The sequence below is a fragment of the Mucilaginibacter sp. NFR10 genome (genome assembly GCF_900100445.1).
Classification (GTDB): domain Bacteria; phylum Bacteroidota; class Bacteroidia; order Sphingobacteriales; family Sphingobacteriaceae; genus Mucilaginibacter; species Mucilaginibacter rubeus.
The window spans coordinates 1-57,671 of sequence record NZ_FMTV01000001.1; the positions used below are offsets into that span (position 1 = coordinate 1).

Here is a 57,671-nt window from a genome sequence, read left to right on the forward strand (position 1 = left end):
AGGTGAAAGGTGAAAGGTGAAAGGTGAAAGGTGAAAGGTGAAAGGTGAAAGGTGAAAGGTGAAAGGTGAAAGGTGAAAGGTGAAAGGTGAAAGGGATTATGTTAAATAGAGGTTCTCAAATCTCGTCTATGTTCTCCGCGGCCCGTTCTTATTAATAAACCGATAATCCGGCAAATCGTATAAATTCTGGTTCAGACAAAAAAAGCCGCCCTCAACAGGCGGCTCTCTTTATTAACTATAAAAACTATTAAACGCTTTTCTCTGCTTTAACAACCATATGGATGCTCATAGGTTGTTTGTTCATTTCTTTTTGGATACTGGCGCTGGTTGCAGCCGGATGGCTGTTCAGGTGCGGGGCAATAACCAGTGAAACTATCGACATTAACTTAATAAGGATGTTCATGGATGGGCCTGAAGTATCTTTAAACGGATCACCTACAGTATCACCTGTTACTGATGCTTTGTGCGGTTCCGATTTTTTGTAGAAGATCTCGCCATTGATATCACAGCCTTTTTCAAATGATTTTTTGGCGTTGTCCCATGCACCACCTGCATTGCTTTGGAAAATCCCCATCAATACACCCGATACGGTAACACCGGCCAGCAAGCCGCCTAACACTTCGGGGCCAAAGGCAAAACCGATGATAATAGGGGTGATCAGTGCGATTAAACCAGGGGCAACCATTTCGCGGATCGACGCTTTGGTGGAGATAGCCACACATTTTTCGTATTCTGGTTTACCCTCGTAAGTCATGATACCCGGAATTTCGCGGAACTGGCGCCTAACTTCTTCTACCATGGCCATAGCCGCCCTGCCCACCGCCGCAATAGCTAAAGCAGAAAAAATGAACGGAATCATTCCGCCAACAAACAGACCTGCCAGTACGTTGGCCTTATAAATATCAATATGTTCAATACCTGCAACACCCACAAAAGCCGCAAATAAAGCCAGTGAAGTTAATGCTGCCGAAGCAATAGCAAAACCTTTACCGGTAGCGGCCGTAGTGTTGCCAACAGCATCCAGGTTGTCGGTACGGTGACGAACCTCTTCGGGCAGGCGGCTCATTTCGGCAATACCCCCGGCATTATCCGCAATTGGCCCAAAAGCATCTATCGCCAGTTGCATGGCCGTTGTTGCCATCATACCGGCAGCGGCAATAGCTACACCATATAAACCGGCAAAATAATATGACCCATAAATACCCGATGCCAAAACAAGAATAGGCAACACGGTTGATTCCATGCCTACAGATAAACCACCAATAATATTGGTAGCGTGACCGGTTGACGACTGCCTGATAATGCTCAATACCGGTCGTTTACCCATGGCGGTGTAGTACTCGGTTATAATCGACATTAAAGTACCTACTACCAGGCCAACCAATATCGATCCAAAAACACCGTTTTTTGTAAAAGGTATCACGTCAGTTTTTACCACCCCGTTAACTTCATCACGCACCATGTGAAATTCGCCCGAAGGCAACATCCATTGTACAACAAAATATGTAGCTATAGCAGTTAGTATAATTGATGCCCAGTTACCTATGTTCAATGCTTTTTGCACACTGTCGGTTTCAGATTTGATTTTCACCATAGCCGCGCCCACTATCGAAAATATCAAGCCAAGGCCGGCAATTACCATTGGCAGCAATACGGGGGCAATACCACCGAAATTATCGTGCGATACAATCTCGCGTCCCAATACCATGGTAGCAAGCATGGTAGCTACATATGAACCAAAAAGGTCGGCACCCATACCGGCAACATCGCCTACGTTATCACCTACGTTATCTGCAATGGTGGCCGGGTTGCGCACGTCATCCTCGGGGATACCGGCTTCAACTTTACCAACAAGGTCGGCACCTACGTCGGCCGCTTTTGTGTAAATGCCGCCGCCAACACGGGCAAACAGCGCTATGGATTCTGCACCTAATGAAAAACCGGCTAAAACGTCAAGCGCTTTTGCCATGGCTTCGCCGTTAACACTGCTGCCTGCTACTTTAACAACATAAAACTGATAAAAAACAATAAAAAGCGATCCTAAACCAATAATGGCCAAACCGGCAACGCCTAAGCCCATTACTGTTCCGCCGGTGAATGATACTTTTAATGCCTGTGCCAAACTGGTGCGTGCAGCCTGTGTAGTACGTACGTTAGCTTTGGTAGCAATACGCATCCCCAGATAACCTGCAAAGGCAGATAGAAACGCGCCTATCAGAAATGATATGGCAATAACAGGACTTGAAGTGGTAACCGTTGTGCCCGACCATGCCAGCAAAATACCGGCAACCACAACAAAGCCGCCTAATATTTTCCATTCGGCACGTAAAAAGGCCATAGCGCCATCGGCAATGTAACCGGCGAGTGTGGCCATGTCGCCGTCACCGGCGTTTTGTTTGGTAACCCAGGCGGCTTTAATAGCCATAACAAGGATCCCGATAAGCCCCAAAACAGGAATTAAATAAATTAAATAATTGTTCAGAAAATCCATATCACAAATTTGGTTTAATAAAGTAGTACTGCTTGGTTTAACAGTGTTTAATAACAATTGGTGATTGCAAAATAGTAATTTTATTTATTTACTATAGTGATCGTTAATATTAAAGTTTTTTGAATAGTTTAGAGATTTAAACCCTAAAACAATATATGGCGAAAAACTCATCGCAACCAAAAATGAAACATGAGCTTAGCTTGCTGGACGGTACCATGCTGGTATCAGGATCCATGATAGGCTCAGGTATATTTATTGTTAGTGCAGATATTACCCGTAACGTAGGCTCGGCCGGCTGGCTGATAGCTATCTGGGTTATCACCGGTTTCATGACCCTTACCGCGGCCCTTAGCTACGGCGAATTGAGCGGTATGTTTCCCAAAGCTGGCGGCCAATATGTTTATTTAAAAGAGGCTTACAACAAGCTCATCGCTTTTTTATATGGTTGGAGCTTTTTTGCAGTGATCCAAACAGGTACTATTGCGGCGGTAGGGGTGGCCTTTAGTAAGTTTGCTGCTTATTTGATTCATCCGCTTAGCGAGGAGAACATTCTTTTTCAACTCGGTTTCTTAAAGATCAGCGCCGCTCAGTTGATGTCAATTTTCATCATTGTATTACTTACTTATATTAATACCAAAGGAGTAAAAAGTGGCAAACTTATCCAAACCACATTCACACTTACCAAGCTTTTAAGTTTGTTTGGTTTGATCATATTTGGTTTTGTAGCGCTAAAGCCTGAAATATGGCATGCCAACTGGAGTAACGCCTGGGATATTCATAACCTTAAAGCGGATAATACAACTGTTAGTCTTACCCTTGCTGCTGCCATGGGTGCTATTGCAGCTTCGATGGTAGGTTCGATATTCAGTAGTGATGCATGGAATAGCGTAACCTTTATAGCAGGTGAAATGAAAAACCCTAAAAGGGATGTTGCCCTAAGTCTTGGTTTAGGGACTTTAATAGTAACTATCATTTACGTATCAGCTAACGTTGCTTATACTGGCGTGCTATCTATGCATGATATCGCAACTGCCGATAAAGACCGTGTTGCTGTAGCTGCATCGCATATCATATTTGGTAATCTCGGTACTTATATCATTGCAATAATGATCATGATATCAACTTTTGGCTGCAATAACGGCCTGATACTTTCGGGTGCAAGGGTTTATTACACTATGGCAAAAGATGGGTTATTCTTTAAACAAACAGGTGAATTAAATAAATCTGGCGTGCCCGAGTTTGGTTTATGGATTCAGGCCGTGGTAGCTTCGATACTTTGCCTAAGCGGCCGTTACGGTGATTTGTTGGATATGATATCCTTTGTAGTGGTTATTTTTTATGTTCTTACCATCTTCGGCATTTATATCCTGCGGAGAAAACATCCAAATGCTGAGCGCCCTTATAAAGCACTGGGATACCCAATTTTGCCTGCCATATACATTATTATGGGACTGATATTTTGTGTATTGTTGATCATTTACAAACCGCAGTTTACCTGGCCGGGCTTAATTATTGTATTGATTGGTGTGCCCATATATTATATTTCGCAACGGAACGTTAAAAAACAGGATGAGGCGCTTACTGGTAATTAGTTTTTTATTTATAGGAGAGTCTGTTGCGGCGCAAACGCTTCAGCAAAAAATATCAAATGCTTTTGGGAGGTTGCAGGCGGATAGCCAATGCAATTATGCTTCAGTATCATTAACCGTACTTGATGCCAAAACCGGGGAACAGGTGTTTGGCGGTAGCCCTAACATGGGTTTGGCTACCGCTTCAACGCTTAAAACCATTACCAGTATTACGGCTTTTAATATTTTAGGTCCCGATTTTCAATATCAAACGCAATTAGGTTATACCGGTGAGATTGGGGCCGATGGCACCCTGACCGGCGATATCGTCATTAAAGGCGCCGGCGACCCAACCCTGGGCAGCTGGCGTTATGAGCAAACCAAAGAGGGGCATGTATTGGCCCTTATGGCCGACGCCTTGCGAAAGGCCGGGATCAAAAAAGTTAACGGCCGCATCATTGGCGATGACAGCATTTTCGGTACCCAATCCATTCCCGAAGGCTGGATCTGGCAGGATATCGGCAACTATTACGGAGCCGGTACATCGGGCCTTTGCTGGCGCGAAAATCAGTTTGATATAAAGCTGCGTACGGGTGCGGTTGGTAGCCCGGTTGGCATATCACGTACTGTTCCGCTGATGCCATACCTTGCATTTAAAAGCGAGTTGACAAATGGTTCTGCCGGCTCAGGCGATAATGCTTATGCTTTTTTACCGGTTGGCAGTAAAGTAATATATCTGCGCGGAACTTATGCTGTTGATCAGGAGAAAAAAAGTATTTCGGCCGCTGTCCCTGATGCTGCTTATGATGCTGCGTTGCGGCTCAATGATACGCTGAGGAGTTTAGGTATCATTATCGGTAATGAGCCGGAGTCAGCCAATACTTTGAGCGCTAAAAACCTGCCATTGCCTGTAAATGCTAAAAATCTGGCAACTATATCATCACCAACTTTAAGCAAAATAATTTACTGGCTTAACCAGAAAAGTATTAACCTGTACGCCGAGCAGTTACTCAAAACCATAGCCTGGAAACAGGGACGCAAGCCTACAACGGCAAATGGTGTGGATGAGGTACAAAAGTTTTGGGCGGCCAAAGGTATAGATACCCGCAGCATGAATATTTACGACGGCAGCGGCCTTTCGCCCGGTGACAGGGTAACTACGTTAACGCTGGCCCGCATCCTGCAATCGGCAAAGAAGGAAAGCTGGTTTGCTGATTTTTATACAAGTCTGCCGGTTTATAATGATATGAAAATGAAAAGCGGCAGCATCAATAATGTGTTGTGTTATGCCGGTTATCAAACCAAAAACGGCCGAGAGCTTTGTTTTTCTATCATGGTTAATAATTTCAGCGGCCCGAACAGGAGTATAAAGGAGAAAATGTTTAGGGTGTTGGATGAATTGAAATAGGTCCCTGCCCCTGAGAGGATTTTTATATCAACTTTTATTCTATTGGTAAACACCTTAACTTTATTGGAACCGTAATATCGAACTGATAATGAAAAGTTATAAACTTATTTTCCTTGCAGCACTGTCATTTGCGGCCTGCAAAAGCGAAACCAGCTCAAATGATGATGTCCAATCCATCAAATTTAAGTTCACCGAGCTTGGCCGCGAAACACAGTTCAGGATCACCTGCGATAAGTTTGATTATTACTTCCCCGAAGGGAAAGAAAAAAACTTTAACAAAAAGCCGGGAATTGATAGTGTTATGCAATTGCTAACCGGTATGAAGATGGTGAGTGACGGTACAGAACCGGACGTGCGCGGGAAGATCTATATTACACACACTACCAAAACCGTTGATACCGTATGCGTTGGCGCTAAAGTACTCAGCTACAAAGGTACAACTTATGAAACGCCACAGGAGCTGTTGGTGTTGATACAAAAATAGGTTGCACAGGGGTGCAAATGGTTTGTTGTAATCAAGCCATTGCTCAGTGAATGAGCAGGATCATCTAAAAATAGCAGCGGTCAGTTTTTCATTTTGGCCAGCCGTTCGGGCGAAAGTACGGTGATCTGGCTTCCTTTTTTATCGATTAGGTTTTCATCTTTAAAATCGGTAAGGGTACGGCTCACAGTTTCAGTTGCCACACCGGCCATAGCAGCAAGGTCTTCCCGCGAAATTTTGAAATCCCCACCCTGCTGTTTATGCAGTCGCACCAGGGTATCGGCCATCCTTTTCCGTACTGAGTTATACGCAAGCTGCAATAATTGCTCTTCCCGGTCGCGGATATGATTAGAAAGCAGTTTGATAAACTCACGCGCAATATCAGGGTATAAATTGAGCAGGTTATCCAGTTGGTCTTTCGGGATCAGGCACAGCTGGCTATCCTCCAGGGTGGTTGCTGTATCTGTGTAAGCCTCGTTCGAGAGCATGGCATTTACCCCAAGGTATTCCTCGGCAGAGTGGATGGCGGTCATCAGCTCACGGCCATCGTTTGCCAGTTTAACGGTTTTAACTCTGCCTTTCAATATCAGGTACAAGCCATTCCCCTTATCACCATCGTAATAAATTACCTGGTCTTTTTTAAACAGGCGCACCTTGCGTTCGCTAATAATACGTTTAAGTTCAGTGAGACCGCTATTCTTCGATACAATTGAGTTTAGGTTTTCGAGAGATTGACTATAAAAGCTTTGCTGGGCAGTTTTTTTCCTGAGCCTGCTTTCAATGGCGTTCAGCAGTTCAATATCATCAAAAGGCTTGGTTAAGTAATCATCGGCACCCATTTCCATGCCTTTACGTTGGTCAATCCGTTCGGCCTTTGCGGTTAAAAATATAAAAGGTATGGCGGCGGTTTCGGGATTTTTATTCAGCATAAATAAAACGCCATAACCATCAAGCTCGGGCATCATGATATCGCAAAGTATTACATCGGGCAGGTTGTTAACGGCCAGTTCAATACCGGTTTTACCATTATCGGCTTCAAATACCGTGTAACCGGCCAGTCCCAGTATTTCTACCACGTTTTCGCGGATATCGTTGTTATCTTCGATGATCAGGATTTTTTGGTTCATGATGCGGAAAATGAAATGGTGAATGAAGTACCCTCGTTTACGTTACTTTGAAAATCAACCCTGCCGTTCATAAGGGCAGTGTACCGGGCCACAATATTAAGGCCTAAACCGGTACCCGCTATATTGCCTGTATTGTGCGCTCTGAAAAATGCTTCAAATAAATGCTTCTGGTCGCTTTCGGGAATGCCTATGCCATTATCTTTTACAGTAATGGAACAGCCGGAAGCATTTATTTCAGTACTAAATTCAATAAAGCTGTCCTCGCCCGAATATTTGATGGCGTTTGTGATGAGGTTGATGATGCAGTTTTTGAGCAGGTTAATATCGAGGTAAACCATACTATCTGTACCTGTATGCTGATAAAGGATATTTTGGTTTTGCTTGGCCATAATCTGCATTTCTTCAGTTAGCTCTTCGGCCAGCTTAACCAGGTCAAACCTGGTGTATGACGGTTCAATACGCCCGGCTTCCAGTTTTTCGAGCGAGAGAAAATCATTCAGAATGGTAGTGAGGTTGCCAACGGCGTTTTTGATTTTATTAACATGCTTGCTAATCTGCAGGCTGTGCAAAGGCTCGGCATATTTATCAATAAGCGAGGCCGATAATTGAACAGCGCTTAGTGGCGTACGAAACTCATGCGATGCCATGGAAACAAAACGGCTTTTCAATTGTCCCAGTTCTTTCTCTTTTTCGAGGGACTGGCTCACTTCTTCTTTGGCTTTTTGCAGTTCAAGAACAAATTGTTTTAAGGAGAGCGTGCGTTCCTCTACCACTTCCTCCAGGTGTGATGTGTATTCCTTTAGCTTGTCCTCTGCTTCCTTCTCACGGCTAAGGTCGTGTATAAAACCGGCATATATTTTACGCCCCGAAAAATTTACGTCACTAACCCCAAGTCTGAACGGGAATTGGGTGCCGTCTTTACGCAAGCCTGTTACTTCACGACCTATACCAATGATATGTGGTTTACCGGTAGTTTGATATCGATTGATATAATGATCATGTTCCTGCCGGTATGGCTGGGGCATCAGTATCGATACATTTTTGCCGATAACTTCATGAGGCTCATATTGAAATAACCTGCAGGCCGAAGGATTTATAGATTCGACTATTCCCCGTTCATCGATAGTAATAATGCCATCGATAGCATTTTCAATAATGGCTTTTAATAAGGCAGTATTTTCCATAGATGAAGTTTGAAAGATTTATCAGCTTTTGCAAATATCAAATTTGATATGGATTTTTTACGCCTAAAGATGGTATATCTTAATTAAAATTGAAATTAGGCCTGTTTTGTAAGAGGAAAGTTACCGGTAGTTAACTTTGAGTTTATCTGCTTAGACGTTATTTGCGGCTTGTTAAAAAACAGCTTAATGAAAAAACTCCTGCTACTAACCATGCTTGGATTAGGCGGTATAAGTGCCTTCGCGCAAACCCAGGCCCCTGTTAAAAATGCCCCGACAGATTATATAAAGATTAAAAACTACGGCCTGCTGACTTTACTTGAGCAGGATGCCGAAGTAAGCACTTTACTTAAAAACGATCCTGAACTGGCACAGCTCACTCAGAAAAAGCTAAGCGCCCTTAGCACTTCCCTCACTGATTGTAAAGACGCGGCGTGCTTAGTAACTGCGGCAAAACTAACTGATGATGACATCAAAACCGTAAGCGACCGGCTTGCAGCACTATATAAAACAGGTAACGCGCTTAACAGGATGGTTAAATCGAAACTGATCCCATCGGGTCTTTACAGCTTGTATAAAAAGCTATCGCCCGAGCAATTGCTTATAAAAGCATGGGAGCAGGACGCAGGTAGCATCAATTACACTATTGGCGTTTATGCTGAAGGCAAAAAGCCTAATTATCCGCAGATAGACTCTATCAGCTACAATATTAAATCGAGAGCATATTTTACGCTAATGTATGATGCTTCTGCTACATTGTTAGGTGATATTAAAGGAACAAAGCTGTTTTTTGAACCCGCTATGCAGGCAGCCCTGCTCTATCTGCAGATCAACGAAAGGCAGGACCCTGCCAATTACGAGCCAATGGAGCTAAACGCAAACAAAGCTGCCGTAACCCGTATCAAAACCATTAAATGGGCCGATTATCCTTATTCAAATATTCTTGTACCTGGCGCTGGTCCGGATAATTTAACATCGCCATTGAGCGGGGAGGGGATGCTGCGCTGCAGGCTGGCCGTACAGGAGTACAAGGCGGGAAAGGCGCCGTTTATCATTGTATCGGGCGGCAATGTGCATCCATATAAAACAAAGTATAATGAAGCCGGGGAAATGAAGGTTTATTTAATGAAAACCCTTCATATTCCTGAAAATGTGATCATCATTGAACCTCATGCACGTCATACTACAACAAATATGCGTAACAGTGCCAGGCTTATTTATAAATATGGCATCCCTGCCGATAAGCCCGGTATTGTGGTAACCGATAAATCACAAACCGATTTTATTATGAATATGGATGCCCGCTGCCAAAGGGAACTGAACTATGTGCCTTACAAACTGGCCAGGCGTAACTCCGAAACCGAAGTTGAATATTACCCGGTAGAAGAAGCCAAACAAATTGATCCTGACGAACCACTTGACCCCCGTTAGGAGCTGAAGGCAGAACGCGAAAAGCTTAAAGTTATCGCCTGATCACTAATGTAATTACTTTATTTAAACTTATGCAAAAGCTTACTTTAACTATAATAGCTGTTGTTTTAGGTGTTGTCAGCATCACCACCGGTACGATTGATCATAAACTTAACCGTGCCATAACAATCGACTCGTTGGGCGCCTGCCAGGGCATTTCATACCAAGACGGTCGCATATTTTTATATGGTGACAGGGAAGTTGGAATGATCCGGGAGTTTAAGCTGGAAAATGACAGCCTGGTATATCTGCATAAGGAATATAAGCTAACCCAAAACGGGCAGGATATTATTAACCACCCTACCGGTATAGCTTATAACAATGATAAGGGCCCGACATTTATAGGTAATTCCATCCGCCTTAATGCAGCGGGCAGCCAGTGGAGGGCAGTAATTTATAATGTGAACTGGAAGGGCCTGCTTAAAACCGGTACGCTTGATGGTAATTTAATTAATACCATTGAGGATGATGCCTGTATCCAGGGCACCCGTCCGGAATATGTAAAATATAATAATAAGTGGTATGTAGCCACTGCAGATTATGGTGATCACGGCAACGAAGTGCGTTTATACGACCCAGAAAAACTGGCCAAAGCCAAAAGCACGAAGGAACCCGGCGTGCTTTACAAAAAATTTACATGTACACCCTGGGTACAAAATCTGTTTTGGAAAGCTGATAAAGGCATTTTAATGCTGATCCAGAATAAGCTTGAGGGCAGGCAATGGCGGTTTACTTATGTTGATCTTAAAAAATCAATTGAAGCCGGTAAACAGGTGGTGCTAAGTCAGGTTGATGGTATTGACAGGGACGATGAGCTGGAAGGTTTTTCCTTGCTCGGTGGTGGGGAGAAAGGGATAGCCGTAACCTCACCACGGAAAAATAACGTGAATTTTACCACTACTTCATGGTAGTATTAAACAACCGGCTAAAGTAAAAAATCCTGCAAAGAGGCAGGTATTTTTCTATTTTTTGTTTAATGTAAATTTAACACTAAGGTATCCTTTGGTTAAGATAGCAGGTTTAGCTTTGCTGTCATTATTACAATATTAACAACTCTGTATTAATATTATTTAATGATAACGCAATAATAATTATTAAATTATTAATTTTTTGCTCATGTCTTTAAAAATATCGCCTATGTAACATAACTTCAACTTAACATCGGGCCCGGCGATAAAAACTAAGAACCGGTGAATGCGCTAACACTCACCTGGTCCGGGATAATTGTCAAATAACTCAAAAGCGGTCCAAGGCTTTAAGTCATTTCTTTCAACAATCAATTTTAAAAATATGAATAAAAAGATTAATCCAAATCTTTTGAGCGGGTTTTTTTTAATTCCTGTATTGTTTTTACTGGTTTTGCTAAAACCTTTTATCTCAAACGCTTCGGCAAAAAATATTATATATAACGTAAACCAAATCACCGGTATTGTTACCGACGAAACTAATCTTCCGTTACCCGGCGTATCAGTTCGGATCAAAGGGGCTGATAAAGGTACTGCAACTAACACAAATGGTAAATATACCATTTCGGCCGATGAAGGCGCCGTGCTGGTTTTTAACTTTATTGGTTATGAGCAGCAGGAAATAACTGTTGGCGGTTCATCAACCATTAACGTTAAGATGAAACCAAAATCAAACATGCTTAACGAGGTGGTGGCCATCGGTTATCAGTCTATTCGTAAAAGTGATGTTACCGGTTCTATTGCCAGCGTTAAAGCCAGTGATCTTAATCTTTCTGCACCTTCATTGGGGCAGGCCCTTGCTGGTAAGGTATCAGGTGTACAAGTGTCCCAAACCAGCGGTGCTCCATATACAAGCACTAAAATCAGGGTAAGGGGCGTTGGCTCATTCAACGCCAGCTCTGATCCCCTATATGTAATTGATGGTTACCCGGCCGGTAATGATATCTTCATTAACCCTGATGACATCGAAAGCATCGATATTTTGAAAGATGCTGCATCTGCCGCTATCTACGGTTCACGCGCATCTGGCGGTGTGGTATTGATCACTACTAAAAAAGGTAAAGAAGGTAAAGGCCGTTTTGAGTATGACGTGCAAACAGGCGTTGACCAACTTGCCCACAAAGTGAAACTGCTTGACGCAGATCAGGCAGCCCTGTTGGTTATCGACGGTCGTAACAACGCTTATCATGACCTTTGGATAAACTCAGGCCATACCTGGAACGACGCCATGTATTCTGATAACAACGCAACCCGCGTTACTAACGTTGGTAACTCGGGCAGTGTAAGTATTCCTAATGGCTTATATGATTTTGCTTCGCAAACCCCTATTAAACAAACAGTACATACCGATTGGCAGGATGAGTTATACCGCAACACATTTTTTCAAAAACACACTTTGTCGTTTTCAGGTGCTTCAAATGGTGTTCGTTATTATGTAAGCGGTGCATACCAAAATCAACCGGGTATTATTTTAAATACAGGCCAGCAACGTTATAACTTCCGTACCAATATCGATGGTGATGTAAGCAAACGTATTCACATTGGCGCAAACATATCTTACACTCAAAATACCAACCAGGAAACACAGGAAGGCCGTTTTGACCATAGCCCAATTTTAGGGGCTTTGATCTATATGCCTTATCTGCCTGCTTATAATGCTGATGGCTCATACCAAACCAACGTTGAAGCAGCAGGTTCATCTCAATATGGCTACCAAAGTATTGAAAACCCGCTTGCCCTTGCCGATCGTATTAAAATAACCCGAAAAGGTTATCGCAGCACTTATAATGCAAATGTTACTTATAACATTTTACCTGGTCTTAACTTCAAAACCAATTTGGGTACGCAGGCTTATACTGAAAAATACGATTATTACTATCCAACTACTTTAAGCTCGGGTGCTAACCCTCCGGGATCGTCGCAGGCTATCAACGCGGCCAACGCGCAGGCGTCGTATCTGCTCAATGTTGACAGGCTGGCCGAGTTTACCTTAAACTATACCAAACAATTTGGCAAACATCATTTTGATGCTTTGGCCGGTTACACTGCTCAAAAAACTACAAGCGATTACACGAGTGTAAAAGCAAACGGTTTCCAAAGTGATTACGTGCCCGAAATTTCAGGCAAAGGTGCAGATGCGGCTTTCTTTAGCTTAAACTCAGCTTCTAAAAGTACTTACACTTTATTATCATATCTTGGTCGTGCAAATTATAATTACGCCGGTAAATATTTCTTAACCGCATCATTCCGTGCGGATGGTTCATCACGTTTTGGTTTAACAAACAGGTATGGCTATTTCCCGTCGGTAGCCGCCGGGTGGAATTTATCTGATGAGTCATTCTATCACAATTTCCTTGGCGATCAGTCAACAGTTAAGATCCGTGCAAGCTGGGGTAAAAGCGGTAACTTCAATATCCCTAACTATGCTATCACCCAAACATTGGCCAGTCCCGTTGGCGCGGTGTTAAACGGTGGTATTGCAACTGCTACATATCCTGGTGGTTTAAAGGATCCAAAATTAAGCTGGGAAACTACATCGCAGTATAACTTTGGTACCGATATCGGTTTATTTAACGGCCGTTTACAGATCATTGCCAACTATTATTTAAGTTATTCATATAACCTGTTGTATAATCAGCCAATTTCGGCAATATCCGGCAGTACCACTATCTTAACTAACCTGCGCGATTCAAAGATCCGTAACACCGGTTTTGACTTGCAGTTAGATGGCAAGATAGTTAACACTAAAGATTTTACCTTGGGTGCAAGCGGCAACATCTCATTAAACCGCAACAAAGTAGTTAAACTGCCTGCTCAAAACACCCTGATCATCAACGGTGCCGAGCGTTCGTACCTTACCAGCATAACTACCCAGGGCCAGCCTATCGGTATGTTCTATGGTTTCCAGGTTGGTGGCATAATCAATGCCTCTAACGTAGGTAAAACTGCTCCGTCTGCTTCACAAACTAACCCGGCCAAAATCGGCGACCTTTGGTTTGTAGATACCAATAAAGATGGTATTGTCAACGACGCTGATAAAACCATAATCGGTTCGCCATATGCTAAATTTACTTACGGTTTTGCCCTTAACAGTACTTACAAACGCTTTGACTTTGGTGCGTCATTCAATGGTTCATATGGTAACAAGATCCTTGACGGACAGGATTACTATTTGTACAACGGCGAAGGTTCCGGTAACCAATACGCTAATGTTGCACAACGTTACCGTAATGAAGCTGAACCGGGAGATGGTTCATTTTACCGCGCTTCACGTGCCGGTACACAAAGTAACAGCACCCGTTTATCAACTTTCTACCTGCAAAGCGGCTCATATCTGCGTTGTACCAACCTTACCTTAGGTTACACACTGCCTAATTTTTTACAGCAAACTTTAGGTTTAAGCAAAGCACGCGTTTTTGCCAGTGTTGTGAATGCCTTCACAATCACCAAGTACAAAGGTTATAACCCTGATGTGGATTATAACTATTCAGGCGCTGCGTCAAACAATACCCAGCCTGCCAACCTTGCACCAGGTATCGATTATGGTACATACCCGCTGGTTAGGTCATACAACTTAGGTGTTAATGTTACTTTTTAATGAATTTTTTAAAGAGATATAGAGATGAATAAAAAATTTGTAACTATTGCCTGCCTTACGGCGGCTGTGGCGATAAGCCCGTCTTGTAAAAAAGACTTTTTAAATCAGAGTGACCCCAACGCTATAACGGTTGATGCGAGTTATAAAACCCCTAACGATGTGTTGTTAGCAGTAAACGGCATCTACCAATCATTACGCAGCGGTAACAACGTTGGCGAAAGTAGCGACTTATGGACAGATCAGCGCTCGGACGATACCGGTACGCAGGATAACCAGTCAAACGCAGGCGAACCATTCCAGTTCGGTAACTTTTCAATACTTCCGAGTAATACCTACTTGAAATCTCACTGGGTATCATTATATGGTACAGTTACCAGGGCCAACGTGGTATTATCGCATATTGATGCTGTGTCATTCCCCGATAACAGTGTAAAGTTGCAATATATTGCAGAAGCTAAATTTTTACGTGCGTTTACCTATTTTGAATTAGTACGCCTTTGGGGTGATGTGCCATTGGTTACCAAACAATTGGGTTATGCTGATTTGCCTGCAGCTACTTTTCGCGAAAAACAAGCTGTGGTTTATCAGCAAATAGTGGCCGACTTGCTCGATGTTATCAATAACAGCCCGCTACCTAACCTGCAGGCTTCTACAGGCAGAACCTCAAAAGCCGCTGCTAATTTCTTGTTAGGGCAGGTGTATCTTACTATGGCAACTACTCAGGATCAGGCAAACCGCACAACTAATTTAACCAACGCTAAAATATATTTAACGAATGCTTACAACATGCGTACTTTCGGTACATTGAGTACCATTCCTTATACTGATGTTTTTGACGTAGCCAAGAAAACCACATGTCCCGAACTGATCTTCCAGATCGTGAACATCCAGGGAGATATTAATTATAGTTCGGCAATAGCCGGCAACTTTCAGGCTAAAGGCGAAACTATAAACTCCAGGGTTAAATCTTCAGGTGCGGGTTATAATGTTACCCACGATTTGATTAATGAGTATGAAGCAAATGACCCACGTATGGCTTTTTCGGTAAAATTCGCAAACGATCCAACTGTAAAAGATTGGTTTGTAACCAAATTCAGAGATAACAGTGATAAAGCAACCGACAAAGGTTACGGTGGTAACGACTGGATCTTGATGCGTTTTGCTGATGTAATGCTTTCATTGGCTGAAGTTGACAATTACCTTGGCGATCAGGCTGCAGCTATCAATTTGCTTGACCAGGTGCGTGTACGTGCAGGTATGCCAACTTACGCTGTATCAATGACCAATAGCGATTATGCTACCAAATATCCAACCTTAAAATTGGCTATTTTGCATGAGCGCCGTGTTGAGCTTGCCTTTGAGCATCACCGCTGGTATGACCTGTTGCGTACCTTTAACGATGCTGAACTGGTAGCTTATTTCCACGCCAAAAAGCAAACTGATTTTGGTTTGGCTTCATTAGCAAACTTCACTACTAAAGATCGTTATTATCCGATTCCGTTTGATGAGTACAAGCTTGATCCTGTTAAGATGTACCAAAACCCGGGTTATTAATACCGGTGTTACATAAAAAGAAGCCGCCTCGTAAGTCAATTATGAGGCGGTTTCTTTTTATTATCTGTTAGTGGTATTTATTAAATTCAAATAACATTTCTGTTATGTATTAAGTTTGTTTTGCCTCCGGAAAATATAAAGTGTTGATCTACTGAAAACTTTTGTTTGGGTTTTGTAAGAACTGATTTACCTGAAGCAAATAGTGATGTAGTTATCATTAAGTTTGTGTAGATCATTAAAGCAAAAGGTGAAAACAGTAACAGTAGAGGATTTTTATAAAAACGCCGCCGAGCGTACCAACAGCACGGTGGGAGACCTGCTTCCGGCTGATATCAATAACCAGATAGGGCATTTTAATGTATTCAACCTTAGCGATATCATTGCTAAAATAAAGAAGGATCCTACCCATGTGCCTTACAATCGCAGGTTATATTATAAAATAAACCTGGTGAGGGGCCGAAACATAGCTGAATACGCAGATAAAGTAATCAATATTGAAAAAAATGCGCTGGTATTTGGTACCCCAAAAATCCCTTATAGTTGGAAACCACAGGATCTGGACCAGTCTGGCTATTTCTGTATTTTTACTGATGACTTTTTAGTGAAATCAAAAAGCGGTGTGGTGCTGGATTCACTTCCTATTTTCAGTCCCGGAGGCTGTCCTGTATTTATGCTCACCGACGAACAGGCCGATGAGATCGCGTTCATCTTTAAAAAAATGCAGCAGGAAATAGCATCCGGCTATCTGTACAAATATGACCTGCTCAGGAACTATGTGCTGGAGCTAATTCATTATGGTCAGAAACTGCAACCGCTTACCAATTACAGTAATATTCATAATGCATCGGCAAGGGTATCATCCCTGTTTATTGAATTGCTTGAGAGGCAGTTTCCAATAGCATCACCCGATCAAAGGGTTATCCTGCGTACTGCGAAGGACTATGCCGACAGGCTCGCTGTTCATAGTAACCATCTCAATAAGGTATTAAAAGAAAGCACTGGAAAAACAACCACCGAACATATAGCCAACAGGCTCATCCAGGAGGCCCGCATCCTGCTTAAACAAACCGACTGGAATATTTCGGAAATAGCCTATAGCCTGGGCTTCGAGCAGTTGTCACATTTTTCAAACTTCTTTAAAAAGCAAACATCGTTATCGCCGGTTGAAGTACGGAATTTTGTTGGGTGAGGGCTGGCTGCCGATAATTATCTAAATGTTAAAAATGATTGTCGTTAATTGAAAGAGAAACTGAGTCTATATAAAAAACCGTTGATCATTTGAACGACAGATTAAATGAATTTACCTTGAATAATGGGTATAGGTTTGACAGGGGTGAAGCTAATGATTATGAGTAATATCGCAATTGATACCAATATTCTGCTTTACGCCTTAGATGATTTTTATACCCCAAAAGCTAAAAATAATAAACCCATTTAAGGCAAAAGGATAATAATATTTTGAAGTAATTATCCCATTTACAACTCATCATCCTGAGTTAAAAGAAAAAGTTTATCATAATTGATAATACTAATCTTTTTACCGTTGGTGTTAATCAGTTTTTCCTGTATCAATTCATTAACTACCCTGAACACAGTTTCGTAAGTAGCACCTGCGTATGAGGCCAGGTCCTGCCGGGTAAGTTCTACATCAATATGGCCTTCCGGGTTTGTACCAAACTGATTCTTGAGGCTTATGAGTGCCTGGGCAACGCGGCCCTTTACCGGCATATGTGCGAGATTACGCATTTTGCGTTCAGCCTCCTGCAGCTCGTCGGCAAAAAATAACATTAGCTGGTAGGTAAACTGAGGGTTTACTTTTAAAGTAGCCTCAAAAAACTCCATATCAATGTAGCATATAATGCCTGCTTCCAAGGCTGTTGCCGAAATAGGGTAGTGGGTGGCATGTTTACCCAGCACGCGGTGACCAAAAATAGCGCCCTTATTGGCAAAGCGAATAATAAGCTCTTTATCTGCCCCCCATTTTTTATGAACTTTCACATTGCCTTCATAAACAAAGTAAATTCCTTTCACCGGGTCGCCTTCACTGAAAATAACCTGTCCTTTTTTTACATTAAAGTTTTTTTTGTTGGCTGCAATTGCCGGCAGCCACTCTTTTATACAGCCTTTACATAAAAGACAGGTTTGATTATCGCACTGGATATTTCTTTTCATTCAAATCTTGATCAATCAGTCAACGTTTTGTTGTAAAAATATCAATGAAAATTGTATTTTTTATCAAAAAATTGAATTTTCATTGAATAGTTTTTTGCTATTATTGATTTAATTGATTTTAAACCCGATAAATCAGGTTTTTTGTTGGATGAAAAGACCAATTGTTTGCTTTTACGATTTATTTGAAGTTTGTATTTTGTGTATTTATTAAAAAAAAAGAAATCTCGTCTTAAGATGACATGCAAAATGGCATGGCTAATTTAAAAGCATCATATTATCCCATTTTTTACTGCAAACATTACCAGCCCGGCGGTGTTGCGTACGCCCACCTTATCTATCAGGCGCTGCCTGATCCCTTCAACCGAGCGCGGACTAAGAAACAGTTGTTTGCCCATTTCATTGGCAGTTTTTTCGGCACAAATTAATTTCAGTACATCCTGTTCCCGTTCGGTGAGTTCAACGCCTTCTTTAAAGGATGGTTTGATATTGCCTTTTATCACCAATTTCTTTAAAAGTGCGTTGCTTACTATATTGTTAAAGTAATAGCCTGTTTCGTGTACCGAATATATCGCTTTCCTGATTTCTTCAGCTTCCGCGTTCTTTAGCAGATACCCGTTGGCGCCAATCTCCATTAAATGAATTACGAACTTTTCGTCATCGTACATCGTCACCACTAAAATTTTCATATCAGGATACTTCTTTTTAATGTGTTTGGTAGCTTCCATGCCATCCATAACAGGCATTTTAAGGTCCATGATAATTACATCGGGCATATTGGTTTCAATGCCTTTTATCAGGTCTTCACCATCGCCGGCCTCAAGCATTACTTCCAGGTTCTCATCCTGGGTAAGTCCAATTTTGAGGCCGTCCCTGTATATGGTATAATCATCGGCTATGGCAATTTTAATAGGTTTCATCGCCTTCTTTTTGATTGTTATAATGGTTAAATAGTAATTGTTCGGGGGATACTGATGTTAATGTAGTATCCTTCGGGCTTGTGATTGAATGATACCTCGCCTTTCAGCAAAATGATGCGGGTTTGGATAGCTTTGAGGCCAAGGCCCTGTTTATTAAACTTCAGTTCTTCATATTGTGCATGGCTGAGCCCCTTCCCATTATGAAAAATACTAATGTTTAAAGCATCGTGGTTATAAGTTGATGTGATATGTATTTTTTTAGGTCTGGCATGTTTAAGTACATTGTTCATTAACTCCTGCACCATGCGGTATATGCTAATATCATTTTCATTAGCCTGGGTTGTATATGAATCATCAAGATCGGTGGTAATAAATATGAGGTCGTTATTTGTTATTTTCTCAACAAAATGCCTGATTGCTTCATTTAGCCCGAACTCTTTCAGAATACTGGAGTGCAAATTGTGCGAAATACCACGCACCTGTTTAATGGCCATGTCAAGCAGCTCCTGTCCTTTTTCATACCTCGGCTCATTGTTTTTATCAATAACGTTGATCTTTACTCCTTGTAGATGCAGCTTTGATGCCGATAAAATGGCGCCCACTTCATCATGCAGCTCTTCGGCAATACGATGACGTTCAGTTTCTTCACTGCGCACAGCTGCCTCTATCAACTGGTTTTGCTGGGTTTGATGCAGCTTTTGTATTTTTTGCTGATACTGGTATTTTTTACGCTGAAAAAATATAAAAATGAGCAATATGCTCGCGAATAAGGAAAGCATAACCGCAATGCCCATAAAGAGCAGGAGCCTGATATCATCATTCGTTTGTTTCATATAACCCTTTCGCTATAAATACACATAAAATAGTATACGTGAAATTGTGGATATTCCACAGGTTTATGGCAAAATTGTGCAGGCGTATTGTGAGTTCATTGTATAACAGAAAAATAAAAAAATTTACAGTGTAGTAAATACCCAGGCCGGTTACTATCCAAAAGTCGGGCTGTTTCTTACCGGGTTCTTCATCGTCGGTTATTTTAAACAGGTAATACTGCATACAATAAAACATCATAATTACCGCCTCAAATGATAGTAATCTGCTGCTCAATTGTCCATAATCAAAAAAGTTTTGATAAAAGCTGAAATTGATAAGTACAAACCCTAAAAAAATATACGGTGCTATCCTTTTTGTTTTGGACAAAAACTGCTGGTTTAACTTTATAAAAAAAGAGCTGAATAATAACACCCTGATTATGGAATGTATATTATACAGATAATTATTGGTGTTGTATGGGTGCGGTAAAATTGTTTTAAGCTTCCATATGGCATCAATAGTTACATTAATTGCCAGCGCTGTCCATAAATATATAACAACAGGTTTGTTAAAAACTGGTTGTTTTTTCTTCAAACAAAGAATGGCCAGGGGAATGAGCAACGCCCAAACCTCCGACCAGTCAGATATACCTTTTATTAGCTGTTCCACTTTGCAGCAGTTTTGTAACGCTATTACATTTTTGCCGGAGGTGATGGATTTGAATCAACATCCCCGGTGTCTGAGTCGCGGTAATCAATAGGTACACCGTTTTTTATAAGGCTGATGGCGTATACAAGGTGCTGGTTGGAAGCTATGATCTTAGGAGTAAAAACCAGGAAGTCATAATCACGTTTTTTTCCGCTATCGGTTGAGATAATCGCCATAATAGCTTTTTTGGTTAGATACGTATTGCCTAAAACCACCGGGCCGGTTAAGTTAACCAGTGTATCTTTTGCAATAGCCAGTGTATCGGGATGCATCGGGTTAAGATAGCCTCCGGCTGTATCCAGAATATATGATACAAGCTGATATGGCTTTTTAACGTCATCAACCTGGGGGCTGTAAAACTGAAAAACAAAATTGTCAGTTTTGGCCGAGTCGAGCCAGTGATTAACCTGCGTAGCGGTATACTTTACCTGGGCAAATTTGGTAGCCTGCCTGCATGAAGTCATGGCAAAAAACAAGAAAATAGTAATCGCGGCAGCGATCGGTCTGAATAAGTTAAAAGGTCGTTTTTTCATGATATAATAGGTTTAATATGCAGGTAATATAGTTGTATTATTTGTATTTTATGTTGGTAATAATAAATTATATAAGTGAGAAATTATTTATACTACTGTGAAAAAATTTCTCACTAATTATTTATTGTTCGCTTCGTTTTCTGCTGATTTTCCTATACCGCAAAGTTAGTAGGTGTGAAATAGTGTGAAAGGGTGTTTTTATGGTTTGTATACGTATAAATACTTATTTTTTTTATTCGGTATTTTTTCTCTAATAAGCCCGTTTAAATAAGCGGAGGTTTGTATTGTGATAAGCGAATAAGAAAAACCGGTTAAGAAGCGCTTCGGTTCTGTTCGCTCTGATCAAAGGAGCTAACCCGAAAATCCTTTAAAGAGTAGGGGCATTTATTTATCCTAATAACCCTTTTTAGTCATGGCAATTAACAGTGAATTTCTCTCCACCTCGCAGGAGATCATCAACATCCAGGTAGTTATCGATACCGATGCAATTACTACCGATTATCCAAACCCAAGCCAGGATCCTAACAATCCAACAGGTTTGCCTCATAACTATATGTATATGGTTGCTACCCGTGGCAATACCATTACCGGTTCGGGCGGGGCCGACCTTAACATCAAAGCTGATGTAGGCGACGTTATACGCTGGTATGCGGTATCAGAGTATGGTAATTTTGATTCGGCCGTGGTTATTTACAAATTAGCATGGTACGCACAAGATGTAGTGTTTGATGGTGAAACCTTCAGTGTATATAAACGCACAGGTATTTTACCTACTAATGGCACTGCACTTCCTGTTGGGTTCTCAGATCAATATTTTTGGTTTAACCAGGCTACTGTAATTAGCAAAGGCACCGAACAATACAACGTTCAGTTTGCACTTTATGTACGCCAGAGAGGCGTTAACGATCCGGTATTATTTGGTTACTATTACTGGGATCCAACCGTTACCGTACAAAGCTAATTCCAGCTTAAACCTAAATTAAAAAACAGGCATAGATCCGGTTTGTCATGTAATGATACCGGGTTTGTGCCTGTTTGTATTAAAAGGCTTTAAATGCATTGCTTATTTTGTTTTGCCTCCGGTTCCCTTACTGTCATCTCCGTCGGGCTTATCGACCGGTTTTTCGTTTCCAATAGTTGTTGAATCATGTTGTTCCGTTACCTGGTCTTTGGTGGGTTCGGTGGCTTTTAAACCGGCATAGGTGCCTGCGCTAATACCCATCATCAGTAAAATGTTGTTGTCAAAATCAGGTAACAAATTTGATGAAACTGTTTTTTGTATAAAGATCAGTCCGAACAGAATATTGAACAGTACATTTTGAAGGCGCTGGATATTAATACTGCTTCGGTCGGAGAGGATATCGTGAAAAAAACCTTCGCTATGTGCTTTAGGATCAATTTCCGTTTTAGGTTTTTGGTCGTTTTCTATAAGCTTACCTGTGGCCATTGTTGCGGCACTGATACCGAGGATAGCCAGCAGTGAGCCTGGGATATCCGGCAAAGCGCCCGTTTCATTACATATGTACAGGTAAGTAACGGAAAAAATAACCGTCCAATACAGGAGTTGTGTGCGGCTCAGGCTGTAATATAAATTGGCGTCATCCTTTAAAATGTTATTTTTTAGGCCCATTGCCAGGAAACCGGCCATTACAACGGCCATTATCCATACCCATATCCGGCTTATTTTTTGTTTAACTTCAAGCTGTGTTTTTATTAATCCTTTGGTTATGTAGCCACCTGAATAGCCTACAGAAAAATACACCGGGATACGGGCTTTATCAATGGATTTGCTGGCTAAAAACTGCACGGCGAGGTTCTGTACCGACTCGTCTATTTTGAAATACACGATCTTTTCGTAGTCGTTACTGCCCCAAAAAGCAGTTTCTCCTACTTTGATGTCGTCAACATACAGGGTTTTGAACGAATCGATTGGGAGTGTAGTTTTGAGCCTGATAGCGATGATCTCATTAAGCCTGGCCGAATCTTTTCTTCCGCTTAGGTTGTAAATATTTAATATAGAATCAGGAAGAAGGGCTTTAGTTACTGAATCTTTTTTAACCCTGTTATTTGTTACACTATCGGGGTTTGCAGGCTGAGCATGAACTGCTTCAGAGAAAGTAAGAATAAAAAAAACAGCTGTAAATAGTTTAAAAACTTGTTTTTTTAAACAGGGGTTCAGTAACAGCAGTGAAGCTATTACAGCTAAGCATAACAGGAAGGCCATCGGTTGAATAATTGTTGCCTACTCTTTGATCCCTTTTTCGGCACACAGGTATTACTGGTAATCAAATTTAAATTAATTACTGAACAAAATGAATACCTAATATCAGGTATTTTTATTTTTAATTAATTGGTAATAAGTTAATTGCAGTATCATTGGCTGCTGTTTATTAATAATGATTTTTAATGTAAAATCCCTGTTATTGTATAAAATCGGCAACAAAAGGTTAATATATCATTATACTGAGCCCTTGTCACAGAGGTATTTTTAGCCGTGCAAATATCTTGTTGCATATTACCGGTTAATCCATTATCCTGATGAGATCTAAATTTACCTTCAGCGCGATTATTGCTGCTTGTTGTTTACTGCCCAGTTTTTTGTATGCACAGGTTAAGCCCGCTGCAAACTTAATGAAGCTTAACGCACAGGAATATCTTGAATATAAGGGCGTAAACGTAATGCTTGCACATGATTTTTACCCCGAGGGGCACCAGGGTGGGGTAGGCATTATTCAAAACGGACAGCGTGTAGCTACCAATGGTGATATCAGGCTGGAGCCTACGCCGGGTCAATGGTCGCCTATACCCAAAGTAGGTAAGCGTGTGGTTAATAAAGCTACCGACGAAGTAAGCGTACGCATGGAGTTCCCCAACCCGGATATGAACCGCCATGGTTTTAACCCTATTATCTATCCGGATCTGAATTTTGCTTATCATATTCGGGTGATCCCTGCAGGAAAGGCGTTCAGGATCATTGTTGATTTGGATAAGCCATTGCCCGATAATTGGATAGGTAAAGTAGGTTTTAATCTGGAGTTATTCCCGGGGATTTTGTTTGGCAAATCTTATTACATGGATAAGCAATTTGGCATATTCCCTCAACAGGCCGATGGACAAACTTATATCGACAAAGAAGGTGAAACCCAGGTTATGCCCATGGCCGAAGGCAGAAAGCTCACTATTACGCCCGAAACCGATTTACAGCGCATGACTATCGAAAACCTTTCGGGCGGCAGCCTGCAATTGTTGGATGGCCGGGCCAAGCATAACAATGGCTGGTTTGTGGTACGTTCGTTAGTGGCTAAAGGCGCGTCAAAAGATGCTGTAGAATGGCGGGTAACCCCAAATGCTGTAGAGGGCTGGCAATCGCAACCGGTAGTGCAGGTATCGCAGGTAGGGTATCATCCCGCGCAGCAAAAAATTGCAGTAATTGAACTGGATAAAAATGATAAAAAAGTATTGCCGGTTTCCCTGATGAGAATAAATGAAAACGGCGGACTAATAACCGCTTTGAAAGCCACACCCACCATTTGGGGGGATTTTTTAAGGTATCATTACCTGCAATTTGATTTTACAAAGATCACCAAACCGGGTATGTACTTGGTAAAATATGGCAATTATCAAACGGAGCCATTCCAGATCAGCACTGATGTATTTAGAAACGATGTATGGCAGCCAACGCTTTCATATTTCCTGCCTATACAGATGTGCCATATGCGTGTTAACGAAAAATACCGCGTATGGCATGGCTTATGCCATATGGATGATGCCCGAATGGCGCCGGTTGATTCCAACCATTTCGACGGCTATATTCAGGGGCATAGTACACTCAATAAATATAATCCGGGCGATAACGTACCGTTTCTCGACCGTGGTGCATGGCATGATGCAGGGGATTTTGACCTGCGGGTTGAATCGCAGGCAGAAACGGTTCACGGACTTACATTAGCTTATGAGGCTTTCGACGTAAAATATGATAACACAACTATCGATCAAAAAAACCACATCGTTGAAATTCACCAGCCCGATGGCAAACCGGATATGCTGCAACAGATTGAGCACGGTTTATTAGCCATTACAGGAGGCTACCAGGCCTTGGGACGTTTTTACCGTGGAGTTATTGAGCCAACCATCAGGCAGTACACCATTTTGGGTGATGCCGCCAATATCACCGATAACAAATCTTTTGTAACCAATGCTTCAAATACTAACCCTGTATTGAAAACGCCTGCGGCGGCTGATGACCGCTGGGTGTTTACCGAGGAAAACCCTGGCCGTTCGTTAGAAACAGCCGCCGCCTTGGCTGCTGCAAGCCGTGTAATGAAGGGATATAATGATACACTTGCTAAGCAATGCCTGCAAATAGCACAGGAAGTTTGGAAAAACACACCTGACCATACTTTGCGCCATCGCGTTGCTTTGGCGGTAGAATTACTCATCGCCACAAAAGATAAAACCTATGCCGATTACCTGGTAAACAATACCGATGCGATAGCCAATAGTATTGATAACACCGGCTGGCTGGTTGGCCGCACCATGGGGTTGATCAACGATGCAAATTATCATGATAAAATAACCGAAGCAGTAAAAAAACTATATGCTCAAATTCAGCAGCAGGGAACTAAAACCCCTTATGGAGTTCCGTATGAACCCAATATTTGGGGAGCGGGATGGGGTATCCAGAATTTTGGTTATAAACAATACTTTTTATACTCCGGTTTTCCGTCTGTTTTTAGTGATACCTATATGCTGCATGCCATTGATTTTGTGCTGGGCTGCCATCCGGGTTCCAATACAGCTTCGTTTGTATCGGGCGTGGGTTCAAAATCAATGACAACAGCCTACGGCTTTAACCGGGCCGACCGCTCATATATTCCCGGTGGTATTACCTCCGGCACGGCGCTTATCCGGCCTGATTTTCCCGAACTGCTTAACTGGCCTTACCTATGGCAACAGGGCGAATACGTTTTGGGCGGTGGCACAACCGACTACCTGTTTTTAGTTTTAGCGGCCGATCATGTTTTAAATAAAAAGTAAGCTTATGAAATTGAAGATCAGTTTGCTATCGGCTTTAACCAGCGCCGTGTCGATTGTATTTGCGCAAAATAATCAGAGCGAAAAGCAAAAGATAGCCCATGAAATGCAAATATCCATGGTTGATGAACTGCTTAAGCCCTGGTACCCGGCCGCTTTTGATACTGCCGATGGTGGCTTTTTAAGTGCTTTCACCTATGATTTCAAGCCAACAGGTAACCAGGATAAAATGATAGTAACCCAGGCACGCCACGTTTGGAGCAACAGCAAAGCCGCTGAGCTTTTCCCCGCAAAAAAATATTATATAGAGGGGGCCCGCCATGGCTATGAGTTTTTGCGGGATAAATTGTGGGATAAGCAATACGGTGGCTTTTACATTTTTACGGATAGACAAGGCAATCCCAAACAGGGTGGTTTTGCTCCTAAAGAAGCTTATGGTAATTCTTTTGCAATTTACGCGCTTGCAGCATATTACCAGGCCTCGGGCGATACCAGTGCATTAAATTTGGCTAAGCAATGTTTTTGGTGGTTAGAAAAACACGGTCACGATCCGGTTTATAAGGGTTACTATCAGCACATGCAGCGTGATGGAACACCAATTGTGAGGGATGCAACCATAAAATCTACTGCCGAAACGGGTTATAAAGATCAAAATTCATCCATCCATCTGCTGGAGGCGTTTACCGAATTATACAGCGTGTGGCCGGATGAATTGCTTAAAATCCGCCTGAAAGAAATGTTAATGCTGGTGCGTGATAAGATCACTAATGATAAGGGAAATCTTATCCTGTTTTTTCAACCCGATTGGACACTGGTATCTTACCACGATTCTACCCTTGCCGTTTATAAGCAGCATCATAGCCTTGACCATATTTCGTACGGACATAATGTAGAAACGGCTTATCTGATGCTCGAAGCTTCACATGCTTTAGGTATTGAAGGGGATATCAAAACCTTGCAGGTGGGCAAAAAAATGGTTGATGATGCGTTGGATAATGGTTGGGATAATAAAGTGGGCGGTTTTTACGATGAGGGCTATTACTTTAAAGATAAGCCCGGACTTACCATTACTGAGGATACCAAGAACTGGTGGGCGCAGGCAGAAGGGCTCAACACGCTGCTCATTATGGCTGCCAGGTATCCGCAGGATAAGCACCAGTACTTTGAAAAGTTTAAAACCCTGTGGCTATACACGCAAACCTACCTCATTGACCATGAACATGGCGACTGGTACCAGGGCGGCATAGATAAACAACCACAGTATAAAACAGCTCTCAAAGGCCAGATCTGGAAGGGAACTTACCACACTTTCCGCGCGCTGATGAACTGTGTGACGCAACTTGCCCCGGATAAAATACCACCCACTGCCCCAAAGCAGGTAAAACTGGCCAAAGCTACCGGTACCTTAAAATGGCAGGCATCTAAGGATAATAAGCGGGTGTTGGGTTATAATATTTACAATAATGGCAAACGGATAGGTTTTACGCCGTTAAATTATTTTGTGGTGGATAGGAGTGCGGCTGGTAAAGGCAAGTTAACAGTGAGAGCGGTTGATTTAGAGGGTAATCAGTCTGCTTTGAATAAAGCTTTTTAAATTAGTAATCAATAGCTTATGGTAATGCTATTGTGAGTTGGTTAATGTTCAAATGCCTTAACCCGGTTTTTATTAGGGTGCATTTTGCTCTCAGCCTTCAGCTTTTGAAAGTGACCACGATCATTTTTTTAACGCGCCATGGTCATGTTACAGGTAAGCGGTACCAGCCATCTTTGTATCATTAAAAGATAACAATCATGGCAACTTTAAAAATAAATGCTCCTGAATGGACCGCTGCAAATACCAATACCGTTAACACCGCCAATACTAAAGCCGGCAACAATACCTGGAATAAGTTAATGGCCTTTGCCGATAGCCAGGCCCCTAATAAAACAGTTTGGTTCATGTTTTCACTTGTTTCACAAGGTGTGCTCTTTTTACCTGTACCTGCTTTCCTGCTGTATTATTACAACGCTCCGATAGCCGTGCTGGCAGTAACTCTTGTGTTATTCTTTGCCAACATTATAGCCGGCATGGGCGGCTCCGGTATCCGTACACTGCTTGGTTTTTTCGCATTCAGCGTCCTGGTACATATTGCCATGCTGCTTGTATTTATGTTGTAATATAGCTTATTGACCCCTGATTTAATATGTGTTGAAAAGTCGCCGGTTTACCGGCGGCTTTGTTGTTTTAAAAAGGAGTGGATAGGGGATGAGTCAACAAAAAGGGGATTGTGCACAGCACAATCCCCTTTTTGTATTTTGTAAAATGTAGTTAAGCGTAAGTAACACTTAAAGTAATTGGCACGCTCAGTGCTTTTGAAATAATGCAGTTAGCTTTGGCGCCTTCGGCAATTTCTTTGAATTGTTCTTCAGATACACCATCAATTGCTGATCCTTTTATTTCTAAATGGATGCCTGTAACTTCTAAAGCCTGCATATCAAGGTCAAGAATTGCATCGGTAGTTAAATCATTAGGAGTAAAGCCTGCCTGGGTTAAAGCAGCGCCAACGGCCATAGTAAAGCAGCCTGCATGAGCAGCAGCTAATAACTCTTCGGGGTTAGTACCGATGCCATCGGCAAAGCGGGTTTTAAATGAATACTGGGTTTTGTTTAATACAGTGCTCTGGGTAGTGATCTCTCCCTGCCCTGCCTGTAATGTACCGTTCCAATGGGCGTTTGCTGTACGTTTCATAGCGTGTGGTTTTATATTAGTTCATAGTTTATGGTTCATAGTTCATGGCTGGTTTTGGGGGAAATAGTTTCAGGTTTTGCTATGAACCATAAACTATTACCTATAAACCAATTAATGCCATTTAGCGCGTTCATACTGAACAGGCCATTTTATTTCCTCGCCAAGCTCATGTGCCGCGCGCAGGGCAAAATGTGGATCACGAAGCATTTCCCTTGCAAAAAACACAAGATCGGCACGTTCGTTTTCTATAATTTCATTAGCCTGGTCCGATTTGGTGATCAAACCTACCGTACCTGTAAGTATACCGCTTTCTTTTTTAACTTTTTCGGCAAATTCAACTTGATAACCCGGTGTTAACGGGATTTTAACATTTGGTATGTTGCCGCCTGTTGAGCAGTCAATCAGATCAACACCTTTTCCTTTTAAAATATTGGCTAATGCAACAGAATCACCTGCCGTCCAGCCGCCTTCTACCCATTCGGTTGCCGAAATCCGTACAAACAGCAGGTTCTCTTCAGGCCAAACTTCCTTAACACTTTCAATTATTTCGAGGAGTAAACGAATGCGGTTTTCAAAACTTCCGCCATATTCGTCTGTACGTTGGTTACTGAACGGTGAAAGAAATTGATTGATCAGGTATCCGTGTGCACCATGCAATTCTATCACTTGAAAACCGGCGTCAATAGCCCGTTTAGCAGCGGCTTTGAAATCGGCTTTTACTTTTTCAATACCCGCTTTATCTAAAGCTATGGGTGGTTCTTCATTTTCAAAAAAGGAAATGGCACTTGCCGAAACACTTTGCCAGCCGTTTGACTGATCGGCAGGGACCTGTTTACCGCCGTTCCATGGTTCCTGGTGACTTGACTTACGTCCTGCATGCGCCAGCTGGGTACCCGGAACAGCGCCCTGAGCCTTTATAAAATCAGTGATCTGTTTTAGTTTTTCAACATGTTCGTCTTTATACAAACCCAGGTCGGCGAAGGTAATGCGGCCTTCGGGTGATACCGCGGCGGCTTCGGTAATGATTAATCCCGCACCGCCTGTAGCAAAGCTGCCAAGGTGTACCAGGTGCCAGTCGTTAGCAAAACCATCCTGGCTTGAATACTCGCACATAGGCGATACTACGATGCGGTTTTTTAGTTCGATGTTTTTTATTTTGAGGGGAGAGAATAGTGTAGACATGTTTTTTGTTTTTGCAAATATGCGTACTAACAAGCAGTGTGTATGTACTGTTTTTGTAAAATGATATTGCAGTGAGAGGAAAGAGGCGTTTTGTGCCAGGCGGAATTGTCCGGATCAGAATTACAGAATTATTCAATTTTCAGAATAAGGTCATTCTTTAATAGTGCAGGTTGTGCTATTTACTAAAACGTTACATTTACCACCATGTCTGCCATTACAACCCGCTTAGCAACTTTTAATGATATCTCCGAATTGCAGGGGCTAATCGCTCTTTCTGTCCGTGGATTAAGCACTAATTATTACAATCAGCAGCAAATTGAAAGTGCTATTAAGTACATTTTTGGAGTGGATACCCAATTGGTTACCGATGGTACTTATTATGTAGCCGAAATAAACGGCGTTACCGTAGGCTGTGGCGGCTGGAGCAAACGCAATACACTTTACGGTGGCGATCAGCATAAAGAAATTGAAGACCCATTGCTTGATCCCAATCATGATGCTGCCAGGATCAGGGCTTTCTTTGTTCATCCGGACTATGCCCGGAGGGGTATAGGTAGTTATATCATAAAGGTTTGCGAAACTGCTGCACAAAACAACGGCTTTAAGAGCCTGCAATTAGGAGCTACGTTGCCTGGTGTGCCGCTTTACGAAGCTATGGGATACAAAGCCATGGAAAATATAGATCAGCCGATGCCTGATGGGGTGGTATTGCCTTTGGTTAAAATGTTTAAGGTTTTATAGTTTTGGTTTTCATATTAAACACTCCCTTTCAGCGTTATAGCTCAGAACCAAGCCCGCAATCATGCCCAGGAAAATACTGACGGTAATAATCTTATTAATGGCTGTTACCTTAACACAGGCCCAAACTGCTGAAGATACCTACAACAAATACCTCGACTTTAATTTGGCGCGTTTGCAGGGTGAACAGGATAAGGCAATGGAATTATCCCGGCAAATTATGCAGGATACGGCCAGACTATCAGCCAAAGTTAAGATCAATTTTTTCAATTCACTGGCCAGGCTTTATGAAGATGACAATCAAAGTGTAAATGCGATACCCTTATATGAGCGCGTAGTTGCTGCCGAACCTGATTATTATGTGGCCCACCGGGCTTTGGGATACTTGTATCTCAAAAATATCCCCGATGCGGATAAGCCTTTGAATACCCCATCTACAGATGCCGAATACATTAAGGCTGTCAAAAAAGCCCTGCCTCAATTGGAGAAGGCACAGGCCTGCGATGCTGACGACAATACTTTAGCCCTGATAAAAACGCTTTATAAGAACATTGGTAATGATGCCGGGTTGACCGAACTGAATAACCGTTTGAAGGTTTTGAAAGAGAAATGTGAAGATATTTTGAGTGATTAGCGCCAAATTACTCCATCCAGAGTAATGCTGAGTGATTAAATCCAGGGGCCTCTGAAGGTGAAACGACAAAAGAGGGCCTGTCAGTCTGAGCCTGTCGAAGACTCGTGTGCAGAGGCTTGCCCGCCATACTTCGACGGGCTCATTATGACACCCATTTTTTAAGTTGTCATGGGTAACTTGCTTTAACACCGCACTCGTTATGCCTCCGGGCGTGCTGATCAAAGCGTTGACTGACCTGTGGGGGGCCGAAACAATCTTCAGAGGCCTCAGGATTTAATAGCTATTTTATTATATTCCTACGTCCTACTTTTGCCTAAAGCTATCACCAATAAATGCTAATGCATCGGTGATGCCGGTGCGCCAGTAGGTCCAGTTGTGGGCTCCGTCGCGGATGCGGAATTCGTGTGGCACTTTCTTTTCTGTAAGGGCTATATGCAGCAGGCTGTTCCCTTTGCTTAGCGCGTCATCATCACCGCAATCTATCCAGTAGCGCACATTTTTCAGATCATCGGTTGTTTTGCTTTGTACCAATCCCAGTATGGAGTTAGCCTGCCAGGTAGCATTAAGGCGTTCTTTTCCTTTAAGATCGGGGCCAAATACCTTGCTATATACATCCTTCCAGCGCTCGTCGGGTATCGCCATAAAATCATCATCGCTACGTACCGCAGCACTCAAAGCCGCCGCTGCTGAGAACATATCGGGATGTTTAAGGCTATATACCAGTGTGCCAAAGCCTCCCATGGATAAGCCCGCCACGCCGCGGTATTGTTTAGTACCTTTTATACGGTATTCTTTTTCGATAGATGGTATAAACTCCTTGAAAAAGAAGTCCTCATAGTTTAGTTTGTCCTGGTATGCATTGATAAAGAAGCTTGTGCCCCCGTCGGGCATTACAATGATCATCGGTGGAATGGTACCATCGGCAATAGCTTTATCGGCATAGCGGTTAACTTCACCAAATTGCAGCCAGCCGGTATGGTCATCCCCATAACCATGCAACAGGTATACTACGGGGTAGGTCCGGTTTGATGTTTCATAATCAGCAGGGAGGTATACTGCGTATTTTACATTATGATTTAAAATATCGCTTTTTATATATTGCTCTTCAATCACCTTACCGGTAGTTTGCGGAAATACATTTGCCGAAATCAGCAATAAACAAACCAGCAAAATCCTTTTTATAATACTCATATTCTAATTGATTCAATTAATCGTCATTTACACATCCGCATATCTGAAAACAGCGCATCTGCTACTTTTGCCTGAAACTATCACCAATAAATTGCAGTGCGTTGGTGATCCCTGTACGCCAGTAGGTCCAGGTGTGGGCGCCATCGCGCATGCGAAATTCATGCGGTACATTTTTTTCGGTAAGGGCAATATGCAACAGGCAGTTGCCTTTGCTCAAAAAGTCGTCGTCGCCGCAATCTATCCAGTATCTTACAGATTTTAACTCATCGGTAGTTTTGGTTTGCACCAGGTTTAAAACCGAATTACTTTGCCAGGCATTGTTAACCCTGTCTTTCCCCTTTAAGCCCCGGCCGTAAAGCTGTGCAAATATTTTTTCATAAGTATCATCAGGAGTGCTTACGAGCTGATCGTCGGGAAATACAGCGGCACTTAAGGCCGCACCGGCTGCAAACAGATCGGGATGTTTAAGTGTATAAATCAGTGTTCCGTAACCGCCCATCGACAGCCCTGCAATGCCCCGGTATTTTTTTTCGGCCTTGATGCGCAACGCTTTTTCAATGTGAGGCATAAACTCTTTGACGAAAAAGTCTTCATATTTTTCCTTACCGTCATAAGAGTTGATGTACCAGCTCGAATCGGCATTTGGCATTACAATGATCATGGGCGGGATAGTGCCATCGCTAATAGCTTTATCGGCATAGCGGTTAACCTCGCCAAATTGCAGCCAGCCGGTATGGTCGTCGGTATAGCCGTGCAGGAGGTAAACTACAGGGTAGGTGCGGTTAGCCGTTTCATAATCCGGAGGTAGATAAACCGCATAATTTACATTGCGCTTTAAAATTTTGCTTTTGAGGTTTTGCTCTTCAAGCACCTTGCCCTGTTGTGCAAATAAATTGAAGCCGCTTACCAGGAGCATTAATAGAAAAACAGGTTTAAGTATTTTCATGGTATGGATGTTTCAGGTTTAAAAATTAAGGGCCTTCCCCTGTTGCGGATATATCAGGTTTAGCTGTAATTTATTGGCAGCTTTTAACTGAGTTTTGATTTTGCTGATACTTGTCATTGGCGGCTTTAAATGAGTTACTACAATGTTTAAGCCTTTAATAGCATCTGTACCGGTTAACAAGGCCAGTTTATCCATCTCGGCCATTAACCATTTCGGCGTAAGGTGACCGAACAATGTTTTATCCGGCTGCTCATTAGGGAAAGATACCTCTATTAAAATAGCCTTTAATTTTTTGCTTTTTATCAGCGGAGCAGCGGTCTGCCACAGGTTTTGCATGTTGCTGCTTTTTTCTATCTCATCGGGGCCGGTATCACCTAAATAAAGCAAATAATTGTTATTGCTATTCACCAAAAAAGCAGTACTGGTTAAATTGGAATGACTGAGTGGGAAAGCCCGGACCTTAAGCTCGGTATTTTCGATAGCTGTTTCAGTAGCGGGTTCCAGTACCTTATAGTGATATTTTTTCAGTGCCGGGGTTTCGCCCTGGTCAGCAAAATTGGCCCAGCTTTTCCAGGTAAAATAGTGCGTTTTTATGGTTTCAATGCAATCATTAAGTGCATAGATGCTTTTGGTGCTGTCCTCGGGTGAGTTAATAATGAGCCCGGCAATATGGTCAAGATGTGAATGGGATATAAAATAGCCTTTAATGTACTGCCTGAGCACAGTATTGGCGGGTACTTTAAAACTTTTACACCTTACAGCTTTCTCAATGCCATAATGTATTGTGCCTGCATCAAGGCAGATGTAGTTATTGCTGCCTTTGGGTGCAAGCATATAGGCCGATAGGTTGCTTTCATCAATACCCCCCAGTACCCCTAAGGGTACCAGCCTAAAAGTTGAAACCTTTGGAGTTTGTGCAACCAAAATTACAGGGAAAAGGAAAATATATAAAAATGGCGGTAATTTATACTTGAGGGTCATTTCAGGCAGATTTAGCTTTAGTATGCTACGCTACTAAATTAAGGATATGCATAAATAATTAAAGTAAAATGCCGCCTGTTTTTTGAACAGTTACATTACATAACGGGTTTTAAGGCATCGTTCACAAAAAAATTTGCGAACGGGAAGCCAAAACAGGGTGATTTTTAATGCAAGGCTACGCCTACGCCTGGTTTTTAAAGGCTCATTACATTTTTTACACCTGTAAATAGCACGTGGCGTATCTCTTACAATTTCCATTGTTAGGGGGGAGCAACAGTTTCTGCAAAATTAAAGTTCAGTATATTTAAACGAAAGTTTACAGGTTTAGGTTTGTCTTTTTTTGAGAATTTATTCTGTTTTCATGGCCTTCGCAGCAGGTTTTTTATATTCATAATCGCCACCTAACAGATATCCCCATGGTTTAAGTGTTTCAATGCGGTCAAATATGATCTTGAATATGGCAATAACAGGAATAGAAAGGAACATGCCCGAAAGGCCCCAGATCATTTCGCCTAAAATAATGCCTATAAAAGAGATGAGGGCATTGAGCCTAACCTTTGAACCGACTATAGTGGGCAGCAAAAAATTGGCATCAACTGCGTGAATACCTATAACACTAACAGCCACCGCTACAGTGTTGCTGATACTGCCGGTAGCAAAAGTTATAACAGTACTTAAAAGCAAAGCGGTGAAGATCCCGATGTATGGAATAATATTGAAAAGACCGACTATAATGCCCAGCAAAGCGGCATATTTTATACCTATCATCCAAAAAACGGTAATGGCTACTCCGGCCACTATTACCATTTCTAACAGTAACCCCAATATATATTGCCTCAAAATACTTTGAATATTTTCAACAATATCCATTACCACGTGCTCATTTTCATCTCTGAAAACCCATACCATAAAACGGATGAGCAAACGCCTGTATAACAGTATAAAAAAGGTGAAGATCAGGATGAACACATAAAACAGCATGATCGATGAGATGGCACCAAAAGTAGTGCCCAGTACATCAGTGCCCGACTCCATGAGTTTTTTGGCGGTGTCATCAACATAAGCCATTTGCTTGGCAGCGTTAACATGAAACGCGTGTTGAATCCATTCCTGCAGGTCCCGTATGGATTGCGTAACCTGTTTTTTAAGCATTGGCCAGTCGTTAGCCATGTTTGAGATCTGTGACCCTACCAGGTAGAGGATCCCCCCAACAACACCAACCAATAATAATATAGAAACCAGCGATGCCATGCTGCGGGGTAATCTCAGCTTATTTTCCAGAAAATTACAAACGGGAAGCAACAGTATGGCGAAAATAAAACCAAAGATCATGGGATCAAGCAGATCCTTACCCATAATAATCAGGTAACCCAGGGCCATAAAACCAATAAGTACTAAAGCAAGACGTTCGTAAAATGGAGCGATGAGTTTTTTTGTTGGCATATGGGGCAAATGTAGAGGTATTTATGAAGGCTTAACACGTAATTATTTCAGAAGTTTGAAGATAAGTAATAATCGGGAACAGACCCGGTGAAAAATGCGAAAGGTTTAAATCATGCCGGATTGAGCAGCAGTTGCAGTTTTAAGTAGCAACAGGAACAGTTTGGTGTACTTGCTATTACAGTCGTTAACTCTACCTATACAGCAACTGCCACTCAGTAACTGCTACTAAAATTGTCGCTGTAACTATTAAAAAATCACCACTGATTTTATATTTTGGCAAATATTTTGCATTGTAATATTATCATTTACTTAAAAAGTAACATTATGGCAAAGTATTCAGAAAAAGCCGGAGAGAAGGTTGAGAAAACCATGCACGAAATGAAGGAAGGCAAGCTGAAAAGCGGCAGCGGCAAAAAAGTAACCAGCAAAAAGCAGGCAGTGGCTATAGGCCTTTCAGAAGCGCGAAAAGAAGGCGCCAAAGTGCCGAAGAAGAAAAGTTGATAAATGGCCTCTGGTACAGGCTCATTGAAGTGTTTATAACTGTTTTCAATGAGCCTGTTTTAGCAACCACCACTGGTTTTTTAATTAACAAACTGAAGTTGAAAATTGAGCAAGTCTTTCTTTATTTCAAAATTACGTTTGGCAATGCCCAAAACATACACTTCCATAGCTTCGTTGAAATTTTGCAAAGCCTGGTTATCGTATCTTGGTTCAAGATAATAAGTATGTTTAACAGCGAGATAATCCTCTAAAATTTTGATCTGCACTTCGTTAAAATATTTCCTGCTTGTTTCATCAGTAATAGTTTCGTTTATGCGTTTTTTTACATAGCGCTCCTGTTTATAAACTTCAGCAAGCGTGTCATGAATTTGCTCAACAGTCATCTTATTATAAACAGGCGCGAGTGCACGCATAATATTATTATACATTTCATAGTCAGCTACTGCTTCCTGCTGATAGTCAAACAGGTTGTTATATTGCGCAATTAGCATTTCGCGTTGGGTATCGGTTGAGCGCATATAGAAAAATAAGAAAAGATTTTTGTCCAACTCTTCTATTCTTTTTTTGCACAGTTTCATATTCCGATTTAAGCAATGCCTGAAGGTTATAAATATCGTTGGGGTGATATTTAGTGCCGCGGAAATCAAAAGTTTTGATTTGATCAGCCATATTAAGCTATCAAATATATCAATATCCCCCTGCAAGCGGCGGGCCTTCGCCGGCAAATTGCTGTTTTCCGCATTCAGCAGTCCCTCAAAGGTTTGATCGCGGATGTAATCTTGATTTGCTAATGCATCATCGATATTAAACGCAGTTATTAACCGGTCATCAAAATAGTTATTGTATTGCGGATCAAATGAATTCTCAGTGATCTTACTATAAAAATCCTGTTTAAAAGCTTCGATTGTAACTCTTTCAGCATTTTTATCAGTGTTAACAATTTCATAAAGGTGATCGGTAAGTTGCGTTTGTATCAGTAGCGGATCTTCAAAAAGCACCCACGCGGGCTCGTTTACTGTTGTGGTTGTAAGGTTGATGCGGTTAGCATGTACTTCGCGCTCGTTGTTGGTAGGGTGCGATGACCATTGATTTTTTATTACTATTTCGCTGCTTTCCGGCAAATTCCAGCCATCTGATATGATCGGTAACGCAGCCGCATCAATCTCAATCTTATGATAGTTGGCAAAATGCCTGATCATTTCCAGATGTTGGGGATAAAGATTGTCCGCCCGTTTATTTTGTTTAAGGTTTGCACGCGAATAATTGATAAGGTTTTCATAACAAGCTTGTCCTATATCAATGCGTTTTAACGAGGATATGATGTGGTTTGATCCGCTTACATAGGCGGCCACAGCATCGGCCTGAAACTCCATTTCCCGTGATAATGCAAGATGGGCCTTATTGACCACTATATAGATTTTGCGCAAGATGTATTGCATCCCTTGTATCAGCTTGATATTTAAAGATGCTGCCATGCTAAAAACGCCGTGCACACGTGCAAACCTACTGATAAGATTGCTATAATCTTCGGTGTCATATAGCATGTTATAAAGTACCTTATTAAAGTTGTATACATAGCTGCCAACTTTCATGCTTCGTTGTGAAAAATGGCCGAATTCGTGCGCCATCACTGCTTTAAACTCCGACAGATTCACAGAATTTATCAGGCCCAAACCTATTTTCAGATTTTTTTTAACAGGCAGGAACATGCTCCAAAAGCTTGAACTGTAAAACACTCCGGCATTTACATCAGCAGACAAGTAAATGCGTTTTGGCCTGGGAGCCTGCGCTTCGATGGTGATTTTAGATATGAAATCAAATAATGCGGGATGCTGATCGGCGGTAATTTCAATCATGTCTGAATAATCTACACGCGTGCGTTTGAAGATAAACTTGATCACAAAGTAAACCAACATAAGGCCCGAAAGTATTAGCGCCACTCCAACTACCAACGTTATAAATGCAGGATGAAGCACTATAAAAGCCACGCCTATGTATCCAAATGCTATGGCTATTGCCAGCGAGCCCAAAAACAAAAGCAGATAGCAAATGATGAATAATATAATAGCACTTACCGCGATATATACACGATTTTTAAACGACTTTGAGGGTTTAATTACATTTTTATCCGCCCCTGCCGGCATGGGAGGATACGATAAGGTTAGGTTTTTCATTTATTTTTTTAATGTAAACGCGTCGATGATATCCATCAGCGTCACAGCTTCATCAATGGGGCAGGGGTTGGGCCCTTCGCCATTAAAGTACGCTACTATTTTGGTTATGAAAGGCTGCTGGATATGTTCGGGATGAGTGAAAGTTATGGTGTCTTCTGCACTATCAGTTTTCCAATTGATGTAATTGCCAAAAAACGGGAAGGTGATTTTTCCTTTTGTGCCTATGATCTCGCATGTATCGGTGGTTTCACTTTCGGCTACATTAAAACACCAGGAACCGTTAACCACTATCTTGTTTTTAAACAGGATCTGCCCGCAAACATGATCGTCGGCAGGCGTTGAGTTTGATTGATTGAGCGAAAAACCATGATACATTTCAGGCTCGCCGAAATAATACAACATCAAATCGAGCTGATGCGGGGCAAGATCATGGAAATAACCTCCGCCTGATAATTCGGGCTGTACACGCCAGTTGGTTTCCACATCGGCAATCAAAGTTGGTTTGCGGCTTTGCCACATCCTGATCTGTACCGTACGGATTTCGCCAATCAGCTGCGCATCAATTAATTCTTTAACCTTTAAAAACATAGGCAAAGCCCGGCGGTAATGGGCAACCGTAAGTTTTGAACTGCTCCCCTTCACAGCCGCTGCCATAGCCCTTGCTTCGGCCGAATTACGGGTCACCGGTTTTTCGACATAAACGTTTAACCCTTTTTTTAATGCGATAAGTGCATAATCGAGATGGGATGCGGGAGGGGTAGCTATGTAAATCGCGTTCAGTTCCTGATCGTTCAGCAATTCGTCGGCATTGTTGTACCATTTGCTTACACCATGGCGTGCAGCATAATCGGCCGCTTTTTCTGCATCGCGGCGCATAACGGCCACAAGGTTACTTCCCGCCACTTTTTTAAATGCAGGCCCGCTCTTTTTTTCAGTTACGTTGCCGCAGCCTATAATGCCCCAGTTTATCATTGTATAAGCCCCTCTAAATCTCCCCCTGAAAGGGAGACTTTAATTTTTATTTAAGGAAAGATATTAAAATTACTTGTCGAAAAGAATAGAAATTGGCGCTCCACCATAGTTCCCCCTTTAGGGGGTTAGGGGGCTAAAATTTTTTCTATGCTTGCTAATTCCTCTGCCGAAAACCGGAGGTTATCCAAAGCTTTTAATGAATCGGATAATTGTTCGGGCCTGCTGGCACCTATCAATACAGATGTCACGCGCTCATCTTTCAGGATCCAGGCCAGTGCCATTTGGGCCAGCGACTGCCCGCGTTGCACTGCCAGGTTGTTCAACTCCTTGATTTGCCTCAGGCGTTCGTCCGTTATATGGCTTTTTTGAAGGAAACCGGTCGGTCGGGCAGCCCTTGAATCTTCGGGGATGCCATGAAGGTATTTATCCGTCAATAAACCTTGCGCCAGTGGTGAAAAGGGGATACAGCCTACGCCTTCGTTACCTAAAACATTCAGCAAACCGCCTTCAACCCAACGTTCAAACATGGAGTATTTAGGCTGATGGATAAGGCACTGTGTGCCAAGCTCTTTGAGTATTTTGATAGCTTTCGAAGCCAGTTCGGCAGGGTAGTTGGAAACACCAACATACAAAGCTTTTCCCTGGCGAACAATGAGGTCCAACGTAGCCATGGTTTCCTCAAGCGGCGTGTTTGGATCGGGGCGATGGTGGTAAAAGATATCCACATAATCAAGCCCCATGCGTTTAAGGCTTTGATCAAGGCTGGCTACCAGGTATTTCTTCGAGCCCCAGTCACCGTACGGGCCCGGCCACATGGTGTAACCGGCTTTGCTTGATATAATAAGTTCGTCGCGGTAATCGCGGAAATCTTCCTTCAGGATCTTTCCAAAATTCTCTTCGGCCGAGCCGGGAGGCGGGCCATAATTGTTGGCCAGGTCAAAATGGGTGATGCCGCTGTCGAAAGCGAGATGTAATATTTTGCGGTAATTATCGGCAACGTCAACATGACCGAAATTATGCCAAAGGCCTAATGAAATAGCCGGAAGTTTGATGCCACTGTTACCGCAGCGGCGATATTGCATTGTTTGATACCTATCGGCAGATGCTATATATGTCATATTTTTAGGTGAGGATCGGGCCGTAAAAATAGAACTTTAGGTAGATTAATAAAGGTATTTTTGACTTTACTGAAATTAAATTATGGCATGGCTACTATATCATTAACCTGCATCTGATGTTTGGCCCAATCGCGGAGTAATTGTAAAAAAGGGAGTAATTCCCGGCCTGTATCGGTAAGGGTATATTCAACCCTTGGAGGTACTTCAATATGCACCTGCCGAAGAATGAGGCAATCATCTTCCAGCTCACGCAGGGCCTGGGTAAGCATTTTAGAGGTTACGCCTGTTACAGTGCGACGTAACTCGCCATAACGCATCGTGCCATTGCGTAAACGCCACAGGATGCGACCTTTATATTTGCCGCCTATTCGCTGAAAAGCGTAGTCGATACCACATCTTGGAGCCTCGTGTTTTGATTTTTTATCCATCAATTAAAAATAATATAACTGATTTACAGCATGGTAACTTTTTAGTAATCAGGCTACTTTTTTGTGCCTTATTGCTAATGGAATATAGCAAATATAACTTTGCTACATGAAATATAAATCGCTTTTCATTCTAATATTGTTCACTACGTGTGCAGCATTGGCACAGAACAAACCCCCTGTTCATAATTTGACCGGAACTTATGAATTGGTAACAGTTGATAATATTGCCGCCGACGGCAGCCGCACCCATCTTTACGGGGATTCGCCGAAGGGGACCCTTATAGTTGACGCTATGGGGCATTACGCTTTACAGATCTACAGTGAAGGCCGGCTAAAATTTGCATCGGGTGATAAAGCTAAGGGTACCGACGAGGAGAACCGAGCGGCGATAAAAGGGTGTAACGCTCATTATGGTACCTATAAAGTTGAAGGGAATTATATCATTTTCAATATAGAACATGCATCATTCCCAAACTGGGAGGGCACACAACAAAAACGCCCTTTTACAATTTTGGGCGATATTTTTAAGTACACTGTACCTGCGCCAACTACCGGTGGGGCGATAACAGGGGAGGTGGTTTGGAAGAAAATGTCTGAATCAGAATTTACAGGATTTAAGAATTAACAGCATGTTTTACTTCAAGCCCAGATTTTACAGGATTTGAATTAGCAGAAAACCTTGCCAATTCCTATATCAAAATTTTGAAAATCCTAAAATTCTGTAAATTCTGATTCAGACAACCTCAGCCACCACAAAAGTGCTGCCGCCCACAAAAACAAGATCATCATTAGCCGCATTTTTTTGTGCCGATAGCAGTGCTTCTTTTACCGATGGATATGCATTACCAATTAAACCATGAGCTTCGGCCTGGGCTTTCATGATTTCAGCGTCCAGGCCTCTTGGAATGTCTGGTTTGCAGAAATAATAAGTAGCACCTTTGGGCAGCAGCGGTAATACTTTGCCGGTGTCTTTATCATTTACCATCCCGATAACCATATGCAGATGATTATATTTAACAGATGCAATATTTTTCATTACTTCCTCAATGCCATCGGGGTTGTGCCCGGTATCGCAAATGGTAAGCGGGTTATGGCTTAAGGTTTCCCAGCGACCATGTAAGCCGGTGAGGTTTTTGACTTGCTTTAAGGCTGTTTCGAGGTGCTCACCGGTAATTACGAAACCCTGCTCGCGTAATCCATCAACGGCGGATAAAACGGTTTTTACATTTTTAAGCTGATAGCTACCTGTTAGGTCGAGTCCGAAAGTCCGAAAGTCCGAAAGTCCGGAAGAGGTATGGCCCAATGGGTTTCGTTTCGCAATAATTTTAAGTAGCCCTTCGTTTTCTTTCCGACTTTCGGACTTCCCGGCTTCCGGACTTGAAATCGTCCACTCTTCTGATGCAAACCGAATGTTGCTGTTAGTTTGCGCAGCTTTATCGATAAATACGTTTGATACCTCCGGTTGTTGTTCACCAATGATTACCGGGATGCCCGGTTTGATGATGCCTGCCTTTTCGCCGGCTATTAGTTGCAGGGTATTCCCCAGCATATTCATGTGGTCCCAACCTATGTTGGTAATTACCGAGAGAAGGGGAGTGATCACATTGGTTGAATCCAGCCGACCGCCTAAACCTACCTCAATAACCGCGATATCTACCTTTTCTTTGGCGAAAATATCAAAGGCAAGAGCAACGGTCATCTCAAAAAAGGAGGGGGCTATTTCATCAAAATCGGCCCTGTGATCTTCAACAAAGTCAACTACCGTTTGCTCGCTGATCATTTGTCCGTTAATGCGGATCCGCTCGCGAAAATCTTTGAGATGGGGTGAAGTATAAAGCCCTGTTTTGTAACCCGCTGTTTGTAAAATGGCCGCCAGCATGTGCGATGTTGATCCTTTGCCATTAGTGCCGCCTATGTGCACACTTCTAAATTTATGGTGAGGATTATCCAACCGCCTGCAAAGCTCGAGCGTATTGGTAAGGTCTTTCTTAAATGCCGAAGCCCCGTCCCGTGTAAACATGGGAAGCTGGGTATAGAGGTATTGGAGGGTTTGTTCGTAGTTCATGGTTCATGGTTCATGGTTCATGGTTTGAACCACTACTTTACGAGGCAAAAATAGTACTGAAGCTTACTAAAAGACAACGGGTAAATGTAATATTATTTCGACATCGCTATGAACCATGAACTATGATCCATTCGCTTTTCCCGAATTAATTTACCTTAAACACAAAAACAACGGTACCCTGTTGCTGATCGGGGGCATTATCAAGCGGGTTGAGTTTGGAATTTTTTACAGCATCTTCGCATTTTTGAAGCAGGCCGGCATCTGATATGGTGGTACCACGGGCACCAGCACGGGCATACGTAACGTTGCCATCTTTATCAACCCTGATATCAACTACAATTTTACCGCTTTGACGGTTGTCGTCACTTACAGAGGGGCGGCTCACAAAGTTACGCTGTGCCATATTCAGGCTACCGCCATTGCCGGATCCTGTTCCGTTATAATTATTGGTGAGTGTAGTACCCGTAGTTTTACCCTGGTTGCCCGGAGTTTTGCCTGTGCCATCGCCTTCACCGGTACCGGTTGATGCTTTGCCTTTGTACAAAGCATTTTGGTTAACGGTAGGTTTTGCCGGCGGTGTTTTTACCGGTGGAGTAGGGGCAACATTTTGACTTGGTTTTTTAGTAGGCGCGGCCACTTCTGGGGCATCCTCGTTATTTTGGGTAACTACCGTTTTTTCGCTGCTTTCGGGCGTTGGTTTTTCTTCGGTGGGTTTACTTTCGGTAACTTTATCCGGCTTAGTATGATTGGCTTTTTCCGCTACCGAAGGTTCTTCGGTGCTCATGTAATCATCGCCCATACCTTCATCAACCGTACCGTAGTTTACCAATATGCCGCCTGTTCCGTTCTCCTCAACCGGCGGATTTTTGAATACTATAAAATAACATGCCGCTATCAGCACAGCCATAATAATGCCTGTTGCTATAAATGCTTTCGGATAGTTATTTTCTTCCCTGTACTCCATTTTTATAATTAGTGCAATTTTTTAATTAGCAGTATTTTCTTAGTTGCAGTAGCAGTAGCGAGTAGCACGTTTTCTATTGTTATCAGTAATCTGTTAAAACTGCCGCTAAAAACTGCAACTGCTACTTAAAGAACAACTACTACTAAAAAGAGTGGCAGTTTGTTTAAAAGATTACGGTAACTTACTGCAATAATCTACTATAAACTTTAAACTGCAACTGCCACTGTTATCCCTTAGGTTCTGTTGCCAAAACCAGTTTAATATTCAACTTTTGTGCCACGTCCATCACCTGTACCACATCCTGTATGGCTACAGTTTTGTCAACATACAAAACTATAGTAAGTTCGGTAGCCAGGGTTTTGTAACCCGCCAGTGTAGTTTGCAAAGCATCCACCGGGATCTCTTTTTTATCTACGTAGTACTTCAGGTCTTTGGTTACTGAAACGGTTATGGTTTTTTTAGATACCGACTGCCCTGTTGATGATTTAGGCAACACCAGCTTAATAACGTTAGGGTTGGTAACTGTTGAGGCTATAAGGAAAAACAGCAGCAGGAAAAACATAATATCGTTCATTGCCGATGTATGTACCTCTGCCGATGCGCCCCTGTGTCGTTTTCTTAAATTCATTTGCTCGGCTCCTCTAACAGATCAATAAATTCAATGGCATCGGTTTCCAGCTTCAGGATCACCTTATCAACCATCATATTTAAAATGTGGTAGCACACATAAGCTACGATACCTACAAACAAACCTGCGGCTGATGTTACCATTTTTACGTATAAACCGCCAGAGATTACCCCCATGCTGATGTTGTCGGTTTTTGAGATATCATAAAAGATCTTGATTACACCGGCAATGGTACCCAGGAAACCAAACATCGGCGCTATACCGGCTACGATACCTAAAATTCCAATATTTTTTTCCAGTTTGGATACTTCCAGCTTACCAACGTTTTCAATAGCCCCTTCGATATCTTTTATAGGGCGACCAATGCGCAATAAACCTTTTTGCAGCATGCGCCCAAGCGGCGTGTTATTGTTACGGCAAATAGCAATGGCCGATTCCAAATTGCCCGAGTGGATACTTGAACGTACCTGTACCATCAGGTTTGATTCATCACGAGATGCTTTACGGATAGTAAAGTAACGTTCAAAAAATATTACCAGCCCCAGTACAGCTAAAATACCTATCGGGATCATTACCCAGCCACCCTTGATCAGCAGGTCGCCAAAGCGAAGTTCTTCAGTTGGCAGTGCTGCGGTTGTTACGGCGTGGTTTGCGGTATCTGCCAGGTGTTTGGCGGTATCTGTAATTTGCTGAATTAATAATAAAGTCATTTCGTGGAATCAGTAATTTGTTTTGAGTATGTGTCTTTAGTTATTTTTCCTTGTGATATGAGTTTTTTTCTCACGGCTTCTGCTTCCCCAGATGAGGAAAACCCTCCAATTATGATCTTGATCCGCGGACCGGTTCCGGGGCCTTTCAGCAGGCGGGCATCAATCCCCCTGCTTTTATAATCTTTAACCGCCTCATTGCTTTTGGTTATCGTTTTAAACGATCCTAAAAATATCGCAAACTCCGGCTGTGGTACGGTATCTGTTTTAGCTGCCGGATTATTTAACGCTTCAACAGGTTTAGAAATTGCCTTTGCCGTATCAGCAATGGTTGGAGTGGAATCCTTTTGGATACTATCCGGCTTAATTACGGGAGCAGCTTTGGGCTTTTCAACCTTTGGTTGTTCTTTAGGGCTGCCATTGTTAAGATGTAATAGTGCGGGGTTATATTTATATGCGCCAAAAGCTGCTGCGGCAAGTATAACCACTGCAATTGCTATTATAACCCAAATGCTGATACCCCGCTTAACTTCGGGTTCATCATCAATATACTCAGGCTGCTCAACAAATGTTGCGGCTGTCGGCGGCGGTGTATAGCTTTGCTGTAAAGGAATGGCCGTAGGCAAAGGCGGCGGCGGTGGTGGCGGGGGCACATAGTTAACCTTGTTAATGGTTACCGGGGTAAGGCCAAAAAACAAAGGATCGCTGCCCGGTGCCTGTTCCTGCGGTCTGAAAGCAATTTTGCCTTCCTGCATATAAAACCAGCCTAATTGGGCAAAAGGTACTTCATGCAGCACCAGCTCCTGCTTAAGGCTGTTGATGTATTTTTCGGTGAAATATTTGGATGATGCCAGCGAGATTTTTTTCTTTTCGGCGATATGGCGTGTCAGGATCTCATCGTCTTTAGCCCCCTGATCAAAATGCAGCTTATGACCGGGCGGATAAAAAGTTGCCTGTACATCATCATAATAGCCATTTATACGCAGGCGCGAAAAGCAGCCCAAGCCAGGTACACTTATTTCGGTGTACAGGCCGAGTAGTTCGCTTAAATAATTGGCTATATCCATCCGGTAAAAATACGGTTAATTTTAAAACATCAAACAGGGCTTAAAACGAGTACCCTACCCCGCCAAAGATATTAAATCCGTAGTTAGGGTAGTATAACCAATTTTGATAGGAACTGCTCAGGATATTATTAGCCTGCGCAAATACCGAAAACCTGCTGTTTATCCTGTATTCTACACTGCCGCTCAGGTCGCCAAAGCCCTTAATAGGCTGTTTAATCTGGTTGTAAACCGGGCTTCCCGGGGTAGAAGTTGGTGCCAATACCAATAACCTGTCGGTTGTTGAGCCGCGGATAAGCAACGAACCTGTAACGGTCAATTTGCTGTCGATATGTATAGCAGTACCTGCAGTTAATAAAAATTTAGGCAAATTCCATGGCTCACTTTCTTTAGCCATTTGATAGTCTTTTATTTCAATGCGGCCGAAAATGTTAAAATCGTCTGTTGCTTTAAAATCCAGCTCGCCATTAAAGCCGTTTACGCGGGCTTTGCCATCATCATAAATAACAGTGAATTTGTTGCCTTCGGCGTTGAAGTTACTCACCATTAAAGGCATGTTTTTAATGCTGTTGCGGTACACGGAAGCTTTGAAGCTTAAGCCGGGGGCCAGGGTGCCTTTTAAACCGGCACTGATATCCAGTTGATCAACTGAGTTTTTGATGTTGATGTTTTGGCCGATGAAGGGATTGATCATGGCAAAATCATGCAGTGAAGAGCGGTTTACATCGCCCTTAGCTTCAACAAAAAGGCGTACATATTTAGGGATTACCTGTACCTCCAATTTAGCGGCTGGGAAAATGTAAAACTTACCAAAATCGCCAAACTCTTTTACGATGTTAACGCCTGCATCTATTTTATAGTTATCGCCCTGAAATTTAATATAAGGGTTGACACGTGCAATGTTATTACCAAGACTGTAAAGGCTGTCTTTCTGGCTGGCCAGATCCAACGATCCGCTTAAGCCTGCATAAAACTGCTTAACCGTTTGATTTAAAAATCCCGATATAACGACATTGTTTTCACGAGCCTGGTAAGCATTGCTAAAAGCGTAACCTTTTAATTTTACAGCATAGGTGAAGGCATTTTCAACGTCTTTGTAATTCTTTGCCAGTTCAACCTCGCCGCTTATGGTATTGAAGTGCTGTTTTGTCGGTACAAAATTGTTGTCGGGAGCATCCTGGTTGTAACCGTAAAAATAGGTACCTAAACGATTGTAGTTGATGCGGCCTGAGATATTGTTATCGCCAATTATACTTTTACCGAAAACACCAACGTCATCGCGGCTTTGGGTTTGTTTTTGCAGTGAGCCAGATTGCGACAAATGTTTTATGAAACCGCCAAATTGTAAAGCCTCATCCCGACCGTTGGCAAAATAGCCTTCGCCATAAATGGTTTTCAGGTTGCCAAAACCAACTTTAGCAAAGTTGTTGGTTAAAACAGAATCCTGTTCTGCCGGCCTTTTCATTGGGTCAAGCTGCCTGATCTCGGAGTTTTGCTCCTGGCGTTTATCAAGCGGGGCATAGGTTAACGGTGCTTTAAAGGGCGCTTTATCTTCCAAATCAGGGTTACGACGGATCTTTACCGCATCGGCCAGCACCGGTTTATAAGCAGTGGTCACTACAATTTCTTCTGATAAGCTACCGCCATTGGCAGCGTTGTTGGGATTATTGCCGCCGCCCTTCTTAGTAGTATCCTGCGCTGTTTTTGCAGCGGCATCGCCCAAGCTTTTGCTGTCGGTAGCTTTTTTAGTTACAGGTTTGGGCGCGGCCTTTTTTGGTGCCGGTTTGGCGGCAGGCTTTTTAGTTGCAGTTTTTACTGTTGCTTTTTTGGTAGATTTCTTTGTTTGTGCCTGGGCAGGAACAAAGTATAATGCTATTATTAAGGTAAGCAGCGTATATGTGTATCTTGAGTTCATTGCTTGTCTTTTTTATATTACTCTTTGTTACTGTTTGTTAGTTGTATCGGGCTGGGCAGTTTCTTTAGTGCCTGTGGCAGGGGCTTTGGTTTTGCGGCCGCTCAGTTTATCCAGCTTCTCTTTAGCAGTAGGTAATATGTCGTCATCGGCTTTATAGTTATCAATGATACTTTGCAGGGTTGCCTTGGCCTGGAAGGTATCTTTTAAGCCCACATAGGTGTCAGATAACAAAATGTATGTTTTGGCCACCCAGTAATCGTAGTTTGGCATTTCCTTGGCCAGGTCAAAACACATTTTTTGTGCTGTTTTATAACGGCCTTTTTCATACTCAATAAGTGCAAGGTTGTAACGGGCTTCGGCAGCGGCAACGGTTTTGGTGTTGGTTGCAGTATAGGTGAACTGTTTAACAGCCAGGGTAGTATCGCCGGTTGCCAGGTAAGCTTTACCTTCGTACAAGCCGGTTTTAAATTTATCCTCCTGCGATGTTTTATCATTGGTTTTAACCAGCTCTGCGTATTTGATAGCGTCGTCGGTCATTAACATTTCCGAGTAGCAGTACATCAGGTTGGTGATGGCAAAAGTGTAGTCGGCCTTATATTCGGAGTTGGTTTCCAGACGTTTCAGGAACACTACGGCTTCGTTATATTTCTTTTGCTGCATGTATAATTTAGCCATGCTGATCAAGGCTTTTTCACTGTAGGCGCTGGTCCAGTCGTTCAGGATCACGTTATAATCAACCACGGCTTCGTCTGTACGGCCTAAGGCTGCTAAGCCTTGTGCACGGATAAAGCGTGCCTGTTTTTCGTAGATCTGTTTGCCTGGGAACTTATCGAAATAAGCGTTTACCGCGCTTACAGTACCCTGCCAGTCGCCTTTAAGGTAAAGGTTGTTGGCTGCGGTGATCATGATGCTTTCCTGATCGGAGGTGGTATAATTACCGATAGGGGTGGTACCTGCATAGTTAATAAATGTTTGGGCGTCACCTTTATCAGTGTAGATCTTTTCGATCTGTTTTAAAGATTGTTTGGCCTCATCGGTTGACGAGTAATCCTGTACTACTTTTTTGAATGATTCAATAGCAAGGTCATCGTTGCCCGCGTTGTAATCAATCAAACCGATAGTAACCAGTGCGCGTGGTACATAGCTGCTGCGCGGATATTTCTGGATCATGGCCTGCAGATCAGCTTTGGCTTTATCACCGTCTGTTTTCAGGAAATAGGTATAAGCTATCTCGAATGAAGCGTCATCCGCATAATCAGAGTTAGGGAATTTGTTCAGTACATCATTCAATGTACTGATCTTGGTATCCAATGAACCCTGTAAACCCTGGATCATACCACGTTGAAACAGCGCATAATCTTCGCCCTGGTTGTGCATGGCTATAATGCGGTTATAGTAGGTCATGGCACTGCCATAGCTCTTCATTACAAAATAGCTATCGGCAAGGCGGGTGATGGCATCATTCTGGGTGTTGGCGTCTTTTACATCGCCTTGTAAAAACTTCTCGAAGTAATTGGCTGCTTTTTTGTACTGCTCGTCGCCAAAGGCCGCGTAAGCCAAAGCATAGTTGGCATAATTGGCTACATCAGTTTCCTTAGCCTCGGGCATGCTCAGGAATTTCTCGAAATTCTCTACCGATTCGCCATACTTACGAACCTCAAACATCGCCTCGGCCATCCAGTAAGTAGTTAAAGCTTCTGTTTTACTATCAACCGGATCTTTTAGCGAACGCAGGAAGATACCAATCGCATTCTCGAAAGCACGCTCGTTATAAAATTCCAAACCGCGGTAGTAGGTAACTTTTTGATAAGCTAAACGTGCACTCTGGCTTTTATTAGGGATAGGCTCCAGGATCTCAACAGCTTCTTTATAGCTGCGTGAGTTTAGTAATTCTTCACCCAATAATACCTTAACCTCATCAATACGTTTTGAACGTGGGTATGTAGCCAGGTATAACCTTGTAGCGCCTAAAGCCTGCAGGTTAAAGTCGAGCTCGTATGATAGTTTGGCGTACTCATAAAGGGCATCCTCTTGTAATTGCTTATCATAATCAAGCTTGGAGGCATTGAGGAAAGCGTTACGGGCACTCTGTTTATTGTTCATTTTCAGGAACACATCGCCCAGGGTATAGTTACCGCTTTGGCTGTAAACATCGTGCTGTTCAACCAATTTTTCCAGTTCGCTGGCAGCTTTGGCATAGTTGCCTACCTTATAATAGGTATAACCCATCTGGTAGCTGTCCTGCGTGTTTTGGGTACGGCCCTGATCCCGGTCTTCAAAACGGCCATAGTACTTAACCGCGTTGTCATAATCGGCTTTAGCAAAGTACGATGCAGCGATGATGCGCAGCATTTCCGTTTCGTTTTGCTGATGGGTTTTATTTACAATAGGCACAGCGTAGTTAAGCACATCATCGTAACGCTTATCTAAAAAGTAAACTGCCGAGATGTAGTAAGGGTAGCTGTTTTCGTATTTTTTTGAGTTTTTAAGCTTTTCAAAATTTACCAGTGCCAGGTGATAGTCCTTGTTTAAATAAGCTATATAAGCAAAGTAATAAGTAGCATCCTCAGTAAATTCCGACCTTTTGTTTTTAACCTCGCCAAAAAGCAGTTGGGCATTTTTGTAATCCTTTAACTCAAAATAGGCGTAACCCTTACGAAATTTATACTCGGTATTGTCATGGCCGTTAAGCTCGCCTGCCTCAACCTTGTTAAACCAGCGGATAGCGTCTTCATATTTACCTTGTTTAAAATACGATTTACCAATCTGGAAAAAAGCCTGTTTGGTAAGCGGATTTTCAGGGTGTTCTTTTATAAAACGGAGAAACATGCTTTCGGCATCATCATTGCCCAGGTTAAGGGCGCAGAATGCTTCATAATACTGGCAGTTTTCTTTAGTGAGCGATAGCTCAGTTTCAAACTGTGGCTGGGTGCTTGTTTTAATTTTGTAAGCTTCAACCAGGCGAAATTGTTCGGCCGCCGAAGCAAATTTTCCTTTGTCCATCAAATCAATAGCCGCGTGATAAGTGCGGTAAATTTGAGTGGAAGGATTTTGCTGGGCTCGTGCTGTTGTAACTAAAAATACGGGAATGAGCAGGGTGATGTATCTTGTTTTGATCATAAAGCGCATACTAACGATAGTGCGAAAATAGCTAAACCAAAAAGAGGCTTTTCACATTAGAAATTAACAATTGTGGATAACACTTCTTTTAACGAAGGTAATACTTAAGATAATATCCATGTGGAAAACTTTAAAATTGTTGAGTACTGCCGTGGTACCGGCTATGGATAATCAAAAGTAATAATTACACGTTAAACAGTGCAATTTATTTGTATTTTGAGCATTATAATACCCCCGGGGGCGACGTGCCCCATCCATTATTTTTACCAATTATGAGTAGCGTTCTTAACAGAGGCGGATTGTGGTTACCGGTTATTTTGTACATGTTGGTGTTTTGTCCGTTAAATTCAAAAGCACAAAAAACAAATGCCGAAATTGTTTTAACAAACAGGCAGTTAAATGAAAAGCCGAACGAATTTTATATCGCAAGCGTTACTGATGAACGGCCCGACCGGAGTGCTGTTGCCTGGTTATTTTCGGCCACAGGTAATTTGCCTGCAGTAAAGTATAAAGTTGATTTACAGGGAGGGGCAGCAACAGCTGTTAAACAATTTGCTGATTATGCTATCCCTGTTAATAAGATGTTACGTCCGGTGGTCATCCGCATCAAGAAGTTGAAGCTTACTGAAGCGGCAATGGCCGATGGCAGGATAGAAGGCAGGCTGGAGATACAATTATGGTTTGAATTGAAAAAGGCTGAGGACAATGTGCATTTGATTGATTACCCGGCGGTCACAACATACTATCGCGGTGCAGGGCAACAATATGATACCGGGGTGCTGTTGAGCCGGGCCCTTGAAGCCGGCCTGATGTATTTTAACAGATGGATGAATCGTGAAGCCGACACTAATATTAAATTGGCTAAAGGAGTAAAATTAATCTTTACCGATTATTCTGAACAACCGGAAGGCGATACCATCTACTACTCGGCCAAGCGGCCTTTAACCTGGAATGACTTTCAGGATAAAGCCCGGGGCGAAAAGTATGTTGCCGAAGTGCAGCCAAGTTTTGGTTACACAGAACAGGTAGAAGTAGTAAAGTCGATAGTGGTAGTGAAGATAAGCATGCGCGTGTTTTTGCCTAAAAGTGCCGCCTGGGTAAAGCCGGAAGGACGTACAGACTATGCTCTAAATCATGAGCAGCGGCATTTTGATATTGTAGCGGTAATAGCCCGGCATTTTAAGAGGGCCCTTATGACTATGAAACTCCCGGTTGATAACTATGATGGCTATATTAATGTACAATACCTTGACTCGTACCGTGAAATGAACCAGCTACAAGATCAGTATGATAACGAAACCAGTCACGGTACAAACCAATACTACCAACAGGAATGGAATATGAAGATAGATGGCTTTTTAAGAGATTAAGACAGGAGACTCAACACACCCGAGCCCGGGGGATAAATAGCACATATATGAATTTAAATTCGTGGATGTCAGCATAATGTTACATGGCATAATACATCCTTATACTGTGCAGGACTTATTTTTCTTATGTTTACTCTCCTTTATATAATTGGATTGTTAATTTTAGGATCATAAGCAAGGGGGCGAAATGAATTTTGGCGGAGTTACCATAAAGGATATTGCTAAAGAGTTAGGGATCTCACCGTCAGCGGTTTCCAAGGCGCTTAAAGACAGTCATGAAATTGGCGAAAAAACTAAGGCGCTTGTACTGGAGTGTGCTAAAAGGCTTAACTATCAGCCCAATCTTAACGCCCAAAGCCTTAAACGGGGCAACAGCAAATCTATCGGCATTGTGGTTTCAACTATTGAGAACCAGTTTTTTTCGCAGGTGATCAATGGCATCGAATCAGTAGCGCACAGTAAGGGATATAATGTGTTCATTACTCAAACCCATGAATCGTATGAGCTTGAAATGCAAAATGTACGTCACCTGACTTTTCGCTCCATTGATGGTTTGCTGATCTCCCTCTCAACCGAAACCCAAAATATTGATCACCTGAAAAACCTGCATGAAAAAGGTTTGCCTATTGTTTTCTTTGATAGGGTAAGCGATGAAATTGATACACATAAAGTAGTAGCCGATAATTTTGCCGGGGCATATAAAGCCACAATACAATTGCTTGAAGCAGGATACCGCAAAATAGCTCATATTACCAGTTCGGTAAACGTATCCATTACCGCCGAACGCTTGAGGGGATACAAAGATGCACTTGAACAACATGGTATAATACCTGATGAAAAACTGATCAAGTACTGCCAACATGGTGGTAAAGACCTTGCCGAGATCGAAAACGCGCTAAGTGAATTGTTTTCTGAAAGTAAACCCGATGCCATCTTTACAGCCTCCGACAGGATCACGACTACTACCTTGTCCCTTCTTCATAAATTAGGCTTCCGGATCCCTGCTGATATCGCTTTGCTCGGCTTCACCAATACCCAACTGGCCGAAGTTTTAAACCCGCCGCTAAGTGCTGTTTATCAGCCCGGTTTTGAAATGGGAAAAAAGGCAACCGAAATGCTGATCAGCATTATCGAGAGCAAGCGGCCTGTTACAGAGTTTGAAACTACCGTATTGCCTACCCGGGTTTTTATCCGCAGTTCCTCTCAACCGGTAAAAGCTTAATATTAAATACCTGATTGGTAATAAATGTATGCTTAACATTTGTTGTTTTTGTGGAAACTTTTACAGATTTTTAGCGCATTATAAACTACGCTAAAACCTTTCAGCTCTATGAAAAAAATGTTCACTGCCTGTTTGCTGCTGCTTTTATTTTCCAGCGCGGCAATTGCACAAAATACCGGCAATAAAACTTTTACCAACCCGTTGCTGCCATCAGGCGCCGATCCCTGGGTGATCTGTAAAAACGGGTTTTACTACTATACCAATTCAACAGGGGGCAATATTGTTATCTGGAAAACAAAAGATATTACCAAGCTGAGCACTGCACCTAAGAAAGCTGTTTGGGCGCCGCCGCCTGGCACGGCTTATTCCAAAGACCTATGGGCGCCCGAACTCCATTTTATAAAGGGCAAATGGTATGTATATTTTGCCGCGGATAATGGCGATAACAATAACCATCGCATATATGTACTGGAAAATAGCTCGGCCGACCCAATGGAAGGTACCTGGGAGTTTAAAGGAAAAATAGCAGATAGCACTGATAAATGGGCTATTGACGCTTCGGTATTTGAAAATAATGGTAGTTGGTATATGATCTGGTCGGGCTGGCAAGGAAACCATAACGGTCAACAGAATATTTACATCGCTAAAATGAAAGACGCAATGACCATCAGCAGCGAACGCGTGAAAATATCGAGCCCGGCTTATCAATGGGAAACCAATGGTGATCTGCATGATGCCGGTAACCCGGCACATGTAAGCGTAAATGAAGGACCAGAAATTTTGAAACATAAAGATAAGTTATTCCTGATCTATTCGGCCAGTGGCTGCTGGACTGACTTTTATGCATTGGGCATGCTTACCGCTTCTAAAAATAGTGATCTGTTGAACCCTGCCTCATGGATCAAAACAGAGGAGCCGGTATTTAAGCAATCGCCGGAAAACAGCGTTTACGCGCCCGGTCATAACTCATTCTTTAAATCGCCTGATGGAAGGGAAGACTGGATCCTGTACCATGCCAATTCAAACCCTAACGAAGGCTGCGGTAATAAACGTTCGCCCCGCGCGCAAAAATTTACCTGGAATAAAGATGGCTCGCCCAATTTTGGTGTGCCGCTTAAAGATGGGCAACCTTTGACTGTGCCATCAGGAACTAAGTAAACGGAGACTGCTTTAAGATACAATTAAAAAAATCGTCATTGCGAGGAACCATCAGGGAAGCCCTGAAAAAAGCCGTGATGACATGTGAAATATACTTTAGCGATGGTGCGCGGGGGCCGCGTTAGGGATTGCAGTGTAAAGCCCACAGCGAGCGTTAGGATTGTGGGCTGGAAAAGCGAGGACTTGTAACGGAAAGCCCGGGCCGCAGGCAACGCCCATGTTATAAAACTGATCGAAAAAATACACTTAATAATCAATAACTTACAATCACGTCGTTATAAGGAACGAAGCAATCCCCGATAGGCAGAGCCGCTCTCTATAGTTCGCGATTGCTTCGTACCTCCTATGACGTTCTTGTTATAAGCACACAATTTTCTTGACAAATATCAATTATCTTCTTATCAAATGTCAATGTACAGGTTATAGCATCGCGGTAGATTTGTATCAACAAAAGAACGATACAAAATGTCAAAAACAATTTTTATAACCGGAACAAGCACAGGATTTGGTAAATTAACCACTATAACCCTTGCAAATGCAGGCCATACCGTAATAGCAGGTATGCGCGGAATAAATGGCAAAAATGAAACTGTAGCCAAAGAGCTTTCAGCCTTGCCAAATGTTGAAGTAGTTGAGGTAGATATTACTGATGATAATTCAGTTAAAGCTGCTTTTGAATATACATTAACAAAATACGGCCATATTGATGTGTTGGTGAACAATGCCGCAGTTTCAGGCTTTGGCGTACTGGAGGCTTACTCGCTCGATCAGATCAGGCAGATGTTTGAAGTGAATTTTTATGGAACCCTGCGCACCATCTTTGCGGTTTTGCCGGGGATGCGTAAAGCTAAAAATGGCCTTATCATCAACATTACATCGGGTGCAAGTGGTCATACCCTGCCGTTCATGATTCCTTATCTTGCATCAAAATTTGGGGTAGAAAGTATTACCGAAGGTTTAAAGGATGAGCTTGCACAGTTCAACATCGAGAGCGTTAGTATCCAGCCGGGCGTATATCCAACCGAAATGAATAATGGCAGCAAAACAGGCATCCATGCCGATAAACCAGAAGTTGTGGCCGAATACGGCGGGACCTCAGCACAGCAATTTAACGCTATGGGCACCGCGCTTTTCAGCAAAATGGCCGAGTTTAACATGGACCCGCAAACTATTGCCGATGGTATATTGAGGCTGGTTGAAATGGAAAAGGGTACCCGCCCGCTGCGTTATCCGCTTGATGCAGTAGCGCAGGGTACCGACCAGGAATTTATTGATGCCCGCGCCGCTATCAAAACAAAATGGTTAAGCAAATACACCGCATAACCTAATTATAAAAATATGACCCGAACAAAAGCAAATATCCCCGGATAAAGGAGATATTTGCTTTTATATGTTTGAGCAATTTAAAGAGTACATTGGCCAGAAAGCAACACTCACCGAAGCCGACTATGCTAAAATTGAAGCAGTTTGTATTTTTAAAAAACTCCGTAAAAAGCAGTATTTATTGCAGGAAGGCGATGTTTGGAAGTATAACGCTTTTATAATCAAAGGCTTGGTTCGATTTTACAGCGTTGATGAAAATGGCCGCGAAAACATAGTAAGCTTTGCCAAAGAAAACTGGTGGACCGGCGACCGTGCCAGCCTGCTTACCGGCGAGCCTTCTAAAAATAATATTGATGCCATTGAGGATACAGAACTGATACTGGTTACCAAAACAAACTTCGACAGGCTTTGCCATGATATACCGGCTTTTAACGATATGGTTAATGCCATTCTGAACAAAAGTTTCATTACCAGTCAAAACCGCATTCACTCGGCCATTGCCTTTACTGCCGAGCAAAAATATCTTGATTTTGTGCAGAAATATCCCGATCTCTCGCTAAGGGTGCCACAGGCGATGATTGCATCTTACTTAGGCATTACCCCCGAAACCTTAAGCCGTGTACGAAAAGAAACTGTAAAGAAACATTAACCCTGAAACTTCATCAGTTCAATGTTTTTCTTCTTCATGGCTTGCAATACCGTTTTACCGTATTCTGTAAAATATTGGTGTTGTTGTAACAGGCTTAAATTAAGGGTATGCCATTCTTTGTCGCTATATTGCTTATCCAGATGTACTTCCCATTCCTGTTTTAAATCATGGGCAAAATCCAGGTAGTTTACAGATGCCAGGTGGTGCATATCGGCATCGCAAATAATTTGCTGGATAAGATTTTGGGGCGATTGCGGTACTTTTGTAGCTTCAATACAATCCCATACCTGTTGTATAAAATCATTATTGTAATGGTGCTGCATTAAAAAAGTACCGGCAATAACCATGCTGGTATCTTCATGTCCCTTGTAATGGTAAAGGTAGCCGGTGTCATGAAACCAGGCGGCCACTGTTAAGATAGTTAATTCCT

At 42.4% G+C, this 57,671-nt stretch carries 48 protein-coding genes (1 of these 48 running past the window's edge); 21 read left to right on the forward strand and 27 right to left on the reverse strand.

All coding sequences use genetic code 11. From position 1 onward, the window contains the following. Positions 1-247 precede the first annotated feature (247 nt). Entirely contained in the window at positions 248-2,491 is a 2,244-nt protein-coding gene (locus BLP33_RS00005; RefSeq protein WP_090523258.1) for a sodium-translocating pyrophosphatase, read from the reverse strand. 155 nt (positions 2,492-2,646) lie between these two features. Here BLP33_RS00005 and BLP33_RS00010 point away from each other — a divergent pair, with 155 nt between their 5' ends. From BLP33_RS00010 to BLP33_RS00020, 3 genes are all read left to right on the forward strand, one after another. Beyond that, positions 2,647-4,083, forward strand: a complete 1,437-nt coding sequence (locus BLP33_RS00010; RefSeq protein ID WP_090523263.1) for an APC family permease — start codon at positions 2,647-2,649, stop codon at positions 4,081-4,083. After that, positions 4,061-5,467 carry a D-alanyl-D-alanine carboxypeptidase/D-alanyl-D-alanine endopeptidase gene (gene dacB / locus BLP33_RS00015; protein ID WP_090523268.1) on the forward strand — a complete coding sequence of 469 codons (1,407 nt, stop codon included), beginning with the start codon at positions 4,061-4,063 and terminating at the stop codon, positions 5,465-5,467. The genes BLP33_RS00010 and dacB overlap by 23 nt, the downstream gene beginning before the upstream one ends. Positions 5,468-5,555: 88 nt before the next feature. Next, positions 5,556-5,951: a hypothetical protein gene (locus BLP33_RS00020; RefSeq protein WP_090523270.1), complete on the forward strand. Its 396-nt coding sequence runs from the start codon at positions 5,556-5,558 to the stop codon at positions 5,949-5,951. Positions 5,952-6,031: 80 nt separating this feature from the next. Here BLP33_RS00020 and BLP33_RS00025 read toward each other — a convergent pair whose 3' ends face one another. Together BLP33_RS00025 and BLP33_RS00030 are read right to left on the reverse strand one after the other, a co-directional pair. Continuing rightward, entirely contained in the window at positions 6,032-7,075 is a 1,044-nt protein-coding gene (locus BLP33_RS00025) for a response regulator (RefSeq protein WP_090523277.1), read from the reverse strand. After that, a complete protein-coding gene (locus BLP33_RS00030; RefSeq protein WP_090523281.1) occupies positions 7,072-8,259 on the reverse strand; it encodes a PAS domain-containing sensor histidine kinase in 1,188 nt (395 codons plus the stop codon). The genes BLP33_RS00025 and BLP33_RS00030 overlap by 4 nt, the downstream gene beginning before the upstream one ends. 186 nt (positions 8,260-8,445) lie before the next feature. On the opposite strand from BLP33_RS00030, the gene BLP33_RS00035 reads away from it, so the two are divergent. The 5 genes from BLP33_RS00035 (at position 8,446) to BLP33_RS00055 (ending at position 17,032) form a co-directional block, all read left to right on the forward strand. Next, the gene (locus BLP33_RS00035; protein WP_090523284.1) at positions 8,446-9,687 is read left to right on the forward strand and encodes a YdcF family protein; all 1,242 of its coding nucleotides are present in this window, start codon (positions 8,446-8,448) and stop codon (positions 9,685-9,687) included. 71 nt (positions 9,688-9,758) lie between these two features. Beyond that, entirely contained in the window at positions 9,759-10,637 is an 879-nt protein-coding gene (locus tag BLP33_RS00040) for a hypothetical protein (protein ID WP_090523290.1), read from the forward strand. A gap of 379 nt (positions 10,638-11,016) precedes the next feature. Next, on the forward strand, positions 11,017-14,289 hold the full coding sequence (locus tag BLP33_RS00045; RefSeq protein WP_090523292.1) for a SusC/RagA family TonB-linked outer membrane protein: 3,273 nt from the start codon (positions 11,017-11,019) through the stop codon (positions 14,287-14,289). Positions 14,290-14,313: 24 nt separating this feature from the next. Beyond that, positions 14,314-15,843 (forward strand): RagB/SusD family nutrient uptake outer membrane protein, encoded by a 1,530-nt coding sequence (locus BLP33_RS00050; RefSeq protein ID WP_090523295.1) that lies wholly within the window; start codon positions 14,314-14,316, stop codon positions 15,841-15,843. A 247-nt stretch (positions 15,844-16,090) separates the two neighbouring features. Further along, positions 16,091-17,032 (forward strand): helix-turn-helix domain-containing protein, encoded by a 942-nt coding sequence (locus BLP33_RS00055; RefSeq protein ID WP_090523298.1) that lies wholly within the window; start codon positions 16,091-16,093, stop codon positions 17,030-17,032. A 287-nt stretch (positions 17,033-17,319) separates the two neighbouring features. On the opposite strand, the gene BLP33_RS00060 is transcribed toward BLP33_RS00055, so the two are convergent. The 5 genes from BLP33_RS00060 to BLP33_RS00080 all read right to left on the reverse strand — a co-directional run bounded on the left by BLP33_RS00060 (position 17,320) and on the right by BLP33_RS00080 (position 20,986). Then, entirely contained in the window at positions 17,320-18,015 is a 696-nt protein-coding gene (locus BLP33_RS00060) for a Crp/Fnr family transcriptional regulator (protein ID WP_090523301.1), read from the reverse strand. 269 nt (positions 18,016-18,284) lie between these two features. Then, positions 18,285-18,932, reverse strand: coding sequence for a response regulator transcription factor (locus BLP33_RS00065; RefSeq protein ID WP_090523305.1), 648 nt, complete (start codon positions 18,930-18,932; stop codon positions 18,285-18,287). 26 nt (positions 18,933-18,958) lie between these two features. Next, the gene (locus BLP33_RS00070; protein ID WP_090523309.1) at positions 18,959-19,765 is read right to left on the reverse strand and encodes a sensor histidine kinase; all 807 of its coding nucleotides are present in this window, start codon (positions 19,763-19,765) and stop codon (positions 18,959-18,961) included. Next, positions 19,749-20,414 (reverse strand): hypothetical protein, encoded by a 666-nt coding sequence (locus BLP33_RS00075; RefSeq protein ID WP_139159893.1) that lies wholly within the window; start codon positions 20,412-20,414, stop codon positions 19,749-19,751. The genes BLP33_RS00070 and BLP33_RS00075 overlap by 17 nt, the downstream gene beginning before the upstream one ends. Before the next feature lie 23 nt (positions 20,415-20,437). Further along, a complete protein-coding gene (locus BLP33_RS00080; protein WP_139159894.1) occupies positions 20,438-20,986 on the reverse strand; it encodes a hypothetical protein in 549 nt (182 codons plus the stop codon). 412 nt (positions 20,987-21,398) lie between these two features. On the opposite strand from BLP33_RS00080, the gene BLP33_RS00085 reads away from it, so the two are divergent. After that, on the forward strand, positions 21,399-21,947 hold the full coding sequence (locus BLP33_RS00085; RefSeq protein ID WP_090523319.1) for an inclusion body family protein: 549 nt from the start codon (positions 21,399-21,401) through the stop codon (positions 21,945-21,947). A 102-nt stretch (positions 21,948-22,049) separates the two neighbouring features. Here the strand turns inward: BLP33_RS00085 and BLP33_RS00090 are convergent, their stop codons facing one another. After that, entirely contained in the window at positions 22,050-23,210 is a 1,161-nt protein-coding gene (locus tag BLP33_RS00090) for a hypothetical protein (protein WP_090523323.1), read from the reverse strand. A 407-nt stretch (positions 23,211-23,617) separates the two neighbouring features. Between BLP33_RS00090 and BLP33_RS00095 the strand changes: the two genes are divergently transcribed. The 3 genes from BLP33_RS00095 (at position 23,618) to BLP33_RS00105 (ending at position 28,177) form a co-directional block, all read left to right on the forward strand. Then, positions 23,618-26,023 (forward strand): glycoside hydrolase family 9 protein, encoded by a 2,406-nt coding sequence (locus BLP33_RS00095; RefSeq protein WP_217633087.1) that lies wholly within the window; start codon positions 23,618-23,620, stop codon positions 26,021-26,023. A 4-nt stretch (positions 26,024-26,027) separates the two neighbouring features. After that, positions 26,028-27,614: an AGE family epimerase/isomerase gene (locus tag BLP33_RS00100; RefSeq protein WP_090523330.1), complete on the forward strand. Its 1,587-nt coding sequence runs from the start codon at positions 26,028-26,030 to the stop codon at positions 27,612-27,614. A gap of 197 nt (positions 27,615-27,811) precedes the next feature. After that, the gene (locus tag BLP33_RS00105; protein ID WP_090523334.1) at positions 27,812-28,177 is read left to right on the forward strand and encodes a hypothetical protein; all 366 of its coding nucleotides are present in this window, start codon (positions 27,812-27,814) and stop codon (positions 28,175-28,177) included. Between the two features lie 151 nt (positions 28,178-28,328). On the opposite strand, the gene BLP33_RS00110 is transcribed toward BLP33_RS00105, so the two are convergent. Then, a complete protein-coding gene (locus BLP33_RS00110; RefSeq protein ID WP_090523343.1) occupies positions 28,329-28,748 on the reverse strand; it encodes an OsmC family peroxiredoxin in 420 nt (139 codons plus the stop codon). Between the two features lie 111 nt (positions 28,749-28,859). Next, positions 28,860-29,930 carry an NADH:flavin oxidoreductase/NADH oxidase gene (locus BLP33_RS00115; RefSeq protein ID WP_090523348.1) on the reverse strand — a complete coding sequence of 357 codons (1,071 nt, stop codon included), beginning with the start codon at positions 29,928-29,930 and terminating at the stop codon, positions 28,860-28,862. Between the two features lie 204 nt (positions 29,931-30,134). On the opposite strand from BLP33_RS00115, the gene BLP33_RS00120 reads away from it, so the two are divergent. Beyond that, positions 30,135-30,671: a GNAT family N-acetyltransferase gene (locus BLP33_RS00120; RefSeq protein ID WP_090523352.1), complete on the forward strand. Its 537-nt coding sequence runs from the start codon at positions 30,135-30,137 to the stop codon at positions 30,669-30,671. A gap of 61 nt (positions 30,672-30,732) precedes the next feature. Continuing rightward, positions 30,733-31,302 carry a tetratricopeptide repeat protein gene (locus BLP33_RS00125; protein WP_090523357.1) on the forward strand — a complete coding sequence of 190 codons (570 nt, stop codon included), beginning with the start codon at positions 30,733-30,735 and terminating at the stop codon, positions 31,300-31,302. Positions 31,303-31,605: 303 nt separating this feature from the next. Here the strand turns inward: BLP33_RS00125 and BLP33_RS00130 are convergent, their stop codons facing one another. The 4 genes from BLP33_RS00130 to BLP33_RS00145 form a co-directional block, all read right to left on the reverse strand. Beyond that, on the reverse strand, positions 31,606-32,493 hold the full coding sequence (locus tag BLP33_RS00130; RefSeq protein WP_090523363.1) for an alpha/beta hydrolase: 888 nt from the start codon (positions 32,491-32,493) through the stop codon (positions 31,606-31,608). Positions 32,494-32,554: 61 nt separating this feature from the next. Further along, positions 32,555-33,439, reverse strand: a complete 885-nt coding sequence (locus BLP33_RS00135; protein ID WP_090523368.1) for an alpha/beta hydrolase — start codon at positions 33,437-33,439, stop codon at positions 32,555-32,557. An 18-nt stretch (positions 33,440-33,457) separates the two neighbouring features. Then, entirely contained in the window at positions 33,458-34,420 is a 963-nt protein-coding gene (locus tag BLP33_RS00140) for an MBL fold metallo-hydrolase (protein WP_090523372.1), read from the reverse strand. Between the two features lie 348 nt (positions 34,421-34,768). Further along, a complete protein-coding gene (locus BLP33_RS00145) occupies positions 34,769-35,863 on the reverse strand; it encodes an AI-2E family transporter (protein WP_090523376.1) in 1,095 nt (364 codons plus the stop codon). Between the two features lie 324 nt (positions 35,864-36,187). Between BLP33_RS00145 and BLP33_RS27265 the strand changes: the two genes are divergently transcribed. Further along, a complete protein-coding gene (locus tag BLP33_RS27265) occupies positions 36,188-36,364 on the forward strand; it encodes a DUF6496 domain-containing protein (RefSeq protein ID WP_167516215.1) in 177 nt (58 codons plus the stop codon). Positions 36,365-36,444: 80 nt separating this feature from the next. Here the strand turns inward: BLP33_RS27265 and BLP33_RS00150 are convergent, their stop codons facing one another. The 4 genes from BLP33_RS00150 to BLP33_RS00165 form a co-directional block, all read right to left on the reverse strand. Next, positions 36,445-38,538: a M48 family metallopeptidase gene (locus BLP33_RS00150; RefSeq protein WP_090523381.1), complete on the reverse strand. Its 2,094-nt coding sequence runs from the start codon at positions 38,536-38,538 to the stop codon at positions 36,445-36,447. Beyond that, the gene (locus tag BLP33_RS00155; RefSeq protein WP_090523385.1) at positions 38,539-39,510 is read right to left on the reverse strand and encodes a Gfo/Idh/MocA family protein; all 972 of its coding nucleotides are present in this window, start codon (positions 39,508-39,510) and stop codon (positions 38,539-38,541) included. 125 nt (positions 39,511-39,635) lie between these two features. After that, a complete protein-coding gene (gene mgrA / locus BLP33_RS00160; protein ID WP_090523388.1) occupies positions 39,636-40,628 on the reverse strand; it encodes an L-glyceraldehyde 3-phosphate reductase in 993 nt (330 codons plus the stop codon). An 80-nt stretch (positions 40,629-40,708) separates the two neighbouring features. Next, positions 40,709-41,056, reverse strand: a complete 348-nt coding sequence (locus BLP33_RS00165; RefSeq protein WP_090523392.1) for a winged helix-turn-helix transcriptional regulator — start codon at positions 41,054-41,056, stop codon at positions 40,709-40,711. Between the two features lie 106 nt (positions 41,057-41,162). On the opposite strand from BLP33_RS00165, the gene BLP33_RS00170 reads away from it, so the two are divergent. After that, positions 41,163-41,681: a lipocalin-like domain-containing protein gene (locus tag BLP33_RS00170; RefSeq protein ID WP_090523397.1), complete on the forward strand. Its 519-nt coding sequence runs from the start codon at positions 41,163-41,165 to the stop codon at positions 41,679-41,681. A 108-nt stretch (positions 41,682-41,789) separates the two neighbouring features. Here the strand turns inward: BLP33_RS00170 and BLP33_RS00175 are convergent, their stop codons facing one another. The 7 genes from BLP33_RS00175 to BLP33_RS00205 all read right to left on the reverse strand — a co-directional run bounded on the left by BLP33_RS00175 (position 41,790) and on the right by BLP33_RS00205 (position 51,519). Beyond that, on the reverse strand, positions 41,790-43,121 hold the full coding sequence (locus BLP33_RS00175) for a bifunctional folylpolyglutamate synthase/dihydrofolate synthase (protein WP_090523402.1): 1,332 nt from the start codon (positions 43,119-43,121) through the stop codon (positions 41,790-41,792). Between the two features lie 145 nt (positions 43,122-43,266). Beyond that, the gene (locus BLP33_RS00180) at positions 43,267-44,085 is read right to left on the reverse strand and encodes an energy transducer TonB (protein ID WP_090523406.1); all 819 of its coding nucleotides are present in this window, start codon (positions 44,083-44,085) and stop codon (positions 43,267-43,269) included. 226 nt (positions 44,086-44,311) lie between these two features. Further along, positions 44,312-44,713: an ExbD/TolR family protein gene (locus tag BLP33_RS00185; RefSeq protein ID WP_090523411.1), complete on the reverse strand. Its 402-nt coding sequence runs from the start codon at positions 44,711-44,713 to the stop codon at positions 44,312-44,314. Next, positions 44,710-45,423: a MotA/TolQ/ExbB proton channel family protein gene (locus BLP33_RS00190; RefSeq protein ID WP_090523416.1), complete on the reverse strand. Its 714-nt coding sequence runs from the start codon at positions 45,421-45,423 to the stop codon at positions 44,710-44,712. The genes BLP33_RS00185 and BLP33_RS00190 overlap by 4 nt, the downstream gene beginning before the upstream one ends. Continuing rightward, on the reverse strand, positions 45,420-46,487 hold the full coding sequence (locus BLP33_RS00195) for an HU domain-containing protein (RefSeq protein WP_090523421.1): 1,068 nt from the start codon (positions 46,485-46,487) through the stop codon (positions 45,420-45,422). The genes BLP33_RS00190 and BLP33_RS00195 overlap by 4 nt, the downstream gene beginning before the upstream one ends. A 40-nt stretch (positions 46,488-46,527) precedes the next feature. Next, positions 46,528-48,399: a porin family protein gene (locus tag BLP33_RS00200; protein ID WP_090523425.1), complete on the reverse strand. Its 1,872-nt coding sequence runs from the start codon at positions 48,397-48,399 to the stop codon at positions 46,528-46,530. A gap of 27 nt (positions 48,400-48,426) precedes the next feature. Continuing rightward, positions 48,427-51,519, reverse strand: a complete 3,093-nt coding sequence (locus BLP33_RS00205) for a tetratricopeptide repeat protein (RefSeq protein WP_090526134.1) — start codon at positions 51,517-51,519, stop codon at positions 48,427-48,429. Positions 51,520-51,791: 272 nt separating this feature from the next. Here BLP33_RS00205 and BLP33_RS00210 point away from each other — a divergent pair, with 272 nt between their 5' ends. From BLP33_RS00210 to BLP33_RS00230, 5 genes are all read left to right on the forward strand, one after another. Next, a complete protein-coding gene (locus BLP33_RS00210) occupies positions 51,792-52,889 on the forward strand; it encodes a DUF922 domain-containing protein (protein ID WP_139159895.1) in 1,098 nt (365 codons plus the stop codon). A gap of 187 nt (positions 52,890-53,076) precedes the next feature. Continuing rightward, the gene (locus BLP33_RS00215; protein WP_090523433.1) at positions 53,077-54,111 is read left to right on the forward strand and encodes a LacI family DNA-binding transcriptional regulator; all 1,035 of its coding nucleotides are present in this window, start codon (positions 53,077-53,079) and stop codon (positions 54,109-54,111) included. A gap of 108 nt (positions 54,112-54,219) precedes the next feature. Next, positions 54,220-55,269, forward strand: coding sequence for a glycoside hydrolase family 43 protein (locus BLP33_RS00220; RefSeq protein ID WP_090523436.1), 1,050 nt, complete (start codon positions 54,220-54,222; stop codon positions 55,267-55,269). 465 nt (positions 55,270-55,734) lie between these two features. Further along, positions 55,735-56,592 (forward strand): SDR family oxidoreductase, encoded by an 858-nt coding sequence (locus tag BLP33_RS00225; protein WP_090523441.1) that lies wholly within the window; start codon positions 55,735-55,737, stop codon positions 56,590-56,592. Between the two features lie 67 nt (positions 56,593-56,659). After that, positions 56,660-57,241, forward strand: coding sequence for a Crp/Fnr family transcriptional regulator (locus BLP33_RS00230; protein WP_090523447.1), 582 nt, complete (start codon positions 56,660-56,662; stop codon positions 57,239-57,241). On the opposite strand, the gene BLP33_RS00235 is transcribed toward BLP33_RS00230, so the two are convergent. Beyond that, positions 57,238-57,671 carry the 3' portion of an HD domain-containing protein gene (locus BLP33_RS00235; RefSeq protein WP_139159896.1) on the reverse strand. The gene runs 157 nt beyond the window's last position, so the window shows 434 of its 591 coding nt (coding positions 158-591); its start codon lies off the right edge, out of view; the stop codon is at positions 57,238-57,240. The genes BLP33_RS00230 and BLP33_RS00235 overlap by 4 nt on opposite strands.

Coding starts and splice junctions, on each gene's coding strand:
- BLP33_RS00230 (WP_090523447.1), top strand. CDS start 56,660: ATGTTTGAGCAATTTAAAGAGTACATTGGCCAGAAAGCAACACTCACC.
- BLP33_RS00060 (WP_090523301.1), bottom strand. CDS start 18,015: ATGAAAAGAAATATCCAGTGCGATAATCAAACCTGTCTTTTATGTAAA.
- BLP33_RS00035 (WP_090523284.1), top strand. CDS start 8,446: ATGAAAAAACTCCTGCTACTAACCATGCTTGGATTAGGCGGTATAAGT.
- mgrA (WP_090523388.1), bottom strand. CDS start 40,628: ATGACATATATAGCATCTGCCGATAGGTATCAAACAATGCAATATCGC.
- BLP33_RS00090 (WP_090523323.1), bottom strand. CDS start 23,210: ATGGCCTTCCTGTTATGCTTAGCTGTAATAGCTTCACTGCTGTTACTG.
- BLP33_RS00025 (WP_090523277.1), bottom strand. CDS start 7,075: ATGAACCAAAAAATCCTGATCATCGAAGATAACAACGATATCCGCGAA.
- BLP33_RS00065 (WP_090523305.1), bottom strand. CDS start 18,932: ATGAAACCTATTAAAATTGCCATAGCCGATGATTATACCATATACAGG.
- BLP33_RS00190 (WP_090523416.1), bottom strand. CDS start 45,423: ATGACTTTATTATTAATTCAGCAAATTACAGATACCGCCAAACACCTG.
- BLP33_RS00185 (WP_090523411.1), bottom strand. CDS start 44,713: ATGAATTTAAGAAAACGACACAGGGGCGCATCGGCAGAGGTACATACA.
- BLP33_RS00165 (WP_090523392.1), bottom strand. CDS start 41,056: ATGGATAAAAAATCAAAACACGAGGCTCCAAGATGTGGTATCGACTAC.
- BLP33_RS00045 (WP_090523292.1), top strand. CDS start 11,017: ATGAATAAAAAGATTAATCCAAATCTTTTGAGCGGGTTTTTTTTAATT.
- BLP33_RS00050 (WP_090523295.1), top strand. CDS start 14,314: ATGAATAAAAAATTTGTAACTATTGCCTGCCTTACGGCGGCTGTGGCG.
- BLP33_RS00175 (WP_090523402.1), bottom strand. CDS start 43,121: ATGAACTACGAACAAACCCTCCAATACCTCTATACCCAGCTTCCCATG.
- BLP33_RS00040 (WP_090523290.1), top strand. CDS start 9,759: ATGCAAAAGCTTACTTTAACTATAATAGCTGTTGTTTTAGGTGTTGTC.
- BLP33_RS00180 (WP_090523406.1), bottom strand. CDS start 44,085: ATGGAGTACAGGGAAGAAAATAACTATCCGAAAGCATTTATAGCAACA.
- BLP33_RS00020 (WP_090523270.1), top strand. CDS start 5,556: ATGAAAAGTTATAAACTTATTTTCCTTGCAGCACTGTCATTTGCGGCC.
- BLP33_RS27265 (WP_167516215.1), top strand. CDS start 36,188: ATGGCAAAGTATTCAGAAAAAGCCGGAGAGAAGGTTGAGAAAACCATG.
- BLP33_RS00145 (WP_090523376.1), bottom strand. CDS start 35,863: ATGCCAACAAAAAAACTCATCGCTCCATTTTACGAACGTCTTGCTTTA.
- BLP33_RS00150 (WP_090523381.1), bottom strand. CDS start 38,538: ATGAAAAACCTAACCTTATCGTATCCTCCCATGCCGGCAGGGGCGGAT.
- BLP33_RS00030 (WP_090523281.1), bottom strand. CDS start 8,259: ATGGAAAATACTGCCTTATTAAAAGCCATTATTGAAAATGCTATCGAT.
- BLP33_RS00220 (WP_090523436.1), top strand. CDS start 54,220: ATGAAAAAAATGTTCACTGCCTGTTTGCTGCTGCTTTTATTTTCCAGC.
- BLP33_RS00210 (WP_139159895.1), top strand. CDS start 51,792: ATGAGTAGCGTTCTTAACAGAGGCGGATTGTGGTTACCGGTTATTTTG.
- BLP33_RS00095 (WP_217633087.1), top strand. CDS start 23,618: ATGAAGCTTAACGCACAGGAATATCTTGAATATAAGGGCGTAAACGTA.
- BLP33_RS00215 (WP_090523433.1), top strand. CDS start 53,077: ATGAATTTTGGCGGAGTTACCATAAAGGATATTGCTAAAGAGTTAGGG.
- BLP33_RS00085 (WP_090523319.1), top strand. CDS start 21,399: ATGGCAATTAACAGTGAATTTCTCTCCACCTCGCAGGAGATCATCAAC.
- BLP33_RS00100 (WP_090523330.1), top strand. CDS start 26,028: ATGAAATTGAAGATCAGTTTGCTATCGGCTTTAACCAGCGCCGTGTCG.
- BLP33_RS00105 (WP_090523334.1), top strand. CDS start 27,812: ATGGCAACTTTAAAAATAAATGCTCCTGAATGGACCGCTGCAAATACC.
- BLP33_RS00120 (WP_090523352.1), top strand. CDS start 30,135: ATGTCTGCCATTACAACCCGCTTAGCAACTTTTAATGATATCTCCGAA.
- BLP33_RS00110 (WP_090523343.1), bottom strand. CDS start 28,748: ATGAAACGTACAGCAAACGCCCATTGGAACGGTACATTACAGGCAGGG.
- BLP33_RS00155 (WP_090523385.1), bottom strand. CDS start 39,510: ATGATAAACTGGGGCATTATAGGCTGCGGCAACGTAACTGAAAAAAAG.
- BLP33_RS00080 (WP_139159894.1), bottom strand. CDS start 20,986: ATGAAAAAACGACCTTTTAACTTATTCAGACCGATCGCTGCCGCGATT.
- BLP33_RS00115 (WP_090523348.1), bottom strand. CDS start 29,930: ATGTCTACACTATTCTCTCCCCTCAAAATAAAAAACATCGAACTAAAA.
- BLP33_RS00195 (WP_090523421.1), bottom strand. CDS start 46,487: ATGGATATAGCCAATTATTTAAGCGAACTACTCGGCCTGTACACCGAA.
- BLP33_RS00140 (WP_090523372.1), bottom strand. CDS start 34,420: ATGACCCTCAAGTATAAATTACCGCCATTTTTATATATTTTCCTTTTC.
- BLP33_RS00225 (WP_090523441.1), top strand. CDS start 55,735: ATGTCAAAAACAATTTTTATAACCGGAACAAGCACAGGATTTGGTAAA.
- BLP33_RS00010 (WP_090523263.1), top strand. CDS start 2,647: ATGGCGAAAAACTCATCGCAACCAAAAATGAAACATGAGCTTAGCTTG.
- BLP33_RS00125 (WP_090523357.1), top strand. CDS start 30,733: ATGCCCAGGAAAATACTGACGGTAATAATCTTATTAATGGCTGTTACC.
- BLP33_RS00205 (WP_090526134.1), bottom strand. CDS start 51,519: ATGATCAAAACAAGATACATCACCCTGCTCATTCCCGTATTTTTAGTT.
- BLP33_RS00130 (WP_090523363.1), bottom strand. CDS start 32,493: ATGAGTATTATAAAAAGGATTTTGCTGGTTTGTTTATTGCTGATTTCG.
- BLP33_RS00005 (WP_090523258.1), bottom strand. CDS start 2,491: ATGGATTTTCTGAACAATTATTTAATTTATTTAATTCCTGTTTTGGGG.
- BLP33_RS00170 (WP_090523397.1), top strand. CDS start 41,163: ATGAAATATAAATCGCTTTTCATTCTAATATTGTTCACTACGTGTGCA.
- dacB (WP_090523268.1), top strand. CDS start 4,061: ATGAGGCGCTTACTGGTAATTAGTTTTTTATTTATAGGAGAGTCTGTT.
- BLP33_RS00135 (WP_090523368.1), bottom strand. CDS start 33,439: ATGAAAATACTTAAACCTGTTTTTCTATTAATGCTCCTGGTAAGCGGC.
- BLP33_RS00200 (WP_090523425.1), bottom strand. CDS start 48,399: ATGAACTCAAGATACACATATACGCTGCTTACCTTAATAATAGCATTA.
- BLP33_RS00070 (WP_090523309.1), bottom strand. CDS start 19,765: ATGAAACAAACGAATGATGATATCAGGCTCCTGCTCTTTATGGGCATT.